This is a genomic window from Uniformispora flossi (assembly GCF_049534875.1).
In the GTDB taxonomy this organism is placed as follows: domain Bacteria; phylum Actinomycetota; class Actinomycetes; order Streptomycetales; family Streptomycetaceae; genus Yinghuangia; species Yinghuangia aomiensis.
Genome location: NZ_JBMULZ010000023.1, coordinates 57,173 through 114,843, shown reverse-complemented (window position 1 = coordinate 114,843; position 57,671 = coordinate 57,173). Strand labels below are relative to the sequence as shown.

47 protein-coding genes and 1 pseudogene (2 of these 48 running past the window's edge) are annotated in these 57,671 nt (G+C 72.1%); 10 read left to right on the top strand and 38 right to left on the bottom strand.

The window, feature by feature from the left end; genetic code table 11:
* Positions 1-574, top strand: partial view of a M48 family metallopeptidase gene (locus ACPA54_RS34255; protein ID WP_423535714.1) — the end only. It extends 632 nt beyond the left edge of the window; the window shows 574 of its 1,206 coding nt (coding positions 633-1,206); its start codon lies off the left edge, out of view; it ends in the stop codon at positions 572-574.
* Positions 575-576: 2 nt separating this feature from the next.
* Here ACPA54_RS34255 and ACPA54_RS34250 read toward each other — a convergent pair whose 3' ends face one another.
* The 4 genes from ACPA54_RS34250 to ACPA54_RS34235 all read right to left on the bottom strand — a co-directional run bounded on the left by ACPA54_RS34250 (position 577) and on the right by ACPA54_RS34235 (position 4,944).
* A complete protein-coding gene (locus ACPA54_RS34250) occupies positions 577-1,638 on the bottom strand; it encodes an SCO2583 family membrane protein (RefSeq protein WP_423535713.1) in 1,062 nt (353 codons plus the stop codon).
* Between the two features lie 98 nt (positions 1,639-1,736).
* Positions 1,737-2,972, bottom strand: coding sequence for an SCO2583/SCO2584 N-terminal domain-containing protein (locus tag ACPA54_RS34245; protein WP_423535711.1), 1,236 nt, complete (start codon positions 2,970-2,972; stop codon positions 1,737-1,739).
* Between the two features lie 70 nt (positions 2,973-3,042).
* Positions 3,043-3,603: an SCO2584 family spore wall biosynthesis protein gene (locus ACPA54_RS34240; RefSeq protein WP_423535709.1), complete on the bottom strand. Its 561-nt coding sequence runs from the start codon at positions 3,601-3,603 to the stop codon at positions 3,043-3,045.
* Between the two features lie 78 nt (positions 3,604-3,681).
* Entirely contained in the window at positions 3,682-4,944 is a 1,263-nt protein-coding gene (locus ACPA54_RS34235) for a glutamate-5-semialdehyde dehydrogenase (protein WP_423535707.1), read from the bottom strand.
* Between the two features lie 246 nt (positions 4,945-5,190).
* Here ACPA54_RS34235 and ACPA54_RS34230 point away from each other — a divergent pair, with 246 nt between their 5' ends.
* Positions 5,191-6,801, top strand: coding sequence for a fatty acyl-CoA synthetase (locus ACPA54_RS34230; protein ID WP_479729431.1), 1,611 nt, complete (start codon positions 5,191-5,193; stop codon positions 6,799-6,801).
* A 22-nt stretch (positions 6,802-6,823) separates the two neighbouring features.
* On the opposite strand, the gene ACPA54_RS34225 is transcribed toward ACPA54_RS34230, so the two are convergent.
* The 8 genes from ACPA54_RS34225 to ACPA54_RS34190 all read right to left on the bottom strand — a co-directional run bounded on the left by ACPA54_RS34225 (position 6,824) and on the right by ACPA54_RS34190 (position 18,328).
* Entirely contained in the window at positions 6,824-7,426 is a 603-nt protein-coding gene (locus tag ACPA54_RS34225) for a hypothetical protein (protein WP_423535705.1), read from the bottom strand.
* A gap of 137 nt (positions 7,427-7,563) precedes the next feature.
* Positions 7,564-8,694: a glutamate 5-kinase gene (gene proB / locus ACPA54_RS34220; protein ID WP_423535703.1), complete on the bottom strand. Its 1,131-nt coding sequence runs from the start codon at positions 8,692-8,694 to the stop codon at positions 7,564-7,566.
* 64 nt (positions 8,695-8,758) lie between these two features.
* On the bottom strand, positions 8,759-10,201 hold the full coding sequence (gene obgE / locus ACPA54_RS34215) for a GTPase ObgE (RefSeq protein WP_423535701.1): 1,443 nt from the start codon (positions 10,199-10,201) through the stop codon (positions 8,759-8,761).
* Positions 10,202-10,288: 87 nt separating this feature from the next.
* The gene (gene rpmA / locus ACPA54_RS34210) at positions 10,289-10,543 is read right to left on the bottom strand and encodes a 50S ribosomal protein L27 (RefSeq protein WP_345678439.1); all 255 of its coding nucleotides are present in this window, start codon (positions 10,541-10,543) and stop codon (positions 10,289-10,291) included.
* A 5-nt stretch (positions 10,544-10,548) separates the two neighbouring features.
* Positions 10,549-10,863, bottom strand: a complete 315-nt coding sequence (gene rplU / locus ACPA54_RS34205; RefSeq protein ID WP_345678451.1) for a 50S ribosomal protein L21 — start codon at positions 10,861-10,863, stop codon at positions 10,549-10,551.
* 728 nt (positions 10,864-11,591) lie between these two features.
* Entirely contained in the window at positions 11,592-15,155 is a 3,564-nt protein-coding gene (locus ACPA54_RS34200; protein WP_423535698.1) for an Rne/Rng family ribonuclease, read from the bottom strand.
* Positions 15,156-15,344: 189 nt separating this feature from the next.
* The gene (locus ACPA54_RS34195; RefSeq protein WP_423535697.1) at positions 15,345-16,157 is read right to left on the bottom strand and encodes a TIGR03936 family radical SAM-associated protein; all 813 of its coding nucleotides are present in this window, start codon (positions 16,155-16,157) and stop codon (positions 15,345-15,347) included.
* A gap of 230 nt (positions 16,158-16,387) precedes the next feature.
* On the bottom strand, positions 16,388-18,328 hold the full coding sequence (locus ACPA54_RS34190) for a hypothetical protein (protein WP_423535695.1): 1,941 nt from the start codon (positions 18,326-18,328) through the stop codon (positions 16,388-16,390).
* Positions 18,329-18,496: 168 nt separating this feature from the next.
* On the opposite strand from ACPA54_RS34190, the gene ACPA54_RS34185 reads away from it, so the two are divergent.
* Entirely contained in the window at positions 18,497-18,955 is a 459-nt protein-coding gene (locus tag ACPA54_RS34185; RefSeq protein ID WP_423535693.1) for a hypothetical protein, read from the top strand.
* A gap of 179 nt (positions 18,956-19,134) precedes the next feature.
* Positions 19,135-20,580 (top strand): recombinase family protein, encoded by a 1,446-nt coding sequence (locus tag ACPA54_RS34180; RefSeq protein ID WP_423535692.1) that lies wholly within the window; start codon positions 19,135-19,137, stop codon positions 20,578-20,580.
* A 45-nt stretch (positions 20,581-20,625) separates the two neighbouring features.
* Here ACPA54_RS34180 and ACPA54_RS34175 read toward each other — a convergent pair whose 3' ends face one another.
* Positions 20,626-22,554, bottom strand: a complete 1,929-nt coding sequence (locus ACPA54_RS34175) for a TIGR03960 family B12-binding radical SAM protein (protein ID WP_423535690.1) — start codon at positions 22,552-22,554, stop codon at positions 20,626-20,628.
* A gap of 241 nt (positions 22,555-22,795) precedes the next feature.
* On the opposite strand from ACPA54_RS34175, the gene ACPA54_RS34170 reads away from it, so the two are divergent.
* The gene (locus ACPA54_RS34170; protein WP_423535688.1) at positions 22,796-23,686 is read left to right on the top strand and encodes an SPFH domain-containing protein; all 891 of its coding nucleotides are present in this window, start codon (positions 22,796-22,798) and stop codon (positions 23,684-23,686) included.
* Between the two features lie 12 nt (positions 23,687-23,698).
* Positions 23,699-23,941: a type II toxin-antitoxin system antitoxin gene (locus tag ACPA54_RS34165; protein ID WP_423535686.1), complete on the top strand. Its 243-nt coding sequence runs from the start codon at positions 23,699-23,701 to the stop codon at positions 23,939-23,941.
* Positions 23,942-24,011: 70 nt separating this feature from the next.
* Here the strand turns inward: ACPA54_RS34165 and ACPA54_RS34160 are convergent, their stop codons facing one another.
* From ACPA54_RS34160 to ACPA54_RS34055, 22 genes and pseudogenes are all read right to left on the bottom strand, one after another.
* Positions 24,012-26,093 (bottom strand): hypothetical protein, encoded by a 2,082-nt coding sequence (locus ACPA54_RS34160; protein ID WP_423535684.1) that lies wholly within the window; start codon positions 26,091-26,093, stop codon positions 24,012-24,014.
* Positions 26,094-26,199: 106 nt separating this feature from the next.
* Positions 26,200-28,290, bottom strand: coding sequence for a hypothetical protein (locus tag ACPA54_RS34155; RefSeq protein ID WP_423535683.1), 2,091 nt, complete (start codon positions 28,288-28,290; stop codon positions 26,200-26,202).
* Positions 28,290-29,501 carry a lysylphosphatidylglycerol synthase domain-containing protein gene (locus ACPA54_RS34150; protein ID WP_423535681.1) on the bottom strand — a complete coding sequence of 404 codons (1,212 nt, stop codon included), beginning with the start codon at positions 29,499-29,501 and terminating at the stop codon, positions 28,290-28,292. The genes ACPA54_RS34155 and ACPA54_RS34150 overlap by 1 nt, the downstream gene beginning before the upstream one ends.
* Positions 29,498-30,748: an acyl-CoA reductase gene (locus tag ACPA54_RS34145; protein ID WP_423535680.1), complete on the bottom strand. Its 1,251-nt coding sequence runs from the start codon at positions 30,746-30,748 to the stop codon at positions 29,498-29,500. The genes ACPA54_RS34150 and ACPA54_RS34145 overlap by 4 nt, the downstream gene beginning before the upstream one ends.
* Complete coding sequence (locus ACPA54_RS34140) at positions 30,745-31,860, bottom strand: LuxE/PaaK family acyltransferase (protein WP_423535678.1); 1,116 nt, start codon at positions 31,858-31,860, stop codon at positions 30,745-30,747. The genes ACPA54_RS34145 and ACPA54_RS34140 overlap by 4 nt, the downstream gene beginning before the upstream one ends.
* Positions 31,857-33,305, bottom strand: a complete 1,449-nt coding sequence (locus ACPA54_RS34135; protein WP_423535677.1) for an AMP-binding protein — start codon at positions 33,303-33,305, stop codon at positions 31,857-31,859. The genes ACPA54_RS34140 and ACPA54_RS34135 overlap by 4 nt, the downstream gene beginning before the upstream one ends.
* Positions 33,302-34,084 carry an SDR family NAD(P)-dependent oxidoreductase gene (locus tag ACPA54_RS34130; protein ID WP_345676963.1) on the bottom strand — a complete coding sequence of 261 codons (783 nt, stop codon included), beginning with the start codon at positions 34,082-34,084 and terminating at the stop codon, positions 33,302-33,304. Before ACPA54_RS34130 ends, ACPA54_RS34135 begins: the two co-directional genes overlap by 4 nt.
* Positions 34,077-34,355: an acyl carrier protein gene (locus ACPA54_RS34125; protein WP_423535674.1), complete on the bottom strand. Its 279-nt coding sequence runs from the start codon at positions 34,353-34,355 to the stop codon at positions 34,077-34,079. The genes ACPA54_RS34130 and ACPA54_RS34125 overlap by 8 nt, the downstream gene beginning before the upstream one ends.
* A gap of 177 nt (positions 34,356-34,532) precedes the next feature.
* Entirely contained in the window at positions 34,533-35,231 is a 699-nt protein-coding gene (locus tag ACPA54_RS34120; RefSeq protein ID WP_345676961.1) for a UDP-N-acetylglucosamine acyltransferase, read from the bottom strand.
* Positions 35,147-35,803, bottom strand: a complete 657-nt coding sequence (locus tag ACPA54_RS34115; protein ID WP_423535673.1) for an acyltransferase — start codon at positions 35,801-35,803, stop codon at positions 35,147-35,149. The genes ACPA54_RS34120 and ACPA54_RS34115 overlap by 85 nt, the downstream gene beginning before the upstream one ends.
* Positions 35,790-37,076: a glycosyltransferase family 4 protein gene (locus ACPA54_RS34110; RefSeq protein ID WP_423535672.1), complete on the bottom strand. Its 1,287-nt coding sequence runs from the start codon at positions 37,074-37,076 to the stop codon at positions 35,790-35,792. The genes ACPA54_RS34115 and ACPA54_RS34110 overlap by 14 nt, the downstream gene beginning before the upstream one ends.
* 44 nt (positions 37,077-37,120) lie before the next feature.
* A complete protein-coding gene (locus ACPA54_RS34105) occupies positions 37,121-38,050 on the bottom strand; it encodes an NAD-dependent epimerase/dehydratase family protein (protein WP_423535670.1) in 930 nt (309 codons plus the stop codon).
* A 75-nt stretch (positions 38,051-38,125) separates the two neighbouring features.
* Entirely contained in the window at positions 38,126-39,265 is a 1,140-nt protein-coding gene (locus ACPA54_RS34100) for a DegT/DnrJ/EryC1/StrS family aminotransferase (protein WP_423535668.1), read from the bottom strand.
* A gap of 297 nt (positions 39,266-39,562) precedes the next feature.
* The gene (rodA, locus tag ACPA54_RS34095) at positions 39,563-40,831 is read right to left on the bottom strand and encodes a rod shape-determining protein RodA (RefSeq protein WP_423535666.1); all 1,269 of its coding nucleotides are present in this window, start codon (positions 40,829-40,831) and stop codon (positions 39,563-39,565) included.
* Complete coding sequence (mrdA, locus tag ACPA54_RS34090; RefSeq protein ID WP_423535664.1) at positions 40,828-43,077, bottom strand: penicillin-binding protein 2; 2,250 nt, start codon at positions 43,075-43,077, stop codon at positions 40,828-40,830. Before mrdA ends, rodA begins: the two co-directional genes overlap by 4 nt.
* Before the next feature lie 123 nt (positions 43,078-43,200).
* Positions 43,201-43,713, bottom strand: a pseudogene (mreD, locus tag ACPA54_RS34085) (rod shape-determining protein MreD); the annotation flags it as partial.
* 3 nt (positions 43,714-43,716) lie between these two features.
* Positions 43,717-44,733, bottom strand: coding sequence for a rod shape-determining protein MreC (mreC, locus tag ACPA54_RS34080; RefSeq protein WP_423535663.1), 1,017 nt, complete (start codon positions 44,731-44,733; stop codon positions 43,717-43,719).
* A gap of 112 nt (positions 44,734-44,845) precedes the next feature.
* Positions 44,846-45,865, bottom strand: coding sequence for a rod shape-determining protein (locus tag ACPA54_RS34075; protein WP_345677000.1), 1,020 nt, complete (start codon positions 45,863-45,865; stop codon positions 44,846-44,848).
* A gap of 318 nt (positions 45,866-46,183) precedes the next feature.
* Positions 46,184-46,594, bottom strand: a complete 411-nt coding sequence (ndk, locus tag ACPA54_RS34070) for a nucleoside-diphosphate kinase (RefSeq protein ID WP_345676954.1) — start codon at positions 46,592-46,594, stop codon at positions 46,184-46,186.
* Between the two features lie 142 nt (positions 46,595-46,736).
* Positions 46,737-47,060 (bottom strand): DUF4233 domain-containing protein, encoded by a 324-nt coding sequence (locus tag ACPA54_RS34065; protein WP_423535662.1) that lies wholly within the window; start codon positions 47,058-47,060, stop codon positions 46,737-46,739.
* Between the two features lie 84 nt (positions 47,061-47,144).
* On the bottom strand, positions 47,145-48,515 hold the full coding sequence (folC, locus tag ACPA54_RS34060; protein WP_423535660.1) for a bifunctional tetrahydrofolate synthase/dihydrofolate synthase: 1,371 nt from the start codon (positions 48,513-48,515) through the stop codon (positions 47,145-47,147).
* Positions 48,516-48,589: 74 nt separating this feature from the next.
* The gene (locus ACPA54_RS34055; protein ID WP_345676951.1) at positions 48,590-51,223 is read right to left on the bottom strand and encodes a valine--tRNA ligase; all 2,634 of its coding nucleotides are present in this window, start codon (positions 51,221-51,223) and stop codon (positions 48,590-48,592) included.
* 252 nt (positions 51,224-51,475) lie between these two features.
* Here ACPA54_RS34055 and ACPA54_RS34050 point away from each other — a divergent pair, with 252 nt between their 5' ends.
* From ACPA54_RS34050 to ACPA54_RS34035, 4 genes are all read left to right on the top strand, one after another.
* A complete protein-coding gene (locus tag ACPA54_RS34050) occupies positions 51,476-52,201 on the top strand; it encodes a hypothetical protein (RefSeq protein WP_423535658.1) in 726 nt (241 codons plus the stop codon).
* A 316-nt stretch (positions 52,202-52,517) separates the two neighbouring features.
* Complete coding sequence (locus ACPA54_RS34045; RefSeq protein ID WP_423535656.1) at positions 52,518-53,066, top strand: hypothetical protein; 549 nt, start codon at positions 52,518-52,520, stop codon at positions 53,064-53,066.
* A gap of 156 nt (positions 53,067-53,222) precedes the next feature.
* On the top strand, positions 53,223-54,050 hold the full coding sequence (locus ACPA54_RS34040) for a hypothetical protein (protein WP_423535654.1): 828 nt from the start codon (positions 53,223-53,225) through the stop codon (positions 54,048-54,050).
* 256 nt (positions 54,051-54,306) lie between these two features.
* Entirely contained in the window at positions 54,307-55,083 is a 777-nt protein-coding gene (locus ACPA54_RS34035; protein WP_423535652.1) for a hypothetical protein, read from the top strand.
* 128 nt (positions 55,084-55,211) lie between these two features.
* Here ACPA54_RS34035 and clpX read toward each other — a convergent pair whose 3' ends face one another.
* The 3 genes from clpX to ACPA54_RS34020 all read right to left on the bottom strand — a co-directional run.
* Positions 55,212-56,483, bottom strand: coding sequence for an ATP-dependent Clp protease ATP-binding subunit ClpX (clpX, locus tag ACPA54_RS34030; RefSeq protein ID WP_345676945.1), 1,272 nt, complete (start codon positions 56,481-56,483; stop codon positions 55,212-55,214).
* A gap of 221 nt (positions 56,484-56,704) precedes the next feature.
* Positions 56,705-57,376, bottom strand: a complete 672-nt coding sequence (locus ACPA54_RS34025) for an ATP-dependent Clp protease proteolytic subunit (RefSeq protein WP_345676944.1) — start codon at positions 57,374-57,376, stop codon at positions 56,705-56,707.
* Between the two features lie 58 nt (positions 57,377-57,434).
* Positions 57,435-57,671, bottom strand: the 3' portion of a protein-coding gene (locus ACPA54_RS34020) for an ATP-dependent Clp protease proteolytic subunit (protein ID WP_423535650.1). The gene runs 402 nt beyond the window's last position; the window shows 237 of its 639 coding nt (coding positions 403-639); its start codon lies beyond the right edge, outside the window; the stop codon is at positions 57,435-57,437.

Below are 57,671 nucleotides of genomic sequence, written 5' to 3'. Positions count from 1 at the left end.
CGGGCAAGACCCCGAGGTGTCGATGCGGGCGCTCATGAAGATCGCGGGCGGGTCGCAGCTCCACGAGATGAGCACCGACGAATTCCTCGCGCAGGCCGCCGAATACGACGCGGCGGCGGATGTCCGCGACAGCGTCCTCAAGCTGATGAACGTGATCGGACGCTCGCACCCGTTCCCCGTCGTCCGGGTCGCGCAGCTCAAGCGCTGGGCGGACGGCCCGGACTTCGCGGAGATCATGGCGGGCGACTACCCGCGCCGGGACGACGACCGCGACGCCTCGGTGCGGACCGAGGCGAAGGCGTCCGCCGATTCGTACCGGGAATCGGTGCGGCAGACCGCCGACCCGCTGTTCGGGCTGCTCCGCGACTTCGCGGGCGGCGCGGCGGACGCCGGAAGCAAGCTGCGGGACAAGTTCGCGGGCTTCGCGGCGGGTTCGTCGGACGGAGCGGGCTCGGCAGGGCCGGCTTCGGACGGCTCGGGGGCGGCTGCGCCGGGCTCCGCCGAAGGCGGGACGTCCGGGCCCGCCAAGCCGGATGCGGCCGACGACGGGGAGTCCCGTCCCGGCACCGCCTGATCTCACACCGCGGCGCCCAGAATCCCGCACGTGGCTTCGGTCGCCGCGCCCAGCCGCCACGGGTCGGCGCCGGGGTGGGGCGTGCCGGTGCCGGCCGGCGGTGCGGCGGTTGCGGCCATCGGCCGGAAGAACGCCGCGGTGTCGGGCGTGCAGGCTTGCGGGGCGGCGATCGTGGTGATGCGGACGACGTGCAGAGTGCTGTGCCGCAGGGCGGCCGCGTCGATGGCGAACTCCCAGACGCGGTGGACGACGAAGCGGGTCCACACCGGGGCGTCGGGGCCGCGTATCGCGTAGGCGACGATGCCGTCGACGGTGAACCGGAGTTCGCCGGTGTGCGGCTCGGATGCGGTGGCGACGGCCATGATCCGGGCTTTGGTGTCCACGGCCGAGACCAGCGCCGGGTCGAAGCGGGTGACCCAGCCGGTCGCGGCGTGCAGGTCGTCGTCGGCGGGGTGGTCGAGCGCTGCGGTCAGCTGGTCGCGCTGATCGGATTCCATGGCGCCGAGAGCGGCGGCGGGGCGGGCGCCTCGCCACACGTTCGGATCGAGCTGCGTGCTGCTGACGAAATCGCGGACGAGTTCGAAGGTTTCGCGGACCTGCGGGGCGCTGAAGTGCGCCGTGCCCGCGAGATCGGGCAGCGTGATCCCGGCGCGCCCGTCGTGCCAGGTCGCGGCGGTGGTTCCGACGAACGGATCGGTGCCGTACGGGCCGCTCGACACCGCGACGCCCTCCCCCGGCACCAGCGACACCCGGATCAGCACGGCGGGCCCGCCCGACGTCCGCACCGACGTCGGATGCCCGCGCCGCGCGCCGAAGTACAGCGCTCCTGTCATCACCAGCACGACGACGACGGCGACCGCCACGACCCGGAACGTGCCCGCGGGCACGCCGAAAACCCGGCGCAGGCGCCGGGGTCCTCTCCCGGTGCGTATCCGCTCCTGCGCCGTCGGCTCGTGGAGCACGGCGGCCCGGACGAACGACTCGTCGAACACGACGCGGAATTCGTCCTCGCCGTCGGACCCGCCCCCGAGGCGGCCATCAGGGGGTTCGCCCCGACCGGACATGACTCCATGGTAGGTCGCCCGAGTCTCGCCCGGAACTGCGGAAATGCGGTGATCGGGAGGGGTTCTGACGGAAGGTCAGCGATGCTCGTGACGGCCGGTCAGATGCGGCTGGAGCGTCCGCAGCCGGCGTCCTCGGGTTTGTCCGTCGCGTCGCCGGACGGTGTCGGCGCGGCGGTCTCCAGCGGTTTGGCCCGGTCGTACGGGTCCACCTCCGGGCCGGACGGCTGGATCCCCTGGAGGGTGTCGTCGAAGTACGGGCGCACGTAGCCGTCGAGGACGTCGCACGAGGAGTTGGACGCCTGGGCGCTCCCGCCCGCGAACACGAGTTTCCCCGGCGCGGTCGGCTGGTAGCGCTTGTTCTTGCCGATGACCTGGGTGTCGACCACGCGGCGCATCAGGGCACGGGTCACTTCGCCGTCCGGGTGGCCGGCTTTGGCGACGGCGTAGACGAAGCTGTAGTCGGTGTGGATCGCGAGGATTCCGTCGTCGTCGACCTTGTAGGACATGATCCCGTCGACCTTGACCACGGGGCCGACGAGTTCGACCTGGGTGGTGTCGAAGCGGGTGATCCAGCCGAGCGCGGTGCCGTTCTTGTCGTCGGGGTGCGCGATGGCCTTCGCCAGACCCTCGGCAGCCCCCGTCTCCGGGTCGAGCAGGTCGAGGAACGGCGCCGTGGCGCCACCCGTGAGAACCGACCGGTCGAGGTTCCCCGCGATGAGCAGCTTCCGGGTGTTCTCCAAGGCCTTCTGCACCGTAGCGGCGGAGTAGTCGCCGACAGCCTTGGCTTCGGGGAGGACGATGCCCGCTTCGTTGTCCGCGTAGTTGATCGCGGGTGAGCCGGCGAACGGCCTTTCCCGGGTGGGGACATCCGGGTCGATCGGCGCCGTGCCCGGCACCGGCGCGGCCGAGGCGACGCCGGTGACCTGCGGTTGCGCGGTCATCGGCAGCGACGTTTCAGGGCCGCCGTCGTCGTTCGACTCGCCGAGCAGGTCGCGGAAGTAGCCCTGGTTCGAGGCGACGAGCAGCAGCAGTGCGAGCAGCACGAACCAGACGGCGATCTTGAGGTTCGTCCGGTCCCGGCGCGGGCGCCGCCCCCACGCGTCACGCTGCCGCGTACGCCGGAACCGCGACGGCGGCGTGTCCGCGGCCTCCCGGAACCCGACCCGCTCCGGCGGATTCTCCCGCCACTTCGCCGCGAGCATGCGAGCCCGCGCGGATCCCTCGGACTTCTCCGCACCCTTGACGAAGTCCTCGTCGAGCACGAGCCCTTCGAACGGATCCGACGATTCCCCCGACGCGTCCGGCTCCCGGCCGGCCCCCTGACGCTCAGACACTGGCGCAACTTAGCGGATGGCGCCGACAAGGAGTGGGGACGCGTGAGGGGGATCACACGGGTCCGAGGTTTCAGTTGCACCCCACCGCGGGCGGACGCGCCGCCACGCACGGAACCGGGGCGACCGCCGCCGCGGGGGCGGTGGCCGGGGCAGTCGTACTTGTGAGCGGTTCGCCGCCCGGGACGGCCGGGCCGACGGTCGGCTTGGGGCCTTGGGGGTTGCCGGTGCGGCCGGGGGCCACCGCCGTCACCGCCATCGCCACCACCCCGACGCCCATCAGCAGCGCCAGCACCCACGCCACCGACTGCCGCCACCACCCCGTCCGGGCCGCGCCGGTCGGCTCGTGCAGTTCGAGCGGGTCGCTGTCGAACGTTCCGTCGTGCTCCCAGCCCACCTGGGGCGGGTGCAGCAGGAACGGCGCGTCGGACAGGTCGGGCGGGTCGGCGGCGGGCGGAGGAGTCGACGGGGCCGCGGCGAGCATGCGCTCCGCGGCCGACGGCTCGTGGACGAGGGCTGCCGCAACGAAGTGCTCGTCGAAGACCACGGAGGACATGTCGTCCCCCGCGTGGTCGGGGTTCTCCCCGAACTCCGGCGGGCCGTCCGGATTTTCCGACCCTGGCGAATCGGGCACTCCACCACACTATTACCGCGGCGGCCCCGGGGGGAACGAAATTGCCCTACTGCATCCGGGGCTCCGGGTAAAGCCGTGTCAGCCGCGCGTGTGCCCGTCGCCGGTGACCACGTACTTCGTCGAGGTCAGCTCGGGCAGGCCCATCGGCCCGCGGGCGTGCAGCTTCTGGGTGGAAATGCCGATCTCGGCGCCGAAGCCGAACTGGCCGCCGTCGGTGAACCGGGTGGACGCGTTGACCATGACCGCGGTCGAGTCCACGTGGCTCACGAAACGCCGCGCGGCCTGCTGCGAACGGGTCACGATGGCCTCGGTGTGCCCGGACGTGTGCCGCCGGATGTGCGCCACCGCGTCGTCGAGCGAGTCCACGACGGCCGCGGCGATGTCGTAGGACAGGTACTCGGTGTCCCAGTCCTCGTCCGTCGCCGGCACCACGTCGCCGGAGTACTTCTGCACGGCCGCGTCGCCGTGCACCGTCACGCCCACGTCCTTGAGCGCGGCCAGCGCCACCGGCACGAAGGCGTCGGCGATGTCCGCGTGCACGAGCAGCGTCTCGGCGCTGTTGCACACCGACACCCGCTGGGCCTTGGAGTTGACCAGGATGTCGACGGCCATCTGCAGGTCGGCATCGGCGTCGACGTACACGTGGCAGTTGCCGACCCCGGTCTCGATCACCGGGACGGTCGAGCCCTCGACCACGGTGCGAATGAGCGACGCCCCACCGCGCGGGATCAGCACGTCGACCAGGCCCCGTGCGGTCATCAGTTCGGTGACGCTGTCGCGGCTCTCGCCCGGCACGAGCTGGATGGCGTCGGCCGGAATCCCCGCCGACTCGACCGCGTCGCGCAGCACCGCGACCAGCGCCGTGTTCGACGCATATGCCGACGACGAGCCGCGCAGCAGCACCGCGTTTCCGGACTTCAGGCACAGCGCGGCGGCGTCCACCGTCACGTTCGGGCGCGCCTCGTAGATGATCCCGACGACGCCGAGCGGCACCCGCACCTGGCGCAGGTCGAGCCCGTTGGGCAGCGTGGAGCCGCGGACGACCTCGCCGACCGGGTCGGGCAGCCCGACCACGTCGCGGACGTCGGACGCGATCGCGGCGATCCGCTCGTCGGTCAGCGTGAGCCGGTCGACGATGGCTTCGCTGGTGCCGTTGGCGCGGGCCTTCGCGATGTCCTGCGCGTTCGCCGCGACGATCTCCGCGGAACGGGCGACCAGCGCGTCCGCGATGGCGAGCAGCGCGGTGTCCTTCCGCGTCCGCGCGAGTGGCGCGAGCACCGCGGCGGCTTCCCGGGCGCGGCGTGCGGTGGCGAGGACGGCGGAGGATTCACTGCTGGTCATGCAGCCAGCCTACCGAGGGGCCGGAGCTTTCCCGGAGGGTTTTCCGCCTGTCGAGACACCGCACGGCAGCGCGGCGGACGTAATTCCGGCGGGCGGAGCGGGTACGTCTTCCGCTGGCCCGTGACCCGGACCACAATGTGCACCCTGCCCGGCCGGTTGACCGTCGCTTTTGCGTCGCGTCCGGCCGGCGGAACCCGCCCGGCAGAGACCCGACGGACCCGACGAACCCGACGAACGGAGCGCCTCGTGACCTCGGAGATGCCCATCACCCCCGCCGTGCGTGCCCGGCGGCACGGGCTTGCCGACTTGCTGGCCCGGTCCGCGGTGCGTACGCCGGACAAGACCGCGATCGTGTACGGCGACCTGCGCCAGTCCTACGCCGACCTGGACGCGCTGGTCTCCCGTACCGCCGCCGGCCTCGCCGCCCGCGGCGTCGCCAAGGGCGACCGGGTCGTCCTGCTCGCCCGGAACTCACACGGGTTCACGGTCGCGTACTTCGCGCTCGCCCGCATCGGCGCGGTGTCGGTGCCGGTCAACTTCATGCTCACCGCCCCCGAGGTCGCCTACGTCCTCACCCACGCCGGCGCCTCGGGTGTCATCGCGGGCGCCGACCTGGCCGCCACCGCCGACGCCGCCCTCGCCGAAGCAGGCCTCGACCCCGCGGCGCTGAAGGTCCACGCCGTGATCGGCGACGACCGGGTCGACGGCTGGGAACCCTTCACCACCCTCGGCACCTCCGACGCGCCGTGTCCGGACGTCGACCTGGACGACGACGACCCCGTCCAGATCATGTACACCTCCGGCACCGAGTCCCGCCCCAAAGGCGCCGTCATGACCAGCCGGAACCTCCTCGCCCAATACACCACCGCGATCGTCGACGGCGGCATGACCGCCACCGACACCGAAATCCACGCCCTGCCGCTCTACCACTGCGCGCAGCTGCACTGCTTCCTCACGCCGGACGTCTACCTCGGCGCCACGTCGATCATCCTCCCGGCACCGGACGCCGCCACGATCCTCGCGACCATCGAAGCCGAAGGCGTCACCAAACTCTTCTGCCCGCCCACCGTCTGGATCTCCCTGCTGCGGCACCCCGACTTCGACACCCGCGACCTGTCCACCCTCCGCAAGGGCTACTACGGCGCCGCCGCCATGCCCGTCGAAGTCCTCGCCGAACTCCGCCGCCGCCTCCCCGACCTGGCCCTCTACAACTTCTACGGCCAGACCGAGATGTCGCCGGTCGCCACGATCCTCGGCCCGGAAGACCAGGAGCGCAAAGCCGGCTCCGCGGGCCGCGCCGGACTCAACGTCGAAACCCGCGTCGTCGACGACGACGACGAGCCCGTCCCGCCCGGCACCGTCGGCGAGATCGTCCACCGCGGACCCCACACCATGCTCGGCTACTGGAACGACCCCGACCGCACCAACGAAGCCTTCCGCAACCAGTGGTTCCACAGCGGCGACCTCGGCACCCTCGACACCGACGGCTACCTCACCGTCGTCGACCGCAAGAAGGACATGGTCAAAACCGGCGGCGAGAACGTCGCGGGCCGCGAAGTCGAAGAAGTCATCCACACCCACCCCGCCGTCGCCGAAGCCGCCGTCTTCGGCATCGCCCACCCCTACTGGATCGAAGCCGTCACCGCCGCCGTCGTCCTCAAACCCGGCGAACAAGCCCAGCCCGACGACATCACCGCACACTGCCGCGCCCACCTCGCCGGGTTCAAAGTCCCCAAATACGTCGTCGTCACCGACACACTCCCGAAGAACCCCAGCGGCAAAATCCTCAAACGCGAACTACGCAACACCTACGCACACTTGGCCGAGGAGAAGGCCGAGGAGAAGGCCGTGGAGTAACCCGAGGTCCGAGCCGGGCGGCTCAGAACGGCTGGACGCCGCCCGGCACTATCGGTCCGGTGCCGGGGGATTTCGCCCGCTGCTGCCACGTGCCGCGGTCGACGACTTCGAGTCCGACGATCTCCCAGGGCGGGAGTCCGGCGGAGCGGCGGTGTTCGCCCCAGAGGCGGAGTGCGAGCGCGGCGGCGTCCTGGAGGTCGCGGGCCTCTTCCCAGTACCGGATTTCGGCGTGGTCGGGGGCGTATCGCCCGGCGAGCAGGAACGGGTGGTCGTAGGCCAGTTGTTCGAGGGCGCGCCTGATCTCGTCCTGCGGCACGGCGGGGCCCGCGACCGTCAGGGTGATGTGCCACATGCGGGTTTCTTCTATCCGGATGGGCTCGCTGCGTCGGTCGGGTTCGCGGCCGCCGCCGGTGCGGCCCATGCCGCCGCGTATCCCGCGGTCGCGGGGGCCCAGGGCGCGGGGTTCGAGTTCGCGCGGTGTGCCGTCACGGGGGGCGATGTCGCGGGGCGCGGCTTCGCGCGCCCCGGTGTCGCCGCCGTCGCGGGTGCCGCGCTCGCGGTTGCCGCGTTCTTTCCCGCCCCGTTCCTTGCTTCCGTGTTCCTTGCCGTCACCGTCCGACCGCACGGATCGTGCGGCCTCCCAGGGCAGCTCCCTGCCACGTCCCTGCACCGGTCCGCCTCCCGTCGGTGACACGGAGCGCCCTTCCGGCGGCCTGGGGCGGCCCGCCGGGCCTGCACGGGGCGGCTCCCGTGTCGCTCACGTCAGCGGCGCAGCAGCACCAGGTCGTCGCGGTGGACGATCTCGCGCTCGTACGCCGGTCCCATTTCCCGGGCCAGCTCGTGGGTGGAGCGGCCGAGGAGTCCGGGGAGTTCCTTTGCATCAAAGTTGACCAGTCCGCGGGCGATGATGTTGCCGTTTTCGTCGACAAGGTCGACCGGGTCGCCTGCGGTGAAGCCGCCTTCGACGGCGGTGACGCCCGCCGGGAGGAGGGATTTGTGCCTGTCGACGACGGCGTCGACGGCGCCGGCGTCGAGGATGAGGCGGCCGCGTGCGGTGGTGGCGTGGGCGAGCCAGAGGAGTCGGTCGGCGCCGCGGACGCCGGTGCGGTGGAAGAACGTGCCGGTCGGCTTGCCGGTGAGCGCGTCGGAGGCGTGCCGGGCTGCGGTGAGGACGACGGGGATGCCGGCCGTGGTGGCGATGCGGGCGGCTTCGACTTTGGTGACCATGCCGCCGGTGCCGACGCCCGCCCGGCCGGCCTTGCCGATTTCCACGCCGGCGAGGTCCTCGGGGCCGCGGACGTCGGCGATGCGGGACGAGGTGTGCTTGACCGGGTCGCCGTCGTAGAGGCCGTCGACGTCGGAGAGCAGCACGAGCAGGTCGGCGTGCGCCAGGTGGGCAACAAGGGCGGCGAGGCGGTCGTTGTCGCCGAACCGGATCTCCTCGGTGGCGACGGTGTCGTTCTCGTTGACGACCGGCAGCACGCCGAGGGTGAGGAGCTTGTCGAGCGTCTGGTAGGCGTTGCGGTAGTGCGTGCGGCGCGTCATGTCGTCGACGGTGAGCAGCACTTGGCCGACGCGCAGCCCGTAGCGGGCGAAGGAGGCGGTGTAGCGGGCCACCAGGAGGCCTTGGCCGACGCTGGCGGCGGCTTGGGCGGTGGCGAGGTCGCGCGGTCGGCGGTCGAGTCCCAGGGGCGCGAGGCCGGCCGCGATGGCGCCGGAGGACACGAGGACTATCTCGGTGCCTTCGGCGCGCTTCGCGGCGATGACGTCGACGAGGGCGTCGACGCGGTCCGCGTCGAGGCCTCCGGCGGCGGTGGTCAGGGACGACGATCCGACCTTGACCACGATGCGGCGTGCGGACAGGACGTCCGCACGCCGGTCCGGGACTGACATCCGGCGTACTCCCACTCCCCTGACGTGTTGTCAGGCCTCCCGATCGACCTGGGGTTTCCGGCGGTCAGTCGCCGGCGAACGGGTCGAAGTCCTCGTATTCGCCGCGGATCGACTCGCGGTCGCGGCGCCGCTGGACGGCGGGGCGCGGCGCGTCGAAGCGCTGGTCTTCGCCGCGGCGGCCGAGCATTTCGGCGCCGGTGGCGATGGTGGGCTCCCAGTCGAACACCACGCCGGTTTCGTCGTCGCCGATGACGACCTCGGCGCCGGGGCGCGCGCCGGCTTCGAACAGGGCTTCTTCGACGCCGAGGCGGGCGAGCCGGTCGGCGAGGTAGCCGACGGCCTCGTCGTTGGAGAAGTCGGTCTGGCGGACCCAGCGTTCGGGCTTGGCGCCGCGCACGATGAAGCTGTCGCCGCGCCGCTTGACGGTGAAGCCGCTGTCGTCGACGGCGGTGGGGCGGAGCACGACGCGCGTGGCCTCGGCGGGCGGTGCGGCGTCGCGGGCTTCCTTGACCAACCCGGCCATGGCGAACGAGAGTTCGCGGAGGCCGGCGTGGCTGACGGCGGAGACTTCGTAGACCTTGAGGCCGCGGCCTTCGAGTTCGGCGCGGACCAGGTCGGCGAGGTCGCGGCCGTCGGGGATGTCGGTCTTGTTGAGGGCGACCATGCGCGGGCGGTCGTCGAGCCCGCCGTAGGCGGCGAGTTCGGCTTCGATGGTGTCGAGGTCGCTGATCGGGTCGCGGCCGGGTTCCAGGGTCGCGCAGTCGAGGACGTGGACGAGCGCCTTGCAGCGTTCCACGTGGCGCAGGAACTCCAGGCCCAGGCCCTTGCCTTCGCTGGCGCCGGGGATGAGGCCGGGGACGTCGGCGACGGTGTAGACGATGTCGCCGGCGGTGACCACGCCGAGGTTCGGCACGAGCGTGGTGAAGGGGTAGTCGGCGATCTTCGGGCGCGCGGCGCTGAGCGCGGCGATCAGCGAGGACTTGCCCGCGCTGGGGTAGCCGACGAGGGCGATGTCCGCGACGGTCTTGAGTTCGAGGACGTAGTCGCCGCCGGTGCCGGGCTCGCCGAGCAGCGCGAAGCCGGGGGCCTTGCGGCGCGGGGAGGCGAGGGCGGCGTTGCCGAGCCCGCCGCGGCCGCCCTGGGCGAGGACGAAGCGGGTGCCGTTGCCGATGAGGTCTTCGACGACCTCTTCGGTGCCGTCGGCGTGGACGCGCTTGACGACGGTGCCGTCCGGGACGGGCAGTACGAGGTCGCTGCCGTCGGCGCCGCTGCGGTTGCCGCCGGCGCCGGGCTTGCCGCTGGTGGCCTTGCGGTGCGGCGAGTGGTGGTACTCGAGGAGGGTCGTGACGTTCGGGTCGACGACGAGCGACACGTCGCCGCCGCGGCCGCCGTTGCCGCCGTCCGGGCCGCCGAGCGGCTTGAACTTCTCCCGGTGGATGGAGGCGCACCCGTGGCCCCCGTTGCCCGCCGCGACATGCAGTACCACGCGGTCGACGAAGGTGGTCACGTTTGCCTCCAGGTGTTGCCGACAAAGCCCGAAGGCGGACCGTTGGTGCGGTCCGCCTTCGGGTTGTGCAAGGTGGTCCCTCGGGCGTCAGGCCGCCGGGACGATGTTCACGACGCGGCGACCGCGGCGCGTGCCGAACTCGACCGCACCGGCGGCGAGCGCGAACAGGGTGTCGTCGCCGCCACGGCCGACGTTGGCACCCGGGTGGAAGTGCGTGCCGCGCTGGCGGACGATGATCTCGCCCGCGTTGACGAGCTGGCCGCCGAAGCGCTTCACGCCGAGCCGCTGGGCGTTGGAGTCACGGCCGTTACGGGTGGACGATGCGCCCTTTTTGTGTGCCATGTCCTCTACTTCCCGGTCTCGATGCCGGTGACCTTCAGCTGGGTGTGCTGCTGGCGGTGACCCATGCGCTTGCGGTAGCCGGTCTTGTTCTTGTACTTCAGGATGTCGATCTTCTTGCCCTTGGTGTGGTCGACGACCTCGGCCGTCACCTTCACACCCGCGAGGACCCACGGGTCGCTCGTCACGGACTCGCCGTCGACCAGGAGCAGCACGGGCAGCTCGACGGTCTCGCCGGGGCCGGTCTGGACCCGGTCGGCCTGGAAAACGTCACCGATGGCAACCTTGTGCTGCCTGCCACCGGCGCGGATGATCGCGTACACCGCGAAGCCCACTCTCTGTTCGAACGGAGTCTCTGACGCCAGCTGACCCCGGCCGATGCCGGGCAGCCTCCCCCGGCGGCGACCGCCGGGAGGTGGGTGCTCAGAGGCGTGGCATAAGCATGCCGACGGTCAAGAGTACGGATGCCCCGCCGGGTGGGTCAAACCGGGGTGGGGTAGGCGGGGGCGGACGCTCGGGGCAGGGGCGGACGGGGGTGGTGGGGCGGGTGTGACGGCGGCATCCGGGGCGTCGGCCGGCCTTGGCGGTCGGGCGACACGGCGCCGCGGGCGGCCGGGCCGGTGGACCCCGGCTCCCGGGTCAGGACGGACACCGAGCCGGGGCGGCCGGGGCCCTGCCGGGCACAACGCGGCGGCACGGCCGCAGCCGGCCCTACGGAGTCGCGGGCGGGCACACGCGCACGCGGTTCGGGCCGAGGTCGATCCTGGTGGGCGGGTCGGGGCAGGTGCGGGTCGGGCCGAGCCTGGCCACGCACGTCTCCCCCACACCCGGCGGCAGCGCGACGTCCCGTGACCAAGCCCCGGGGACAACCCCCGCGACCACTCCCCCGCCTGTGGACAGCCCCAGCCCTCCACACCCCCACCCTGGTAGACCGGACCCGTCGGGGGGCCGTCGTCCGTCGAAAATCAGACCGGCAAATGCGGGGCGGGCGCTCCCCTGAGGGGAGCGCCCGCGCCCTGGCAAACCCGCGTTGCCGGTTTCCCGGCCTTGCTCAGCTTCCCGACGAAGCGCTGACCGGTTCCTGGGCCGGTTCGGTGCCCGAGCCGTCGCCGCCTTCCGCGGCCGCGTCCGGCGAGCCCGCGGGGCGGGTCGCGCGGCGCGGGGCGCGGCGGGTGCGCGGCTTGGGTGCCTCGGCGGCTTCCGTGCCGTCGGCCGGGGCCTCCGCCGCTGCGGCGGCCGTCTTCTTGGTCGCCTTCGGCGCAGGCGCCTCGGTGGCTTCCGCGGACTCCGCCGCTTCCGCCGCTTCCGCCGCTTCCGCCGCCTCGGCGGCCTTGGCCGCCGCCGACTTCCGCGTCGTGGTCTTCTTCGCCGCGGCCTTCTTCGGCGCCGCCGTCTTCTTGGCGGCGGTCTTCTTCGCGGCCGTCTTGCGCGGCGCCCGCTTGGCGGCCTTCTTCGGCTCCTCGGGCTCCTCGGCCGGCGCAGCCTCGGCCTCCGCCTCGGCGGCAGGCTCCGACTCCGCGACGGGCTCCGTCACGGGCTCGGCAACAGCCTCCGCAGCCGCTTCCGGCTCCTCGGCAGCCTCGGCGACCGGCTCGGCGGCAGCCGCCTCCTCGACGGCTTCCGCCACCGCCTCCGCGACCTCGACGGTGTCCTCGACCGCCTCGACCTCCGCCTCGATCGCGGCCGCGATCTCCTCGGCGGCGATCTCCGTGGTCTCGGCCGCGTCGACGACCTCGGCAGCCTCCGCGGCTTCCTCGTGCACGTGGCCGTCCTGGCCCTGCGCACCGCCGCCGTTGCCGCCCTTGCCGCGCCGGCGCCGGCCCGAGCCGCCGCCCGACTTGGTCTCCGGCGTGTCCATCCGCACGATCACGCCGCGGCCGTTGCACTTGTCGCAGGTCTCGGAGAACGCCTCCAGCAGCCCCTGCCCGACCCGCTTGCGGGTCATCTGCACGAGGCCGAGCGACGTCACCTCGGCGACCTGGTGCTTCGTCCGGTCCCGGCCGAGGCACTCGAGCAGGCGCCGCAGCACCAGCTCGCGGTTGCTCTCCAGGACCATGTCGATGAAGTCGATGACGATGATCCCGCCGAGGTCGCGCAGCCGCAGCTGGCGGACGATCTCCTCGGCCGCTTCCAGGTTGTTCCGCGTGACGGTCTCTTCGAGGTTGCCGCCCTGACCGGTGAACTTCCCTGTGTTGACGTCGACCACGACCATCGCCTCGGTGCGGTCGATGACCAGCGAACCGCCGCTCGGCAGCCATACCTTGCGGTCCAGCGCCTTCATCAGCTGCTCGTCGATGCGGTACGTGGCGAACACGTCCACGTCGCTCGACCACTTCGACAGCCGCGGCGCCAGGTCCGGGGCGACGTGCGAGACGTAGCTGTGCACCGTCTCCCACGCCTCGTCGCCGGAGACGACGAGCTTGGTGAAGTCCTCGTTGAAGATGTCGCGGATGACCCGGACGGTCATGTCCGGCTCGCCGTACAGCAGCGCCGGGGCGTTCGCCGTGGCGGCCTTCTTCTTGATGTCCTCCCACTGCGCCTGCAGCCGGGTGACGTCGCGGGCGAGTTCATCCTCGCTCGCGCCTTCCGCCGCGGTACGCACGATCACGCCCGCGTCTTCCGGCACGATCTTCTTGAGGATCGTCTTGAGGCGCGCCCGCTCGGTGTCCGGCAGCTTGCGGCTGATCCCGGTCATGGTGCCTTCCGGCACGTACACGAGGTAGCGGCCGGGCAGCGACACCTGGCTGGTCAGCCGGGCGCCCTTGTGCCCGATCGGGTCCTTGGTGACCTGCACCAGCACCGACTGGCCGCCCTTGAGGACCGCCTCGATACGGCGCGGCGAACCGGCCTCGAAGTTGACCTCGCCCGCGTACAGGACGGCGTTGCGGCCCTTGCCGATGTCGACGAACGCGGCCTCCATCGACGGCAGGACGTTCTGCACCTTGCCCAGGTACACGTTGCCGACGTACGAGGTGGCCTGCTCCTTGTTGACGTAGTGCTCGACGAGCACGCCGTCTTCGAGGACGCCGATCTGGGTGCGTTCGCCCGTCTGGCGCACGACCATCACACGCTCGACGGCCTCGCGGCGGGCGAGGAACTCCGCCTCGGTGATGATCGGCACACGGCGGCGGCCCTGCTCGCGGCCTTCGCGGCGGCGCTGCTTCTTCGCCTCCAGGCGCGTGGAGCCCTTGACGCTCTGCACGCCGTCGCCGGCGTCCTCGCCTTCGGTGCGGTCGCGGCGGCGCGGCTCGCGGACCTTGACGACGGTGCGCTCGGGCTCGTCGGCACTGGGGGTCTCGGCGTCCGAGCCGTCGCGGCGGCGGCGCCGACGGCGACGGCGGGACGTGGCGCTCGCGCCGTCCTCGTCGTCGTCCGCGTGCTCGCCCTCGGCGTGCCCGTCCTCGTCGCCTTCGGACTCGTCGCCCTCGGCTTCGTCCTCGCCGTCGCGCTCGCCCTCGCCCTCGCCGCGACCGCGGCGGCGACGGCCGCCCCGGCGGCGACGGCGGGTGGGACGGTCGCCGCGCTCGTCGGCTTCGCCGTCGTGCTCGGCGGCGTCCGCCTCGGTCTCGTCGTGCTCCGCCTCCGGCTCGGCCTCGTCTTCGTCGCGCGCGTTTCCGGCGCCCGGTGCGGCGACCTGCACGCCGGCCATGCTCGCGGCGGCTTCGGCGGCGGCGTTGCGGCGGGTCCGGCGGCGTCGGCCGCGCGGCTGCTCCTCCGCCTCGTCGGTTTCTTCGTGCGCCTCGGCCTCGGGTGCGGCGGCCGGTGCGGCGAACACCGGCGCGTGCGCCTGCGGGGCCTGGAACAGCGGCTGGAACACCGCGGGCGCGGTCCGGCGCGGCCGCTCGGCCGGGGCCTCGGCCTCCGGCTCGGCGCGGGTGTCGACGGCCTCGGCCGGTGCTTCCTCGACGGCCGCGGGGGCGGCCTCGGTCTCCGGCTCCGGCTCCGGCTCGACGGTGGTCTGCTCGCTGACGGCACGCTTGCGGGTCCGGCGGGCGCGGCGCGGCGCGGGCTCGGCCTCCGCTTCGGGGACGGCCGGGGCGGCCGTCTCGGCGGGCGCTTCTTCGGCCGCGGGCGCCTCGGCGGCGGGCTCGGCAGCCGGGGCGGCTTCCGGCTCGGGTGCGGACTCGGGCGAGGTCACCGGCGAGGTGGCCCGGCGGCGGACGCGCTTGCGCGGCGCGGGGGCCTCGGCCTCGGCGGCGGCCGGGGTCTCGGCGGGGGTCTCGGCCGGTGTCTCGGCCGTGGGCGCCTCGGTGGGCGCGGCTTCGGCGGTCGGCTCGGCGGCGGCGCGCTTGCGGGTGCGGCGCGCACGGCGCGGCTCCGGCTCCGGCTCCGGGGCGGTTTCCCCGGCGGCGGTGGTCTCGTCGGCCTGCTCGGCGTCTTCTTCCGCGGCCGCGTCGGCGGCAGCGGGGGTCTCGCCCTCGGCTACGGCGGCGTCGGCCTGCGCCGCGGCCGCCTCTTCGGCGGTCGGCTTCGGCGGTCCGGCCGGCCGGGACGCGGCCCGGCGCCGGCGGCGCGGGGCTGTGGTCTCGGTGGTCTCGGTGGTCGTATCCTGCGTGGTCTCATTACGGTCGCGTGCGTCCTCGGACGCCGCACCGTTCGGCTCGTGCTCGAGCATGCGGGTCTGTCTCCCGTCACGCTTCCGGGCGCTCCACGGAGGGCGCCGCGCGGAAGCTCGTCTGTTGCTCGCCGACCCCGCACCAAGCGGGGCCGACGAAAGTCTGTCGGAATGCGCCCGGGGCACCCGGTCGATCCGGGTGGGGGCGTCGACGGCGGTCCGTAACGTCGGATCCGGCCCACAGCCCGCCTACAGTTCCTCGTTCCCCGTCGAGGTCACCGCATGCTCGGGCGCGAGCGGATCGGTCACCGCTCCGGTCGCGGTGTCGAGCGGCCCCTGCGCCAGGCGGGTTACCGCGGCGGGTACGGGCGGCGCGAGGTCGGCGACCAGGCGAAGACCGGACAGAACGTCGTCGGGTCGGACGGCTGGTGTGGTGTGCCGTACAACCAGTCGCAGTATCGCACAGGGTCGATCGGCGAGCCCATCGACACCCGGGTGACCTGCGTCAATCTCGTGGTGGGCGGTTTCTGCGTCGGCCGGCTCCGCGACGGTGAAGGCCACCACCGCGGCGCGTGCGTCGAACGTGCGGAGCCCGTTCTTCGTCATGCGGTCGACCTCGACGCTCGGCGCGGCGAGGAACGTGTCGACGGCCTTCGCGGCGTCGGCGGGCTCGATCTCGGGGAGGCGGATCTCCCACACGGAAGCTTGGAGACGCTCGGCGAGGTTGCCGGGGGCGGCCTCTACGACGTCGAGGACGTCGAGGCCGGGCGGCAGGGACTCGTCGAGGAGGGTGCGGAGCTGCGCGGGGTCGCAGCGGCGCGCGACGGACATCTCCAGGTACTCGGCTTCGCTCGCGACACCGGTCGGGGCGGCGCCGGCGTACGAGACCTTGGGGTGCGGGGTGAAACCCGCGGAGTACGCCATGGGTACGTCGGCCCGGCGCAGCGCGCGCTCGAACGCGCGCTGGAAGTCCCGGTGGCTGGTGAACCGCAGGCGGCCGCGCTTCGTGTAGCGCAACCGCAGTTTCTGGACGGCCGGAGCGGGCGGCGGTCCTTCGGGCATTCGGCGTGCCAGGGCTGCTCAGTCCTCTGTGGATGCCGACTGGGGAAGTCGACGGGTCGGTATTCGGTATTCCGGCTCCCAGAGTAAAGGGAGAGGACGGGCGGCCGTCATCGCATGCCGGGTGGGAGGGGATGACGGCGGTTGCGGCGGGCGTGGCGGAAGCGTCCGAGCGGCGCGTCTTCCGGCCGCGCGAACGCTTCCGCCCCGGTGCGCGCCCGCGGCGTCCGCCGTCAGCGGCCCCCGCGGCGGAACGGCCGCCGGACGTCGTCCAGCGTGCGCCGCACGCTCGCGCGGGCCTCGGTGAGGCTCCGGCGGACGCTCGCCCGCGCTTCGGCGAGGCTTTCGCGGACCTTGCGGCGCGTCTCGGCCAGCGAGGCGCGCACCCGTCGGATCGGGGCGCCGATCTGCGTGAACGCGCGGCGGAGGCCGGCCACGGCCTCTTGTGCGGAGGCTTTCAGGGTGGCGCCCGCGCGGCGGAACGGGCCGACGAGGGCCCGGCCGAAGGCCGGGATGGCCCGCCCGACGGTCTTCGCGGCGCGGCCGAGCGGGGCCAGGACCGCGCGGTAGACGGCGACAACCGGCCACGCGAACGCCCGCCCGAGCAGCCGCACGGCCCGCAGGAATCGGTCGCCCGCCCACCGCACGCCGTCGCGCGCGGCGCGTCCGACCGCCCAGAGCCCCCGGCCGAGCAGCACCATCGGCCGTACGAACAGTTCGCCCGCGGACCGCAGCCCCTTGCGGGCGGTCCGCCCGCCCCAGCGCAGACCGCGGCCGACGCGCGCGAACGGCCAGACGACGATCCGCACCAGGAACCGCAGGAACCGGCCGCCCAGCCCGGCCGCCCAGCGGAGCGCGCCGCCGCCTTGGCGGCCGACGGTCCGGAGGGCGCCGACGAGCAGGGTGAACGGCTTGGCGAGCAGCCCGCCGAGACCGCGCAGCGCGGTACGCGCTTGGCGCAGCGGCCACGCCAGCACCCGCCCCAGGAACCGCAGCGCGGCACCCGTCTGCCGGAACGGCCACGCGAACGCCCTGCCGAGGAACCGCAGCGCGGCGCCCGACTGCCGGAGCGGCCAGGCGAGCGCCCGCCCCAGGAACCGCAGCGCCGCGCCGGCCTGACGCAGCGGCCACGCGAGCGCGCGGCCGATCAGGCCGAGGACGCCGCCGAGGCCCCGGAGGAACGCGTCGAGTCCGGAGCCGAGGACCTTGGCCACGCCGCGGAGCGCCCGGAGCGGCCACCCGACGACCCGGCCGAGAGCGCGGAGCGCGCGTCCGGCGTACCCGAGCAGGGCGGCGACGGCGCCGCGGAGCAGGGCGAAGGGTTTGACCAGCAGCTTGCCGAGTCCGCGCAGCCCCGCGGCGATCGCCCGGACCAGCCCGCGCAGTCCGCGCCCCGCCTGCCGGAACGGCCAGGCCAGGACGGCGGCAGCGGCCCGGAGGGCACGGACGAGTCCGCGCCCGGCCCCGCGCAGCCCGCGCTTGAGCAGGCGGAAGGGCCACACCAGCAGCCGTCCCAGACCTTCGACGGCGGCGGCCAGCAGCCGACCGGCCGCGCCGATGAGCCACCCGATCTGCCGGAGCGGCCAGAGCGCCAGGCGTCCGAGCTTGCGGAGGCCACGCCCGAGCGCCCGCAAGGCGGCGCCTGCCTGGTGTGCGACCCACCGCAGGGCGCGGCCCGCGTAGCGGAACGGCCACGCGAGCAGCCGCCCCAGTGCCGTGACGGCTGCCCCGGCCTGCCGCAGCACCCACCGCACGGCCCGCCCGGCGTGCCGGAACGGCCACGCCAGCGCCCGGCCGAGCGCCCGCAGTCCGCGCCCGAGCATGCGGAACGGCCAGGCGAGCGCGCGCCCGGCGGCCCCCAGGGCGCCGCGGATCGCCGAGACGACGGCTTTGACCAGGCCCTTGACCACCTGCACGGGGATGACGACGACGAACGCCACGATCCGCAGCGGCCAGACAAGCCAGCCCGGCGCGTTGGGCGCTTCGGGGGCGGGCGGCGCAGGTTCGGGCTCGTCCCGGGCGTCGTCGTGCTTGGCGAGGTCGACCGGCTCGCCGCCGTCCGACTTCGCGAACTCGACGTGGTCCCGGCCTGCTTCGGTCCGCCGCGCGGGCCCCGCGGGCGGCTGCGGGATCTCGTCGTCGGGCACGCCGCGCCCCGATCGGTCTTTCGCCATCCAGCCCTCCCCCGAACGAACCGGCTTACCGGCCAGGGACGCAGCCCGCCGCCGACCTGGTTCTCCGCACCCCGGTTTGCTGCGGAAAATCCGATGAATCCTCGCAGATGGCCGGTGCTGTGTGCAGGCGACGTAGCCTCGGAAGGGTCCATATCGAGGTGAAGAACCATGTTCCCGACGAATCGCACGCGACTGGCGGCCTTGGGCGCAGCAGCCGGCGCGGTTGTCGCTCTCGGCCTCGGGCCGATTGCGGGGATCGCGCAGGCGGCACCACACGCGCTGAAGGTTCCGCTCACCACCGCGAATGTCAACTGCGACGGTTCCCCCGCCGCGGGGCAGGGCACCGGACCCGGCGGCGGCTTCGTCATCTACAACGAGCCCGCCAACGGCAAGCTGATCGCCAACGTGGTCCTCCAGAACGCCCGGCCCGGTACCACGTACAACGTCCGGGTGATCCAGAGCGCGAGCACCTGCAGTCAGGTCGACGGCTCGATCACGACCGACAGCTCCGGAGGCGGCAGTGTGAACATCCAGGAGCCGGTCTCCGGCACCACGGCGTTCGTCGCGATCAACAACACCGGAAACCCGGCCAACGATTACCTCACCACCCAGGTGATACCCACGTGAGCCGTGCCCGGTGATCATCCCCGCGAACATCAAACGCGAACATCAAACGGCCCCAACGGAGTTCCGGTGGGGCCGTTTGATGTTCGCGCAGGGGAGCTACGATCTGGATCTCGGTCTGCATCTGCGGACAGAAAGCTACAGGCCCACATCCATGGCGCGATTGCCTCGTTGGGTAAGCCGTGAGCACTGAACCGACACGCACGACACCGCAGGTGCACTGGCGGGAGAGCGACCTCACGCTACTCGACGAGCTGCTGGCGGCCGATCAGTCTCTTCCACCGAATGCACCAGGCGCACTACTTTCGGTGAGGCTCTCCAGCCTCACCGCCGACACCACATCGCCTGTGCGCCAGGAGCTCGAACTACGGCAACTCGCGCGGGAACGGGGGTTCCGAGTCGTCGGAGTGGCAGCCGACCTGAATGTCTCCGCAACACGCGTCCCTCCGTGGAGGCGCAGGCAGCTCGGGCACTGGCTCAACGAGCGGGCGCCCGATTTCGACGTGCTGCTCTTCTGGAAGTTGGACCGCTTCGTCCGTCGACTCACCGATCTCAGCGTCATGATCGAATGGTGTACGGATCGCGGGAAGAATCTGGTCTCGAAGCACGAGGCCATCGATCTGTCCACACCGACCGGACGCAAGCTGGCGACCGTCATCGGCCGGGTCGCCGAGCTGGAAGCGGGCGGCGCCAGCACACGCGTCACGAGTCTTTGGGCGTACACGAAGACCCAATCGGACTGGCTTGTGGGCAAGCCTCCCTACGGCTACACAACCGATGCTTGCGGCATGCTGGTTGTGGAGCCCGGCGCCCGGCGCGTTCTGCGCTGGTGTCAGGGCGCGGCACTCCGCGGAGTGTCGGCCCGCCGGATGACTGCCGTACTCATCCGAGCACGCATCCCTACGGGCGGTGGCGGTCAGTGGACCGCTGGCACACTGCTACAGCGGCTGCGGAACCCGGCGCTGCTCGGGTGGAGAGTCGAGATGGACCGGGATGCGGCCACCCGCCGGTCGAAGATCGTGTGTGATCGAAACGGCAGCCCCATCCGAGTGGCTGACCCCATCTTTACGGAACAAGAGTGGCAGGCACTGCAGTCGGCACTCGACCGCAGGTCCGCCGCCAAGCCGCGTCGAAGCCCTCAAGGTGCCACCGATTTCCTGGGCGTCCTGGTGTGCAGCGACTGCGGCACGAACATGACGGCCCACCGAACGACAACGAATCAACGCATCTACACCTACCTCCGATGTCGGACGTGTCCAAGCGGAGGTCTGGGAGCACCTCACCCAGACGTGGTGTACCGCAGGCTCTCAACCGAAGTCATGGCCGCCCTCGGAGCGCTTCCGGTCCGCGTCCGGGAGTACCACGCCGGAACGGACGGAGATGACGGGCCGACAGCACCGTGCTGGACAGTGGTCTCGAACGGCGAGACTTTCGGCGTCCGCTGGCAGCGCGAAGGAGCCAAGACGATGGCCGAGGACCTGCGAAGGGCCGGGGTGATCTGCCGTGTCCGCCGGACAAAGATCCCACGGCAACGAGCGCCAGAGGTGAGCTTGCAGTTGGCTGTCCCGCACGATGTCGAGGAGCACCTGATCATCAAGCCGGATGTGTTCGGCGGCCGGACTCACTGACACCGTCGGCCCCGTACAGGTACGGGGCCGACGGGACGGGCATCGCTACTTGTTGACGACCGAAAGCGGCAAGAGCTGCTTGCCGGTCGGGCCGATTTGGATCTCGGTGCCGAGCTGCGGGCAGACGCCGCAGTCGAAGCACGGGGTCCAGCGGCAGTCTTCGACCTCGACCTCGTCGAGGGCGTCCTGCCAGTCTTCCCAGAGCCAGTCCTTGTCGAGGCCGGAGTCGAGGTGGTCCCAGGGGAGCACCTCGTTCCAGTCGCGTTCGCGGGTGGTGTACCAGTCGACGTCGACGGGTTCGTCGGCGAGGGCCTTCTCCGCGCTCTTCATCCAGCGGTCGAAGCTGAAGTGCTCGCTCCAGCCGTCGAAGCGGCCGCCGTCCTCCCAGACCGCGCGGATGATCTTGCCGACGCGGCGGTCGCCGCGGGACAGCAGGCCTTCCACGATGCCGGGCTTGCCGTCGTGGTAGCGGAAGCCGATGGACTTGCCGTACTGCCGGTCGGCGCGGATCACGTCGCGCAGCTTCTGCAGGCGCTCGTCGGTGGTCTTCGCGTCGAGCTGCGGCGCCCACTGGAACGGCGTGTGGGGCTTGGGCACGAAGCCGCCGATGGAGACCGTGCAGCGGATGTCGCGGCTGCCGGAGACCTCGCGGCCCTTGGCGATGACCTTCTTCGCCATCTCCGCGATCTGCAGGACGTCTTCGTCGGTCTCGGTCGGCAGGCCGCACATGAAGTACAGCTTCACCTGGCGCCAGCCGTTGCCGTACGCCGTCGCGACCGTCCGGATCAGGTCCTCTTCGCTGACCATCTTGTTGATGACCTTGCGCATGCGCTCGCTGCCGCCCTCGGGCGCGAACGTCAGGCCGGACCGGCGGCCGTTGCGGGTCAGTTCGTTGGCCAGGTCGATGTTGAACGCGTCGACGCGGGTCGACGGCAGCGACAGGCCGATCTTGTCCTCGGTGTAGCGGTCCGCGAGGCCCTTGGCGACCTCGCCGATCTCGGTGTGGTCCGCGGACGACAGCGAGAGCAGGCCGACCTCTTCGAAGCCGGTCGCCTTGAGGCCCTTCTCCACCATTTCGCCGATGCCGGTGATGCTTCGCTCCCGCACGGGGCGCGTGATCATGCCGGCCTGGCAGAAGCGGCAGCCGCGGGTGCAGCCGCGGAAGATCTCCACCGACATCCGCTCGTGCACCGTCTCGGCGAGCGGCACCAGCGGCTGCTTCGGGTACGGCCACTCGTCCAGGTCCATGACGGTGTGCTTGGACACCCGCCACGGCACGCCGGACCGGTTCGGGGCGACCCGCTGGATCCGGCCGTCCTCGAGGTAGTCGACGTCGTAGAACCGCGGCACGTACACGCCGCCGGTCACCGCGAGGCGGAACAGCAGTTCGTCGCGGCCGCCCGGGCGGCCTTCGGCCTTCCAGGCGCGGATCACGTCGGTGATCTGCAGCACCGCCTGCTCGCCGTCGCCCACCACGGCCGCGTCGATGAAGTCGGCGATCGGCTCGGGGTTGAACGACGCGTGGCCGCCGATGAGCACGATCGGGTCGTCCTCGGTGCGGTCCGCGGCCTCCAGCGGGATGCCCGCGAGGTCGAGCGCGTTGAGCAGGTTCGTGTAGCCCAGCTCGGTCGAGAAGCTGACGCCGAACACGTCGAACGCCTTCACCGGGCGGTGTGCGTCCACGGTGAACTGCGGGACGGAGTGCTCGCGCATGAGCTTCTCCATGTCCGGCCACACCGCGTACGTGCGCTCGGCGAGGACGTCGGCGACCTCGTTGAGCACCTCGTACAGGATCATGACGCCCTGGTTGGGCAGGCCGACCTCGTACGCGTCCGGGTACATGAGCGCCCAGCGCACCGCGGCGGCGTCCCAGTCCTTGACGGTCGAGTTCAGCTCGCCGCCCACGTACTGGATGGGCTTCTGCACGCGCGGCAGGAGCGGTTCCAGGCGCGGGAAGACCGAGTCGGCGGGCATGGTGCATCCTCCGGCAGGGGATGGGGGAACAGCCTCCCAGCTTAACGCCTGCCCGGAGTCCCCCCGACCGCCCCGAACCCTGGAAAAAGTGATATCACTTTGCTAGTTTTCTGTTGTCACCCTTCACGGGGTGGCAGCGTCACATCACTGCGGGGAGGCGGCCATGAGCGGCGCACCAGGCACATCGGGCACATCAGGCACACCGGCAACTCCGGGCGGTCCGGGCGATGTAGCGGTCGACATGCCCGCGCCCCCGGTCCGCGAGCACGTGGTCCGCGGCGTCGGCGGCGGTCCGGCACTCGGCATCGGGCTGCTGATGCTGATCGGCGCCGTCGTCATGTTCGTCGCCAGCAGCGGCGTCGAGGGCGGGCAGCGCGGCGCCCTGATCGGCGGCGGCATCGTGATCGCCCTGCTGGCGCTGTTCGGCCTCGGCGGCCTCAACTCGGTCGCGCCCGGGCAGGCGCGCGTGGTGCAGCTCTTCGGCCACTACAAGGGCACCGTGCGGCAGAGCGGCCTGCGCTGGGTGAACCCGCTGACCCACCGCACCGCGGTGTCGACCCGGATCCGCAACCTGGAGACGGACGTCGTCAAGGTCAACGACAACGACGGCAACCCGATCGAGATCGCCGCCGTGGTGGTCTGGCAGGTCGAGGACACCGCGCAGGCGATCTTCTCGGTCGACGACTTCGTGGAGTTCGTGGCAATCCAGTCGGAGACCGCGGTCCGGCACATCGCCAGCCGCTACCCCTACGACAACCACACCGACGACGGCCTGTCGCTCCGCGACAACGCCGACGAGATCACCGGCGAACTCTCCGCCGAGATCGGCGCCCGCGTCTCCGCGGCAGGTGTACGGGTGATCGAGTCCCGGATCACGCATCTCGCCTACGCACCGGAGATCGCGCAGGCTATGCTGCGCCGCCAGCAGGCCGGCGCCGTCGTGTCGGCACGCACGAGGATCGTGGAAGGGGCGGTCGGCATGGTCGAGTTGGCGCTGAACCGCCTCGACGAACAGGACCTGGTCGCCCTGGACGACGACCGCCGCGCCGCGATGGTCAGCAACCTCCTTGTGGTGCTGTGCAGCGACCAGTCGACCCAGCCGGTGGTGAACACCGGTTCGCTCTACCAATAGCTCCGAGGCCCGGTGACCGAGCGGAAGAAGATCCTGCTGCGTCTCGACCCGGCGGTCCACGACGCGATCGCCCGCTGGGCGGCGGACGAACTGCGCAGCACCAACGCGCAGATCGAGTTCCTCCTCCGGCGGGCGCTCGGCGACGCCGGGCGGACGCCGCGCGACGCGGGCGCCCCGGCCCGCCGCGGGCGCCCGCCGAAACGCGCCGCGGACCCGGCCGAGGAACCCGGCGCTCCAGAGAACGAGCCCGGCTGAGGCCGCGCCCTCCGGCTCCGAGCCCTCCGACTGCGAGACCTCCGGCTCCGCGCCCTCCGCATCCGGGCCGTCAGCTCTTCCCGCCGCCGATCTGCACGATCTTCACGCAGTGGCAGGGGTTCTGCGCGGCGGCCCGGACCAGGCGCACGCCGACGACGGGGTCGAACGAGACGATCTGCAGCGGTACCGGGCTGGTGCGGCTGTAGACCTCGAGGTTCTCGTCCCAGTTCTGCGCGACGTAGTACATCGGGTCGAGGGCTTTGCGGGCGTCCTGCTTCTCGGAGGCGACGAGCGGCATGTCGGCGACGTACTTCTCCAGCGTGCCGAGCTGGTGGTTGAGCACCGCGGCCTGCATGGTGACCAGCGCGTTCTGCCACGCGGTGCGGCTGGCCCGCAGCACGACCATGGTGAACTTGCCGTTGCCGAGCAGCTTGCGGCGCTGCATGGCCATGAGTTCGCTCTGCGCGGGGCTGACGATCAGGCCGTCGGCCCAGACCTTGCCCCACGTGTTGTCCGGCGCCGGCCGGTTGTCGCGGAACTCGGGCTTGCCGAAGCTGATGCCGCCCGCGAGCAGGACGCCCGCGAGGGCCGCCGCCACGGCCACGGTCCCCCGGGCCGCCCACCGGCCCCGGCTACCGAGCTTGTCGGCCCTCTCGTGAGCAACACGCGGCAGCGGCAACCGGCTTCGGGAGATCAGCGCGCCGGCGCCGCCGAGGCCGATCAGCCCGGTGACGAGCCAGGCGTAGAGCAACTTCTCCAGGTAGTACGACGACTCGCCGATCTCCGACCGCTGGTACACCCACAGGCCGAGCGCCACCACGGCCGCTGCGGCGACCTGGATCCCCATGAGCCGCTGGGTGGGCGACCGCCGGGCCCGGGACACCGCCAGGTACAGCACGAACACCGCCGTCGCCGCCGCGAGTACGCGCCGGGGCGCGCGGATGATCGGCCCCCATAGCAGCAGATGCGACGACGCGTTGAAGTCCCCCGCCAGGCGCGGCACCACGATCGGCACCAGCACCAGCGGCACGACGGCCGCGCAGGTCACCGCCACGGGCAGCAGGCGGCGCCGCAGGCGGGCGCGGACCGCCCACATGGTGGCGGCGGCGCCCAGGGCGAGCGCGGGTGCGTAGAGCGGGTAGGTGAACGCGACACCGATCAGCGCCAGGCCGACCAGCACGGTCTGTTCGACCGGCCGGTCGGGGTAGCGCACCAGCAGCGCGATGGCGAGGACGGTGAAGAACAGGCCGAGCACCTGCGAGTCGAAGCCGTACCAGACCGACGTGGTCATGACCCCGGTGGCGAGGAACGCGCCGATGGCGGACAGCGCCAGCGCGCCGCGCCAGCCGCGCGCACGGTGCCCGGCGACCCAGCGGGCCGCCCAGACGGTGGCCAGCACGAACGCGCCGTACCCGAGCAGCAGGAGTGAGTAGTAGCGGTGGGCTTCCGCAACACCGTTGCCGGGCGCGGCGCCGTTCATCCGGAACGAGTCGGCGAGGGCGTACAGGAAGTGCGCGCCGTTGGGGTAGTTGGTGGCCATGCCCGAGACGAGGATCTGCTTGGTGTGGCCGGGGTCGAGGAAGGCGTAGCCGTCGAGCTGCCGGATGGCGTCGAACAGGCTGAATTGGCGCAGCCGGTCGCCGGTGTCGTTGCCCGCGAAGTAGCCGAGGCGTTCGACGAGCGGCCGGGTCGCGGTCGGCCACGCGGTCATCAGCCAGGCGGCGAGTCCGGCGCCGGCGACCGCGAGGTCGGTGCCGTACACCCGGGTCGGCAAGGTGGGCTTGCGGCGCAGCGCCCACGCGGCCGCGACCAGCAGCGTGAACGCGAACCCCGCGACGGGCACGGGGTGCAGCCCCCACGGCCACACGGAGAACAGCAGTCCGCCGACGAGCGCCGCGCCCGCGACGGCGCCGGCCGCGATCACAAGGCGGTCGAGGAGTCCCCCGCCGGGGCGCAGCAGGCTCGCGGTGGCCGCGACGACGAGGGCGGGCAGCACCAGGTCGGCGTGGGCGAGGTGGGCGAGCGCGGTCACCGCCCAGGCCGCGGCGAGGGCGGTGAGCGCGGCGGGGGTGCGGCGGCGCAGGAAGGCGGCGCGCGACGCGTACGGCCGCGGGCCGGGCTGCTGTTCGGGGGCCGCTACACGGTCGAGCACCTGGACCTCCTGGAGGCCGTTCGGTCGTGCCGGCGCGCAGGCGGGCGCGCCGGCGAGGTCCCGCGGGGTTTCGGCGGGCGGGGTCCGCGGGCGTCCGGGCGCGTGGTCACACAGGTCTGCCGAGCCGGTCCACGCGGACGATACGCAGGCCCAGGTCGGGCCGTTGGGCCGCGAACTTCCGCAGCTCGCGCTCCACCCACGGGTCCCAGACCACGACGCGCAGCGGGATCGGACTGGCCGCGAGGATACGGCGCAGCCGGGCCACGCCGCGTTCGGTCACCTCGGACCGGTCGCCGTACGGGAGGGCTTTGCCGGTCGGCGCGGGCCGCAGGGGCTCGCCGGGGGCGATGCCGTCGACGTCCTTGAGGGCGTACAGCGTCTTCTGGAGGCGGCCGTAGTCGTGGTTGAGCACGGCCAGGGTGTTGGACGCGTCGACGTTGACCCAGTGCTGGTCGGACAGCAGTGCCATGGTGGGCACGCCGTCGCCGAGGAACTTCGCGTTGTAGAGGACTTTGAGGCTGTCCGCATAGGGGTTCTGGATGCGGCCGGACGCCCACACCGCGCCCCAGTTCATGTCGGGTCCGGGGCGTCCGTCGTATTGCACGCGGCCCCAGTGCAGTCCCCCGGCGAGAATTGCCGCCGCCACGACGGCCGCGACCGCGCCGAACGCGTTCCGGGTCCGGAGCAGGGCCGGGGAAGATCGCGGAGAAGCCGCCATGGAGGGCCGGGGGGCCGCCCTCCGCAGCCAGAGCACGGCGGGCCCGAGCGCCACCAGGCACAGGACGGTCCACGCGTGCAGCATCTTCTCGAAGTAGTACACGGTGCCGCCGACGGACAGCACCTGGTACGCCCAGAAGACCGCCAACGCGGCTCCTCCGGCGAGCAGTTGACCGAACATGACCCGGTACGCAGGCGAACGCCGAGTGCCCGCGCGCACCAGACCGAGGAAGGCGACGATCGCCAGCCCGGCCAGGAAACGGCGCTGCATGCGCACGATGGGCCCAGCGAGCAGCAGGTGGCTTCCGACGTTGAGCGTGCCGACCAGCTTCGGCAGCACGGCGGGCAGCAGCGCGACCGGGACGGCCACCACCGCCACGGCCGCGTAGGCCCGCCAGGACCGCCGAACGCGTTTGCGGTACACGGCGAGCCCGGCCACACCGGCGAGCGCGATCGGGACGAGGAACAGCGAGTAGCACCAGCTGACGGCGACCACGAGCGCGCCGAGCAGCACCGCGCTGTCGCCGTCCTTCACCGGCGGCCGGGCGATCAGCGCGACGGCCAGAGCGAAGAAGCCGAGGCCGAGCATTTCCGCGTCCGACTCGTTCCAGAACCCGGTCATCAGGACGCCGGTGGCCAGGTACGCGCCGACGCCCGCGCAGACGACCGCACGGCGGCGGTCGGACACCGCCGGTCCGGCGACCCACCGGCAGGCCCAGGTGACGCACACGACGAAGAACGCGTAGCCGATGACCGCCCACCAGTAGTAGCGGTGGAAGGCGGCGGTCGACGTGCTCGGGTCGGCGCTGGAGCGGGCGAACACGTCGCCGAGGGCGTACAGCATGTGCGTGCCGCTCGGGTAGTTCGCTTCCATGCCGGGCAGCACGATTTCGCGGGCCTGGTCGGAGTGGAAGAAGCCGTAGCCGCCGACCTGCTGGATCGCGTCGAACAGCGAGAAGTGCCGCAGCCGGTCGCCTTGTCCGACCGCGGTCAGGTAGGGCAGCGACTGCTTGAAGCCGACGCGGGCGACCGGCCAGGCCAGGGTGATCGCGGACGCGGCGCCGGACGCCAGGATCACCGCGTCCGACCACAGCACCTTGCGGGGCAGTTTCGGCCGCCGTCCGGTGGCGAAGGCGACCGCGAGCAGCGCGGTCATCGCGCTCCCGGCGACGGGCGCGGGTTCGAGATGCCACGGCCACACCGAGAACAGCAGTGCGGCGGTGATCGTCGCGCCGCCGAGCAGCCCTGCGGCGAGCACGAACCGGTCGAGCAGCGCGGACCCGGCCCGCAGCAGGGACGCAGTACCGACGAACACCACCAGCGCGGACAGCGGATCGGCGTGCAGCGCGTGTGCGGCGAACGCGAACAGCCAGACGAGAACCAGCAGGCCGCCCCACACGGCGGCCCGGCCTCCGGGCCCGGACAGCCGGGTCCGGCAGCGCGCGGTCAGGCCGCGCAGCCCGGAGAGCCGGTAGAGCATCAGCGCGTCCCCCGCTCGTCCGGTGCCGGGTCGGGCGCCGCGTCGGGCCGCGGGCCGCGCTCCGGGTCGGGTTCCGGGTGGGGCTCCGGGTCGGCGTGCGGCTCGGGCTCGGGGTCGACGCGGGTGGCCTTGTGCGCGATGGCGTCGGCGCGGTCGGTGGCCGTGGGGTCCGCCGGGTCCTTGAGGACGTGCCGAGCAAGCAGGGCCGCGATGCCCGCCGACACCAGGTCGGCGACGGTGAAGAGGATCCGCGACACCAGCGCGAGCGCGACGGCCTGGCCGCGCGGCATCGTCGTGGCCAGCGCCGCGACGAGGACGATCTCGCGGACGCCGGCGCCGGACGGCAGCACGAACGCGAACACGCCCGCGGTCAGGCCGACCGCGATGGCGCCGATGCACAGCAGCAGTTGCTGCAGGTCCGCGGGGGCGACACCGCGCGCGAGGATCCACAGGTGGACGCCGAAGAGCACATAGGCGAACGATGCAAGGCCCGCACTGCGGCCCACCAGCCCCCACGTGAGGCGGAGCTTCACCGGCGGGCGCTTGAGCAGCCGCAGGGTGAACTCGCCGGTGCGCGCCAGGACTTTCGGGTGCAGTCCGGCGAACCCGATCGGCAGGAGGAGGAACGCCCAGGCGGCGCCCGGCGCGTCCTTGAGCACGACGGGCAGGGCGAGGACGCCGAGCAGCAGCGCGGTGACCACGGAGATGATCACGTAGAGCAGCGACGCGGTGAAGATGCGGGCGCGGGAGACCTGGGCTTTGCGGCCGAGTTCGAGCTGGAGGACGTACGTCCACACCGAGCCGGGCACGTACTTGCCGAGTTGGCTGACGAGCTGGATCTGCGCGCCTTTGAGGACGCCGATGGGCTTGCCCATGCCGTCCACGAGCTGCTGCCACGACAGCGTTCCGACGAACATGCCGACGAGGAGCACGAAGCCGCTGCAGGCGACCGAGTACCACGGGAGTTCGTCGAGGGTCTTGGCGACCTCGTCCCAGTTCCCCAGGACGATGTAGACGATTCCGCCGACCGCGAGCACCAGCAGCACGGGCCGGGCCACCACCATGAGCCGGGCCAGGACCCGCTGCCAGGGCGGCCGCGGCGGGCGCGGCGCGGCGGCGTCCGCGGCCGGGGCGGACGCGTCCGGGGCGGGCGGTTCGGAGGCGGGGCCGGTCGCCGGGGTGGCGGCGGGGTCCGCCGCGGGACCGGTCACCGGCCGGCCGCGACGGTGGTGAGGCGGGTGAACTCGCGTGGCAGGTCGTAGCCGTCCCAGACCGGGGCGAACGACAGCGCGGAGCCGAACGGCACGATGCGGTCGATGCCGCGGCCGGCCGCCGCGGAGGCGAACGCGGCCAGGTCCTCGGGGGCGAAGCCGAAGTGGCTGAGCGTCTGGTCGCGGCGCTGCACCATGGCCGCGACGTCGGTGAGCGCGGCGACGGACGCGGTCGGGAACGCGCCCGCGCCGAGCCACGTGCGGGGCACGTCGAGGGGGTCGGCGAGGTCGAGGACGGCGACGGCCTCGGCGGCACGGAAGCTCAGCGTGCGGGCCCGGCCTTCGGCGGCGACCCCGTACGCGGCGACGCGCTTGTGCACGGCCATCGCCGGGTCGGGGCGTTCCCCGCGGCGGGCGAGCAGCGCGGCGAGCCGGTCGAAGAGGTCGTCCCGGGCCGCGTCGGCGGCGTCCGGGGGGCCGACGAAGTACACGGCGCGCGGCGACGCGCAGGCGGCCTGGTCGAACCAGTAGCTGTCGTTGTACAGGTCCAGGACGGCCTGGTCGCGGGCGGCGTCGGAGGCGGCCGCCCATCCCCCGGCGTGCACCGCGGCGAACGACGCGCGGTCCGGGAAGGCCAAGTCGCGGGCCGCGGGGCCGAGCGGGGTCCGCCGGACGGCCGCCACCGAATGGTCGCCGCCCCACACGACGCGCAGGTCGCAGGCCTCGGACAGGGCCGCGGTGGCGGCGTCGTCGCGGTCGTAGGTGATCATGCGCTGGGTGGCCGCGACCGCGGGGTGGGCGGCGGCCAGGGCGGACTCCAGTCGCTCCAGGACCCGGTCCGCGGCGGCGCCGGAGCGCGGCGAGACGCGGACCACGTTGCGGTTGCCGGTGAGCGCGGCGAGCGCCCACGCGTAGACGAAGATCGTGTCGACGTTCGCGGGCGGGATGTGGAAGAGCAGGCCGCGCGGGAATCGCAGGGTGCGGATGCCCGCGCGGTCGGGCTCGGCGAGCCGGGCGAGCTGCGCGTCGAGTTCGGCACGGCGCAGGAAGAAGCCGAGCGGAGCCAGTTCGGGATGGCTGCGGATCAGGGCGGGTTCGAGAAGGGTGCGCCCGAACGCCGTCAGGAAGTCGACGATGCGCGGGTCGCCGACGGTGAGCGGACCGCCCGGCACCTCCCCGGCCAGGTCGTCCAGGACCTCGGCCAACGGCCGGTCCGGCCCCGCCGGGAAGCGCTGACGGATCATCATGCGGCCTGTTCCCCCTGGGAGTCGGCGGCTTGGTCGGATGCTTGGGCGGGTGCTTGGTCGGGTGCCTCGGTGAACGTGTCGCTGCAGCCGCGGGCTTCGGCGCGGGGCAGCCGGCCCAGGACCGAGAAGCGCTTGCCCGGCCAGTACCCGTCGTCGGTGCCGTGCACGACGCCGAGGTCCTCGGTGAGCAGCACGTGGCCCGGGTACGAGCGGGGCAGCGTGCTGACCACCTCGATGAGGCCGGGCGTGCCCGCGGGTTGTTCGGCCCAGGTCTCCGGGTCGCGGATCACCACGTCGGCGAAGTCCGGGCAGTACAGCGCGTCGCCGTCCGGGCCTTCGACGAAGACGGTGCCGATCTGCTCGACCATGCCGTAGTAGTTGTGGATGCGGGTGAGGCCGGTGTCGGCGGCGAACCGGGCGCGGAACGTGGCGTTGTCGACGGCCCGGTCGGCGAGCTTCTTCCAGCCGCCGGAGTGCACGAGGATGCCGTGCGACAGGTCGAACGCGTGCGCGGCGGCGACCTCGTAGAGGTACTGCCAGACCATGAAGGTGAAGCCGAAGACCAGGAACGGCGCGTTGCCGTGGGTGCCGAGGAACCGGGCGACGGCGTCCGGGTCCGGGCGGCCTTCGGCGTCCAGGACGTAGGTGTGGTCGCGGCCGAACCCGGCCATGCCGAGGACGCCCGCGCCGCGCGCCGAGAACGAGCGGCGGTCCTTGACCACGGACGGCGTGTCGACCATGAGCATCGGCAGCCGCTGCCCGCCGAGGACGGTCTGCAGCGTGCGGCTGAGCGCCCGGGTCTGGTCCGCGGCGGCCTGCCGGTCGAGGTGGATGCGGGACACCTCGGCGCCGGTGGTGCCCGACGACGTGAGGGTCTTGAAGATCTCCTCGCGCGGCACGCTCGCCAGGTCGTGGTGCTTGAAAAGGCGCACCGGCAGCCACGGCAGCTCGGCGATGCTCCCGGCGGTCCCCGTGACCCCGAGGGCCGCGAGGATCCGGTCGTATTCGGCGCAGTTGGCCCGGTGGTGCGCGGTGAGCGCGACGAGTTCGGGCAGCAGTTCGGCTTCGCGCTGCTCCTGGGTGCGGGAGAACACGTGGGCGGGCGCGGTCACCTGTCCGCCTCCAGGGCCCGGTAGTCGACCTTGCCGCTGGCCAGCAGCGGCAGCGTGTCGACGGAGCGCACGTCGAACCCGGACGCGTGCACACGCAGTCGCTCGGCGAGGGCGCGCGCGGCGGCCCGGCAGCGCTCGCCGTCGGCGCCTTCCAGCCAGATGACGACGCGGTCGTCGCCCGGCACCGCGGCCGCGACGCCGTGCCCGCGCAGCAGGTCTTCGAGGTCGTCGAGGCTGACGCGGGTGCCGAAGACCTTGCCGATGCGCTTGAGGCGCCCGGTGATGGTCAGGAAGCCCTCGGTGTCGAGGCGGCCGAGGTCGCCGGTGGGCAGCACGCCGCCCAGGTCGTCGCCGCGGGCCAAGTCGGCCTCGGTCTCGGCGTAGCCCATCATCACGTTGGGCCCGGCGTAGACGACCTCGCCGGCGCCGTCCGGGTCCGCCGGGCCGTCGAGCGGCCGGATGGTGAACGCGCCGCCGGGGATGGCCTGTCCGGCGCTGCCGATCTTGTCGGCCAGCCGCTCGGGCGGCAGGACGGCCATGCGCGCGGTGGCCTCGGTCTGCCCGTACATCACGGCCAGGCGCCCGCCGGCCGCGGCCATGCGGTCGGCGAAGTCCTGGACGAGCGCCGGGCTCAGCCGGCCGCCCGCCTGGGTGAGGGTGCGGATGGACGGGTGCGCGGCGGGAGCGAAGCCGATCCGGCGCAGCATCTCGTAGTGGTACGGGACGCCGGCGAAGCTGGTCGCGCGGTACGTGTCGACCGCGTCCCAGAAGCTGCGGGACAGCACCCCGTTCGGCTCGACGAGGACGGTGGCGCCGGCCACGAGGTGGCTGTTGAGCACCGACAGGCCGTAGCTGTAGTGCAGCGGCAGGCTGGTGGGCGCCACTTCGCCGGGGCCGATGCCGAGCGCGACCGCGATCGAGCGGGCGTTCGCGAGGACCGCGCCCGCGGACAGCCGGACCAGCTTGGGGTTGCCGGTGGAGCCGCTTGTGGTGAGCAGGACGCCCAGGTCGGGGTGCGGCGTCTCGCCGTCCGGGTCGAGGCGCACCCAGCCGGTGCCGTCGAACGCGCGGTACCCGGCGGGCACCGGCCCGTCGGCGCCGGTGACGCCCGCGGGCCGGAAGCGGCCGATCAGCGTCTCCAGCGCGGTGCGGTCCAGCGCCGGGTCGAGCAGCAGCACCGGACGGCCCGCGGCCAGCGCGCCGAGGTACCGCAGCACGCCGGGGAGGTCGAGCGGGGTCAGCGCGAACAGGACGCCGGTCGGCAGCGCGGACAGCCGGTCGGCGGCCTCCGCGACGGCGCCGCGCAGCTCGGGGCCGCGCAGCGCGGTGCCGGTGGCGCCGTCCACGAGGGCGGCACCGGGGTGCACCAGTTCGCCGGCGGCGTTGCCTGGCCGGTCGTCGGGTTCGGGCTGCGGGTACCGGTGCCGCGGGGTCTCGATGCTCACAGCACCAGGCCTCCGTCGACGCCGACGATCTGGCCGGTGACGAACGCCGCGTCGGGCCCGCACAGGAAGCGGATCACGCGGGCCACCTCCTCGGGGGTGCCGACGCGCCCGAGCGCGGTGTCGGCGACGCGGCCCGCGACCAGGTCCTCGGGCAGGTGGGCGATCATGTCGGTGGCGATCACGCCGGGCGCGACCGCGTTGACCCGGATGTTGTAGCGGCCGAGTTCCTTGGCCGCGGTCTTGGTGAGCGCGCTCACCGCCCCCTTCGAGGCCGCGTAGGCGCTCTGCCCGGCGTTGCCGCGTTCGCCGACGATCGAGGCGAGCAGCACGATGGCGCCGGAGCGCTTGCGCATCATGGCGCGGGCGGCGGCCTGGAGGCAGCTGAGCGTGCCCGCGACGTTGGTGGACAGCATGCGGTCGACCAGGTCGTCGCGGATCATCCCGATCAGCGCGTCCTCCAGCACACCGGCGTTCGCGACCAGGCAGTCGATGCCGCCGTGTTCGCGGGCGATCTCGGTGAACAGCGCGCGGACGGCGGCCGAGTCGGTGACGTCGAGCGCGTGCCCGACGACGGTCGCCCCGGTCGCGGCCGCCGCGCGGCTCGCGCGTTCCTTGGCCTTGGCCTCGTCGCGGCCCGTCAGCACCACGGTGGCGCCCGCCTCGGCGAGCGCGTCCACGGTGGCCGCGCCGATGCCGCGGGTGCCGCCGGTGACCACGCAGATCCGCCCGGCCAGGCCGGTCGAGGCGGCCTGGCCGGTTTCGGGGGCCGCGCTAGTCACCGAGCCCCATTCCGCGGAGCATGTCGTAGGCGACCTTGAACCCGCTCATCTCGATGACCTGGTCGGTGTCGAACTGCACGCCGAACTCGTCCTCGATCGCGGCGACGAGCGCCATGTGGCCGAGCGAGTCCCACTTGTCGATCTCGCGGTAGCGCAGTTCCTCGATCTGCACCGACGGGTCGAGGTCGAGTGCGTAGGCGAAGACGCCCTTGAGGCGGTCCCTCGTGGTGGCGCCGTCCTTGGTGGTGGAGTCGTCCGTGGTGGTGGACATGTGTCCCCCTTTCGTACGCGGTTGCCGGTCGGCCCGGTCGGCCGTGGCGGTCGGTTGGCCGCGGCCGGTCCTTCGCTGTCCGGCCCGGCCGTCGGATGGCCGGGCACCGGAAACGCGGGTGAGGCGGGATACCCGCTCCCTACCGGGTGCCACGGCAGCGCGCTGGCACGCGCGAAGTCACTCGGCCGGAGTACGCCCGCGTTCCCACGCGGCGAGCAGCGCGGCGATCTCGCCGGGCAGGCCGTCCGGGACCGGCGCGTGCCCCTTCACGTATTCGGCCATCGCCTCGGCGGCGGGTCCGGCGACGCCGCAGCGCCCGAGGCCGACCTCGTTCACGCCGACCTCGCGTGCCGGGTTGCCCACCGCGATGCTGAACGGCGCCACCTCGCGGCGGACCGACGCCCCCATGCCCACCATGGCGCCCGGCCCGATGCGGCTGTGCTGGTGGACCACCGCCCCCATGCCGATGTTGGCGTGCGCGCCGACCTCGGTGTGCCCGCCGAGCTGGGCGGAGCAGGACAGCGTCACGCCGTTGTCGAGGAGCACGTCGTGGCCGACGTGGCTGCGCACCAGCAGGTAGCACTCGTCGTCGATGCGGGTGGCCCGCTTGGTGCCCTGGTGCACGGTCACGAACTCGCGCAGCCGGTTCCCGTCGCCGATCTCCACGCCCTCGCCGGCCAGCTCCCCGTCCCAGGCGGCCGGGTGCGGGCCGCCGCGCCATTCCGCCGGGGCGCCGATGGAGACGTGCGGTCCGATCCAGTTCCCGTCGCCGATCCGGCACGGGCCGAGGATCACGCTGTAGGGCCCGACGAGGTTTCCGTCGCCGAGGACGACGCCGTCGCCGACGACAGCGGTGGGGTGGATGCGGTTGGCCACGGTGATTCCTGACTCTGGGTGGGGTGCGCGCCCGCACGGACCCGGCGCACCTCGGCCTGGATGTGCTCGTCGTCGATGCGCTGGATCACCCGTGCGGGGTTGCCGCCGACGATGCAGCGGTCCGGGACGTCCTTGGCCACCACGGACAGCGGCGACACGGTGGCGAAGTCGCCGATGACGACGCCCGGCATGATGACGCTGTTGCCGCCGATGAAGCAGCCCTTGCCGATCCGGATCGGCTTGCGTTCGATGAGGTCGGACCCGGAGTGGTTCTGCAGGGTCATGTTGGCCAGCCAGCTGGAGTGCGTGAACACGAGCACGTTGAGGCCGATGCTGGTGTGCGCGCCGATGCTGAGCCCGCCGCTCGCGTCCAGCACGGCGCCCTCGCCGATCCAGCAGTGCTCGCCGATTTCCAGGCGCTCCGGATTCACGATCTTGGCGCGCTCGCGGATGCGGGTGGTCGGCGGCAGGCCGAGCAGGGCGGCGCGCTCGCTGTCGTTCATGTACTGGCCGACGAGGTCGGTCAGGATCGCCGGGCGCAGCCGGTTGCTGCGGTCGTCATCGTGAAACATCGGCGGGCTCCTCGCGGGCCGGGTCCTCGCGGGCGGGGTCGTTGCTCGGCGCGGCGAGCGAGGGGGCGCCGGAACGGCCGCCCGCGGAGGGCTGCCCGCCGGTCATCCGCGCGAACACCTCCAGGTGCTGCTCGGTGACCCGGTCGAGGGTGAAGTGCTCGTGGACCAGGGCCTGCTGGCGGGCGGCGATGGCGGCGCGCTCCGCGGGGTCGTCGAGGAGCCGGATCAGCGCGGCGGCGAGTTCGTCGGAGTCGCGGTGCGACACCAGGACGGCGTTCTCCCAGTTGACCAGGTCGATGCCCGGGAAGTTCGTCGCGCTGACGGCGACGACGGTGGCCCGGCCGGCGGCCATGGCCTCCAGGCTGGCGGTGCCGCAGCCGCCGCCGGACAGGTCGTGTACTTCGATGTCGGCGGCGGCGAAGTAGGCGGGCACGTCGTCCTTGGGGACCGCGCCGACGCAGATCACCGCGTCCTCGATGCCGAGTTCGCGGGCGCGTTCGAGGAACGCGTCGTAGTAGACGGTACCGACCACGACGAGCTTGGTGTCCGGGTACTTGGCGAGGACCGCGGGCAGCGCGTCCATCAGGAGCTTGCGGTCGCGGAGCGGGATGACGTGTCCGACGGAGACGATCAGCGGCCGGTCGCCCAAGCCGAGTTCGGCGCGGATGTCGCGGCTCGGCGGCGCTTCGAAGCGGGCCGGGTCGACGGCGACCGGGATGTACTCGTAGTGGTGGTCGCCGGAGTCGTAGCGGGCGGTGCAGTACGTCGCGGCGTGCTCGTCCATGATCACGTAGCGCGGGTCGTAGCGGCGCAGCATGCGGCGCAGGAACACCCGGTCGATGGCGCGGAACGCGTTGGCGTAGAAGGCGCGGGGGCTTTCCAGCCGGGTGTGGATGGACAGCAGCACCGGGACGTTCCGCTTGCGCGCGTACTGGCCGGTGAGCCAGCTCAGGTCGAGGAACTGGCCGTGCTGGTGGATGACGTCCGGCTTGAACCGGTCGAGCAGCCGGAAGACCCGGCGCAGGTTGCGGGGCCCGCTGGTGAAGGTGATGTCGAAGTCGATCGACAGGCCCATCTTGGGCATCACGAACGCCGGGAGGCGGTGGATGTCCACGCCGTCGACGACTTCGTGGGCGGGGGCTCCGCGGTAGGCGGCGGTCAGCACCGTGACCTGGTGTCCGCGCTTGGCGTACTCCTGGGCGAGGGCCGCGGAGAGGTGCGAACTGCCGCCCACCCGGGGCGGAAAGAAGTTGTTGACGACGGCGATACGCATGGTCTGGCGGATGCTCTCGGGGGTCGGTGCGGTCGGACGGCGGGTCAGGCGGACGCGCGCACCAGGTCGGCCATGCCCTTCTCGACCGGCACGGTCGGCTCCCAGCCGAGGACCTCGCGCGCCCGGGTGATGTCCGCGGCGCGCCGCGAGACGAGCACGTCGCGCGGGTTGAACTGCGGTTCCATCGAGGCGCCGACGGCGGCGATGAGGATCTTCGCGAGCTGCGCGATGGAGGTGTCGACGCCGGTGCCGACGTTGACCGGCAGGTTGTCGCGCTCCGATTCGAGGGCCGCGACGACCGCCCGCGCGATGTCGGTGACGTGCACGAAGTCCATCGACTGGTCGCCGCGGCCGTCGATGACGGGGGGCTCGCCGGAGCGGATGCGGCGCAGGAAGGTGTTGATCACCGACGTGTAGTAGGCCTCGGTCTTCTGGCCGGGGCCGTACACGTTGAAGAACCGCAGGGCCATCCAGGACAGGCCCTTGGTGCGCTGGTAGAAGCCGAGGAGGTCCTCGCCCATGCGCTTGCTGATGCAGTAGGGCGTCAGCGGCTGCAGGACGTCGTCCTCGTGCATCGGGAGCTTCTGCGGGTCGCCGTAGACCGACGCGGAGGACGCGAAGACGAGTCGCTTGACGCCGTGGTCGGCGGCCGCGGCGAACACGTTGTGGTTGCCGATGACGTTGATGTCGACCGACTCGTACGGGTCGGCGATGCTCTTGTTGATCGACACGGTGGCGAAGTGGATCGCGTGCGTGCAGCCGCGCATCGCGTTCTGCACGGCGCCGCCGTAGCGGACGTCCCCCTCGATGAGGTCGACCTGGCCGGTGGCACAGAACTCGTCGACGCGGTCCCGGTCGCCGCGCAGCATGCTGTCGAAGATCCGTACCCGATAGCCGCGTTCCAGCAGGATCGGGATGGTGTGGCTCGCGATGAAGCCGGCGCCGCCGGAGAAGAAGACGGTGGGGACGGACACGCTGGGCTCCTCGGTGCCTGCGGGGCGGGTTGCGGGGGACGGAGCCGGGCCGCCGGCCCGGCACGAAGGGGGGTGCTAGCGGGCGTTCTCCACGGCCTTGCGCAGCGCGATCGCGACCCGCTCCGCCTCGGCGTCGGTCAGCTCGCTGTGCATCGGGATCGCGAGGTGCCGGGCGAACAGGTCGGCGGAGACCGGGCACGGCGCGGTGGTGCCGTAGACGGGCTGCACGTGCGAGGCGTAGGTGCCGAAGTTGCAGCCGATCTCCTGCTCGCGCAGGTGCGCGGCGACCTTGCCGCGGTCGACGTCCGGGGCGAGCGTGACGATGTACGACTGCCAGCTGGTGGTGCGGTCGTCCGGCTCGACGGGTGCGGCGAGGCCGTCGGCGTCGGCCAGCAGGGCCGCGTACGCGTCCGCGACCACGCGGCGCCGCCCGACGAGTTCCGGCAGGCGGGAGAGCTGCACGCGCATGATCGCGGCGGCCAGGTCGGACAGCTTGTAGTTGTAGCCCGCCTGGTCGAACACCGGGATGGGCAGCTCGGTGCGGCCCTGCCGAGACCAGGCGCTCTCCAGGCCGAACGCGGCCAGTTTGCGGACCTTGGCGGCCAGGTCGGCGTCGTCGGTGACGACCGCGCCGCCTTCGCCGCAGGTGATGCCCTTGCGGCCGTGGAAGCTGAACGCGGCGACCGGCGCGAGCGATCCCGCGGGACGGCCGCGGTACGTCGCGCCCGCGGCGCAGGCGGCGTCCTCGACGAGGAACAGGCCGTGCCGCTCGGCCAGCGCGCCGAGGGCCTCGTAGTCGGCGGGCATGCCCGCGGCGTCCACCGCGATGATCCCGACGGTGCGCGGCCCGATCAGCGCGGCGACGGCCTCCGGGTCGACCGTGGCGGTGTCCGGCAGCACGTCGGCGAACACCGGCGTGGCGCCGGTGTAGAGCACCGCGTGTCCGGTCGCCGGGAAGGTGTAGTCGGCGACGATCACCTCGTCGCCTTGGCCGACGCCGTAGCCGAGCAGGGCCAGGTGCAGGCCCGCGGTGCAGTTGGCGACCGCGACGGCGTGCCCGACTCCGCAGGCCTCGGCGAACTCCTCTTCGAAGGCACGGCACGCGGGCCCCGCCCCGGCGACCCAGCCCGAGCGGAACACTTCCTCCACCGCGGCGAGTTCGGCGGCGCCGAGACTCGGTCGGCCGAGCGGGACCGCTCCGGACATCCCCGACATGGCCTCTCCTGCTTCTGCTGCTCGTGTGCGGGGAAGGCGGACATCCCCGACTCCGTGTCCTTAACCTCCGGCCGGACCCGGTGGTTACTCACTCGAAGGGGCGAAAACCGCCCAACTCACGGGGCACACGGCCGCACGCCCGCGCACAGCGGGAGCAAACGGAAGCAGAGAGAAGCAGATCGGAGCAGATCGGAGCAGATGGGCGCAGATGGGCGCAGATGGGAGCAGAAATGCCGGAGCCGAACCGCGTGACCACGCGGTTCGGCTCCGGGAAGCGGGAAGGGTCTTGGAAGGGTCTTATTTGAACTTGCCGAGCGACGCCGCGCCGCGCATGTGCACCGATTGCAGCAGTCCGACCGCGATCCAGATCGCGAACATCGACGAACCGCCGTAGGAGATGAACGGGAGCGGAAGGCCGGCGACCGGCATGATGCCGACGTTCATGCCGATGTTCTCGAACATCTGGAAGCCCAGCCACGCCACGACGCCCGACGCGATGATGGTGCCGAACAGGTCGTCGGCGTTCACCGCGATCCGGACGCCGCGCCACAGCAGCAGCCCGAACAGGCAGAGGATCACCGCGCAGCCGACCAGTCCGAGTTCCTCGCCGGCCACCGAGAAGATGAAGTCGGTCTGCTGCTCGGGCACGAACTGGCCTTGCGTCTGCGGCCCCTGGAACAGCCCCTTGCCGAACAGTCCGCCGGAGCCGAGCGCGAGCTTGGCCTGCGCGACGTTGTAGCCGACGCCGGCCGGGTCGAGGGTCGGATCGGTGAACGCCTTGAACCGGTCGATCTGGTACGGGCTCAGTATCCCGAGCTTCCACACCGCCGCGGCGCCCACGCCGCCGATGACCGTGAGCCCCGCAATCCAGCGAGCCGGTGCCCCGGACGCGAGCAGCACGCCGAGGATGATCACGCCGATCACCATGCCCGAGCCCATGTCGGGCATGAGCATGATGACGCCGATCGGCAGCAGGCCGACCACGAGCGACAAGAGCACCGCGCGGTTGCCGGGGCGTTCCACGTCGCCGGTGTCGACCCGCTCGGCCAGGATCATCCCCATGCCGAGGATCACCCCTATCTTGGCCAGCTCGGCGGGTTGCAGCGAGAACCCGGCGGGCAGCAGGATCCACGCGCGCTGGCCGTTGATGGTGGCGCCGAGCGGGCTGAGCGCGGCGAACAGGCCGAGCATGGCGAGGATGCCGATGAACGGCACCGCGGCGCGCATCCGGCGGTGCCCCACCACCGAGACGACCACGAACAGCACCAGGCCGATGGCCAGGTTGAGCAGGTCCTTCTTGAGGAACGCCTGCGGGTCGCCGCCGGTCAGGTTGTGCCGCGGCCGGGTGGCCGACCACACCAGCAGGCAGCCGATGACGGACAGCGCGAGCGAGGTGGCGAACACCACCCAGTCGAGGCGGCGCACCGGGGCGTCGCGTTCGAACGCGCGGGCCGTGAACGACCGGCGGCTCTCCGCGAAGGCGGGCGAGAGCTTCTGCAGGGACGGCGGCCCGCCGAGGCCGAACGCCTTGGGCTTGGACTGCCGCATCTTCACCCCCAGGTTCACACGAACCGCCCTCCCCGGTACGGCACCCGGTCCGGCGGCAGTGCGCCGGGTACGCCGAGTGCCACGGCAGGCCGGTCGCCGCTGCCTCCGCCGGGATGGGCGGGTGCGTCGTAGGTGAACGACGCCACCGGCACGACCGTGCCGTCCGCCTGGATCTTCGGCAGATCGCCGGGCGGCGCGGACATGAGCGCCTTGCTCGGGTCGATCTGGCCCTTGTCGTCGACGCCGTACAGCGCGTCGTAGATCTTGCGCACACTGGGGCCCGACGTGCCGGAGCCGGTGCCGCCCTGGCTGACCATCATCACGATCGCGTACTGCGCCGCGCCCTTGGGGCCGCCGAAGGTGGCGAACCACGACGTGGACTGCTTGTTCTGCACCGAGCCGGTACCGGTCTTGGCTCCTATCGGCAGCTGGTCCATCGGCCAGCCGGCGAACACCCGGGCCGCGGTGCCGTTGGTGGCCACGCCCTGGAGCGCGTTCTGCAGGTAGGACATCGTCGCCGGGGAGACCGGGATCTTGCCCGCGACCTCCGGCTCGATCTCCCGGACGACCTTGCCGTCGGGGCTGACCACGGCCTTGCCGACGGTCGGCTTGTAGAGCGTGCCGCCGTTGGCGATCGCCGCGTAGATGCGGGCCATCTGGATCGGGGTCACCAGGGTCTCGCCCTGGCCGATCGAGAAGTTGACCGCGTCACCGGCGCGGAACTGCCAGCCGTCCAGGCAGTTCTCGTGGTTGACGAGGCGCTGCTGGGCGCTCAGCTTGGGGTCCTCGGACTCCTTGCACCAGGTGTCCTTGTTCTTCTCCCACTCGGCGCGGCGCACGCTCTGGTCGACGATGCGGCCGGGCACCTCGCCGGGGATGTCGATCCCGGTCGCGGTGCCGAGACCGTAGGCGCGGGCCATGTCGACCATCGGGTGGTGGGTGCCCTTGAGGCCGCCCGCCTTGAGCCACATGTCGTAGGACAGGCCGTAGAACACACTGTTGCAGGACACTTCGAGGGCACGCTGGAGCGAGATGTCGCCGTAGCCCGCGCCCTCGAGGTTGTTGAAGGTGATGCCGCCGACCGTGATACCGCCCGGGCACGGGTAGTTCGCCTTGGTCGAGTAGCCGTTCTCGGCGGCCGCCGAGGTGGAGACGACCTTGAAGATCGAGCCCGGCGCGAACTGACCCTGTATGGCGCGCGGCAGCAGCGGCTGGCCGGAGTTCGGGCCGGTGAGGGCCTGGTAGTCGGCCTGCGCGATGCCGCCGACCCACACGTTCGGGTCGTAGGTGGGCGCGCTCGCCATCGCCACGATCCGGCCGGTCTTGACGTCCATGACGACGACCGCGCCGGAGTCGCCCGCGAAGTTGCGGTGCGTGTTGCCCGCGTCGAAGGTGCTGCGGGCCCGCAGCAGGGCCTCGTTGAGCTGCTGTTCGGCGACTGCTTGGACGCGTGCGTCGATCGACGTCACCAGGTGGTTGCCGGGCGTCGCCGGAGTCTCCGAGACGGTGCCGATGACATTGCCCAGGTTGTCGACGGCGAGCTTGGTGACGCCGGTCTTGCCGCGCAGGTCGGTGTCGTAGGTCCGTTCGAGGCCGGTGCGGCCGACCTGGTCGGAACGCTGGAGGTCCTCCTTGCCGGCCTGCTTCTGCTTGGTCAGCTCGTCGTCGGTGACCGGCGACAGGTAGCCGAGCGTGGCGGCGGCGTTGGCGCTCTCCGGGCTCGGGTAGGCGCGGATCGCGGTGGGTTCGGCGATGACGCCGGGGAACTCCTCGCGGTGCTCCGCGATGGCCAGCGCCTGCTCGGTGGTGGCGTTCTTGGTCACCGGGATCGGCTGGTACGGCGAGCCGTTCCAGCACGGCTGCGGCACGTTCTTCTCGCACAGCCGGACCTTCAGCTTGAGGTCCTCGGCCTTCATGTTGAGCACGCCGGCCAGCTTGGTGAGCACGGCGCTGCCCTTGTCGGGCATCGACGACAGGTCCGTCCGGTTGACCGTCACCACCAGCGCCGCCTTGTTGGCGACCAGCGGGCGGCCCTTGTCGTCGAGGATCTGGCCGCGCACCGCGGGGGTGACGACGTTGCGGACGTTGTTGCTGGTGGCCGCCTTGGTGAACTCGTCGCCTTGGCGGATCTGGAGGTACCACAGCCGGCCGAACAGCGTGACGATCAGGGACAGGACGAGGACCTGCAGGATGATCAGACGCGCCCGGACGCCGTGCGCGCCGTCACCGCGCGAACGCCCCGCGTTCGACAGGCTGGGCATCATCGGCGTATCACTCCCGGGGATCTCAAAGCGGTGTCGGAGCGGGGTCCGAGCAGGGTGCGAGCGGGTCGTCGGAGCGGGTCGCAGACGGCTCGGCGGCTGCGGCCCGGCCGGTCAGATCGGCATCAGCGGCTGGGGGTCGATGCGGCGCGCCCCGGTCATCACCAGGGGCACCACGAACGGGGCGAGGAGCGCGTCGTAGACCACCGCGGTGGTCATCAGGCGGCCGAGGCCGACGTTGCGCGCGGCGGTGTCGCCGACCAGCGCGCCGACACCCGCGTACAGCACGGTGGTCAGCGCGGCGAGGACGACGACGACGAGGATCGTGGTGACCACGGACTGCCGGGGCTGGCGGCCGCGCTGCGCGAACAGGCCGGCGACATACCCGGCGATGCACAGCACGAACGCGTAGCGCCCGGCGGCGTGGTCGGCGGGCGGCGCGAGGTCGGCGCACAGCCCGGCGGCGAACCCGACCACGCAGCCCGCGGTCGGGCCCCACGTCATCGCCATTCCGATGACGACGAGCATCAGCAGGTCCGGCACCGCGCCGGGCAGGCCGAGGCGGGCGAGGACGGAGACCTGGACGACCAGGCCCACCACGATGAGGACGGCGGCGTACAGCGCGCGGGCGGCTCCCACCGGTCAGTCCCTTCCGCTCGGGGTCGGATTCTTCGCCGGGGGGCGGCCGTTCGCCGACGTCTTGGAGGTCCCGTTGCCGGTCGGCGTCGCGCCCGGCTGTGCGGCCGGGCTCGCGGGAGCGGACGCCGGCGCCGCCGGGTTGGCGGGCGGCTGCTGGGCGGGCGCGGCGGGCAGCACCGCGTCGCGCGGGTCGGCGCGCGGCGGTTCGACGACCACCCCGACCGTGTCCAGGCTGGTGAAGTGCACGTACGGCTTGACCTCGACGGTCTTGGTCAGCGCCCCGGGCGTGGCTCGGATCTCGGTGACCTCGCCGACCGGCACGCCGGGCGCGAAGGACTTGGGACCCTGCGACCCGAACGTCACCAGCCGGTCCCCCGCCTTGATCTGGGCCTGGCCGTTGAGGAGTTGGAGCTTCATCGGCCGGTCGCCCTGGCCGGTGGTGATCCCTATTTCCATCGACCCTGCCATGCGCGACCCGACCGAGAAGCCCGGGTCGGTGGCGAGCAGCACGGTGGCGGTCATCGGGCCGACCGAGGTGACCCGGCCGACCAGGCCGTCGCCGTTGATGACGGTCATGTCCTGCTTGATGCCGTCGCCGGTGCCGGCGTCGATGGTGACCGTCCAGGAGAAGCCCTGCGCGGGTCCTACCGCGACCACGCGGGCGGGCTTGACCTTGTACTGGCCGGCGGACGCGACGTGCAGCAGTTTGTCGAGTTCGGCGACCCGGGCCTTGTCGAGCTGGACGTTCTCCAACTCCTGCCGGAGCTTGGCGTTTTCGTCTTTGAGCTTCTTCTTCTCGTCCTCGTGGCTGCCCGCGTCGCGCACCGCGTCGATGGCCCGGCCTACCGGGTCGACCGCGGCGGAAGTGCCGCGCTCGGCAGGCCCGAACACCGCGGACGCCCAGTCGCGCGCGGTCGACAGCGGCGAATTCCGGCCGCCGCGGATGTCCACGGTGATCAAGGCGAAGGAGATCGCGAGCAACAGCACGAGGACCATGCGGCTGCGGCGGGAATCCCTCACGATGCGGCCCGCCCCTTTCCTGGCAGTTCCTGGCAGAGCTTGGCAGAGCTTGGCGGCGTCGGCGGTCAGGACACGCCCGGGACGTTTCGGCCGTCCCGGTGGAATGCGTCCGCTACCGGCGCGGCTGTGCGTCCAGTACCTGCTGGAGCGCTTCGTATTCCTCGACGCACTTGCCCGCGCCCATGGCCACCGAGTCCAGCGGGTTGTCCGCGATGTGGATCGGCATGCCGGTTTCGGCGCGCAGGCGTTCGTCGAGTCCGCGCAGCAGCGCGCCGCCGCCGGTGAGGACGATGCCGCGGTCCATGACGTCGCCGGACAGCTCCGGCGGGCACTTGTCGAGTGTCGTCTTGACCGCGTCGATGATGGTGTTGACCGGTTCCTCGATGGCCTTGCGGACCTCGGCCGTCGAGATGACGATCGTCTTCGGCAGGCCGGAGACCAGGTCGCGCCCGCGGATCTCGCTGTGCGCGTCGTCGCCCAGGTCGTACGCCGACCCGATCGACATCTTGATCTCCTCGGCGCTGCGCTCGCCGAGCAGCAGCGAGTACTCCTTCTTCACGAAGTTGATGATCGCCATGTCGAGTTCGTCGCCCGCGACGCGGATCGACTGCGCCGTCACGATACCGCCGAGCGAGATGACCGCCACCTCGGTGGTGCCGCCGCCGATGTCCACGACCATGTTGCCGGTCGCTTCGTGCACCGGCAGTCCGGAGCCGATCGCGGCGGCCATCGGCTCTTCGACGATGTGCACGCTGCGTGCGCCGGCCTGGCTGGACGCCTCGACCACCGCGCGGCGTTCGACGCCGGTGATGCCGCTCGGCACGCAGATGACGACGCGCGGGCGGGCGAGGTAGCGGCGCCGGTGCACCTTGAGGATGAAGTACCGCAGCATCCGCTCGGTGATCTCGAAGTCGGCGATGACGCCGTCCTTGAGCGGCCGGATCGCGACGATGTTGCCGGGGGTCCGGCCGATCATCTTCTTGGCCTCGGCGCCGACCGCGAGGATGCCGCCGGTCGACGTGTTCTTGGCGACGACCGACGGCTCGTTCAGGACGATGCCGCGCCCTCTGACGTACACCAGCGTGTTGGCCGTGCCGAGGTCGACTGCCATGTCACGACCGATGAACGACAAATTGTTCGCCATGTAGGAACCAGGGCCTTCCGGTGCCTTGAAGCCATTGCTGGCCAGTTTTCAGCCATGGGGGAGTGAGTCGGCCCACAGTGGGGGGCTGGACCGGACTCAATCGTAGGCGTGCCGCGCCGAGCGGAACACCTGGCAACCACGATGACCCGATCATCAGACGGAAGGTCGTCTGCCACGCACGGCAATGGGATCTTTTTTACTTTTCGCCGCTATTGTCCCCCGGAAGGCCGTGCGAAAGCCGCACACGGCGCGCGGGGAAACCCGACGAAAAACCCGCAAAGCCCCGCAGGGGACGGTGACGGACCGTCAGGCGAGGTGCGGGAAGAAGTTCTTGATCTCGCGCTCGGCGGACTCGGGCGAGTCGGACCCGTGCACGATGTTCTGCTGGGTCACCGTGGCCAGATCGCCGCGGATGGTGCCCGGCGCCGCCTTGACCGGGTCGGTCGCGCCGGCCAGCGTGCGGAACGCCTCGATGACGCGGTCGCCTTCGACGATCATCGCGACCGACGGCGCGGACGTCATGAACTCCACGAGGCTCGGGTAGAACGGCTTGCCCTCGTGCTCCGCATAGTGCCGCTCGATCGTCTCGCGGTCCATCACCCGCAGATCGAGCGCGGCCAGCGTGTAGCCCTTGCGTTCGATTCGGCCGATGACCTCGCCGATGAGGCCGCGGCGGACACCGTCCGGCTTGACGAGGACAAGCGTGCGCTCGGACAAAGGGGTACTCCTCAGGAAAGCTCGGGACGGTGCTCGGGGACGGAACGGCGTGCGGGGACCGGACTGCATGCGGAAACAGGGCGCGCACCGGGCAGGCCACTGCGTGCGTGACACCGGCTCAACGTGCCGAGCCTATCGGGGGTCACGCCCGGGCGGCCTTCGCGGCGTCGATGGTCCGTCCCACGCGCACACATGCGTACCAGATCCCGGCGAAGATGACACCGACGACGAACATCATCGGGACCACCAACCCGGCCGCGATCAACGCGATCTGCAGCGCCCAGCCCGCGGGCACCGCCCACGGCGCGGACAGCCGCGCGCACAGCAGGACGCACAGCACCGCCGCCGGTCCGGCGACCGCCCACAGCGTGCCGGTCGAGATGTCGGTCAGCTGCATCGCCACCAGGGCGCCGAGGCAGATCACCACCGCCTCGCCGATGAGATGGGTGGAACACAGGGCGCGCATCAGGTCATCCCCTCCTTCGCCGGTCCCCGACGGTCGTTGCTCGGTCCCATTCTCGCGCGGTCCGGGCGGGTGCCCCGGACCGGGTCACCGTTCACCGGTCAGCAGCACACGCGCCTCGCCGACGGTGACGACCGAACCGGTCACCAGCACCGCGGCGCCGCCCAGGTCGCCGCCGTCCTCGGCCAGCGCGACCGCCGCGTCGATCGCGTCGTCCAGCCGCGGCACCACCTCGACCCGGTCCTCGCCGAAGATCTCCACGGCGAGCGCCGCGAGTTCGTCGACCGGCATGGCCCGCGGGAACGTGTTCTGGGTGACCACGATCTCCGCCATCACCGGTTCGAACGCCTCCAGGATGCCGCGCACGTCCTTGTCGGCCATGACCGACACCACGCCGACCAGGTGGGTGAAGTCGAAGGACTCGTTGACCGCGTCGGCCGCGGTGCGCGCGCCCGCGGGGTTGTGCGCGGCGTCCAGCACCACGGTCGGGCTGCGCCGGACGATCTCCAGGCGGCCGGGCGAGGTGACGCTGGCGAACGCCTCGCGCACCACGTCGATGTCGAGCTTGCCGGTGTGGTCGAGGCCGACGCGCTGCCCGGTACCGACGCCGAAGAACGCCTCGACCGCGGCCAGCGCGACGGACGCGTTGTGCGCCTGGTGGGCGCCGTGCAGGGGCAGGAAGATGTCCGCGTACTCCCCCGCCAGTCCGCGCAGCGTGACGAGCTGCCCGCCGACCGCGAGGTCGCGGCGCGCCACGCCGAACTCCATGCCTTCGCGGGCGACCGTCGCGCCGGTCTCGACGCTGCGGCGCAGCAGCACCTCGGCGGCGTCCAGCGGCTGCTGGGCGAGTACGGCGAGCGCGCCGGGCTTGACGATGCCGGCCTTCTCGACGGCGATTTCGCCGGGTGTCTCGCCGAGTTTGTCGGCGTGGTCGACGGAGATCGGGGTGACCACCGCGACGGTGCCGTCGGCGACGTTGGTGGCGTCCCAGGTGCCGCCCATGCCGACCTCGACGACGGCGACGTCCACCGGGGCGTCCGCGAAGGCGGCGAACGCCATGCCGGTGAGGACTTCGAAGAACGACATCGCTATCGGCTGGGAACCGTCGACGATCTCGACGAACGGCTTGATGTCCCGGTACGTCTCGACGAACCCTTCGGCGCTGATCGGTTCCCCGTCCAGGCTGATCCGCTCGGTGATCGACGCGACGTGCGGGCTGGTGTAGCGGCCGGTGCGCAGCGAGAACGCGCGCAGCAGGGCCTCGACCATGCGGGCGGTCGAGGTCTTGCCGTTGGTGCCGGTGATGTGGATGACCGGGTAGGACCGCTGCGGTTCGCCGAGCACGTCCATGAGTGCGGCGACGCGCACGATCGACGGCTCGATCTTGGTCTCCGGCCAGCGGGCGACCAGTTCGGCTTCGACGGAGCGGAGCGCGGCCTCGGCGGCGGGGTCAGTCACAGGCGTTTCACCGGTTCGTGTGGGGCTTGCGTCGGAGTGGTCCGGGGGCCCGCCGCGGCGGGCCCCGGGTGCCGTCAGGCCTGCGGGAGGCGGGCGAGCTGGCCGTCGATGCGGGCGATGTCCGCCTCGGCGGTCTCCAGCTGGGTGCGGACCTTGGCGACCACCTCGGCGGACGCCTTGGCCAGGAAGCCCTCGTTGGCGAGCTTCTTGGTGCTCTGGTCCTTGACCTTCTCGGCGGCCGCGCGGTCCTTCTCCAGGCGGCGGCGTTCCGCGGCGACGTCGATCGCGCCGGACAGGTCGAGTTCGACCAGGGCGCCGGCGATCGGGAAGGACGTGGTCGCGGTGAAGCCGTCGGTGTCCGGTTCGAGGCGGGCCAGCGTGCGGATCGCCGCCTCGTGCGCGGCGAGCGCGGTGCCGTCCAGGGTGACCCGGGCGGGGACCTTCTGGCCGGGCTTGAGGCCCTGGTCGCCGCGGAACCGCCGGACCTCGGTGACCACCTGCTGGAGGGTCGTCACCTCGGCTTCGGCGGCCGGGTCGCGGTGCCCGCCGGGGGCCGGCCAGGCGGCCACGACGAGCGACTCGCCGCCGGTGAGCGTGGTCCACAGCTCCTCGGTGACGAACGGGACGATCGGGTGCAGCAGGCGGAGCGTGACGTCCAGGACGTGGCCGAGGACGCGCCGGGTCGCCGCGGCCTGGGCGCCGCCGGCCTGGAGGGCGATCTTGGAGAGTTCGACGTACCAGTCGAAGACCTCGTCCCACGCGAAGTGGAACAGCGCGTCGCTGAGCTTCGCGAACTGGTAGTCCTCGTAGTAGGCGTCGACCTCGGCGACGGTCGCGTCCAGCCGGGACAGGATCCACCGGTCGACGGTGGAGAGTTCCTCGGCGGCCGGCAGCGGGCCTTCCACGGTGGCGCCGTTCATCAGCGCGAACCGGGTCGCGTTCCAGATCTTGTTGGCGAAGTTCCGCGAGCCCTGGACCCAGTCCTCGCCGATCGGCACGTCGGTGCCGGGGTTCGCGCCGCGCGCCAGCGTGAAGCGCAGGGCGTCGGTGCCGAACTTGTCCATCCAGTCGATGGGGTCGACGACGTTGCCGAACGACTTCGACATCTTCTTGCCGAACTGGTCGCGGACCAGGCCGGTGAGCGTGATGGTGTGGAACGGCGGGGTGCCGTCCATCGCGTACAGGCCGAACATCATCATCCGGGCGACCCAGAAGAAGATGATGTCGTGGCCGGTCAGCAGGACGTCGGTCGGATAGAACTTGCGCAGGTCGGGGGTGTCGTCCGGCCAGCCGAGCGTGGAGAACGGCCACAGGCCGGAGGAGAACCAGGTGTCCAGGACGTCGCCGTCCTGGGCCCAGCCCTCGCCGCTCGGCGGCTCCTCGTCGGGGCCGACGCAGACGGTTTCGCCGTTCGGGCCGTACCAGACCGGGATGCGGTGGCCCCACCACAGCTGGCGCGAGATGCACCAGTCGTGCATGTTGTCGACCCAGGAGAAGTACCGGCCGGACATCTCCTCGGGGTGGATCTTGACCCGGCCGTCGCGGACCGCGTCGCCGGCCGCCTGGGCGAGCGGCGCGACCTTGACCCACCACTGCAGCGAGAGGCGCGGCTCGACGGTGGTCTTGCACCGCGAGCAGTGCCCGACCGCGTGCGAGTAAGGCCGCTTCTCGGCGACGATGCGGCCCTCGGCGCGCAGCGCGGCGACGATCGCCGAGCGCGCCTCGAACCGGTCGAGGCCGAGGAACGGGCCGTGCACGGTGATGTTGCCGCGCTCGTCCATGACGGTGAGGTTCGGCAGGTCGTGCCGGCGGCCGATCTCGAAGTCGTTGGGGTCGTGCGCGGGCGTCACCTTGACCGCGCCGGTGCCGAACTCGGGGTCGACGTGCGGGTCGGCGACGATCGGGATGCGTCGGCCGGTGAGCGGGAGTTCGATGGCGGTGCCGACCAGGTGGCGGTAGCGCTCGTCCTCCGGGTGGACGGCGACCGCGGTGTCGCCGAGCATCGTCTCGGCGCGCGTCGTGGCGACGACGATGGACTCGTCGCCGCTGCCGTAGCGGATGGAGACCAGCTCGCCGTCGTCGTCCTGGTGCTCGACCTCGATGTCGGACAGCGCGGTCAGACAGCGCGGGCACCAGTTGATGATGCGCTCGGCGCGGTAGATCAGGCCGTCGTCGAACAGGCGCTTGAAGATGGTCTGGACGGCGCGGGACAGGCCCTCGTCCATGGTGAACCGCTCGCGCGTCCAGTCGACGCCGTCGCCGAGGCGGCGCATCTGGCCGAGGATCTTGCCGCCGTATTCTTCCTTCCACTGCCAGACGCGCTCGACGAACGCCTCCCGGCCGAGGTCGTGGCGGGACAGGCCTTCCTTGGCCAGTTCGCGCTCGACGACGTTCTGCGTCGCGATGCCCGCGTGGTCCATGCCCGGCAGCCACAGCGCCTCGTAGCCCTGCATGCGGCGGCGCCGGGTGAGGGCGTCCATCAGCGTGTGCTGGAACGCGTGGCCCAGGTGCAGCTGGCCGGTGACGTTCGGCGGCGGGATCACGATGGTGTAGGCCGGCTTCTCGCTCTTCGCCTGGGCCTCGAAGTAGCCCGCGGCTACCCACCGCTCGTACAGCTTCGCCTCTACCTCGGCAGGGGCGTACTGCGACGAGAGGGTCTGGGCTTCGGCTGCGGGCCCCGAAGTCGGGGCGGAGGAAGTCTCGGTCACAAGGCAAGTTTACGGACCCGCACGACCCGATTTCGCACCGCGTTCGCCGCGCGGGCGGCGATCGGCCTCGGCGGGCCGGTCACACGCGTGTCACCGTGCTGTCACCGAAGCCTCCGGGCCCTGGTTTTCGCCGCCCGGATCGCTAGTGTTCGGGACCGAAGCCGGAAGCGTCGGGCCTGGGGGGCCGGGGGGAGCCAGGGGTCGGACGCCGCCACTGCCGGCCGCCGTTCCGTATCCGTGGGGGGATCGACCGTGCGTACACCCGTACTCAGAACTGCTCTGCTCGCCGCCGCCGTCGCCGGGGCGCTGTCGCTGACCGCGTGCGAATTTCCCGGAAAGAGCGACGACAAGAAGAGCGACAAGGCATCGCCGACCGCGACCGTCGAGGCCTCGCCGTCGGCCGCCGCATCCGACGCCGCTTCCGCCGCGCCGAGCCCGGCCGTCCCGTCCGGCGCCGCGACGGACAAGGCCACGGCCAAGGCGCCGACCTCGACCGCCAAGTCCGGGCAAGCAGGCGCCAAGGTGCTCGTCTCGGCCGCCCGCACCGGCGGCTACGAGCGGCTCACCGGGCAGGGCGCGCCCAGCGACGTGCCGATCGACCCGGGCGACATGGGCCCGGGCATGAACATGCTGGTCGTCGCCTACGGCAAGTCGCCGACCGGGCAGCGCGAAGTGCTGATCGAAGGCGTCGACGGCCTCACCGCCATGGACGGAAAGCGGATGGAGCACATGATCCGCGGCATGATCGACCACGTGAACGCCGACGGCGGCAGCGTGCCGGAGGGCGTGTCGATGCTCGACTACCCGGCGGGCCCGCTCGGCGGCACTCTCCAGTGCATGCCCGCGCAGGACGCCTACCCCGCCGCGATCTGCGCGTGGGCGGACAAGAACACGACCGTCGTCGCCTACTTCGACAAGCTGTCCGCGGACGACGCGGCCAAGAAACTCGTGACGATGCGCGCCGACCTGGAGAAGTGACGCGCAACGCGTCGGCTTGGACAGCGGCGCGGCAAAGACGGATGCGAGCCGATGCGGCGATCGGGTCGGCACGCACCTGACCAGGACGCCGCCAGGCCGCAGCGCGGTCGCGGCCGCCCCGCAGCCTCCGTCCGGCAGCCGTCCCTTGCCCGTCCCTTGCCCGGCTGTTGCCCGGCTGTTGCCCGCTCGCTGTTCACCCCTTCGAAGCCCCCCGTGGTGTGTCCGCGGGGGGCTTCGCTGTGTGTGCACCGGTCTTCGCCGCGCGTGGGGGACTTTCCTGTGGAGGAATGCGCCGTTTGGCCGATAGCGTGCCCGCGTGCGCACCGTTGTCGCGATTGCCGCGGGCTTCGGGATCGTTTTCGCCGTCATCGCCGCAATCGGCGCGCTGACCGGTGACGACGGCCCGGAACCGGGCCTGCCCGCCGCCGCCGCGGGCCTGGTGCGCCTCGACCCCGACGACGCCGTGCGCCAAGCCGACGCCCGCATGGACGGACGCGGCAGCGCGGCGCGCTACGGCCGCCCGGGCACCGACCGCGCCGACGTCCTCGTGGTGCTCGCCGCCGACAAGCACGCCGGCGCGGCCGCCGACAAGCTCGACCGCTTCTACGCCGGACTCGGCGAAGCCGGCGTCTCCGCCGACCGCGCGCAGGCGGCCGTCCAGGACCCCGGACCGGGCGGCGGCGCGCTGCAGTGCCTGCCAGTGACATATCCCGAGCAGCACACCGCCCTCGACCTGTGCGTGTGGGCGGACGCGCGCACCGCCGGCTCGGTCCTCGCCCTGCCCGACGGGGACGGCGTCGGCACCGTCGCCGAACTGGCGGCATTGACCCGGCAGATGCGCGCGGCCCTGGACCGCGGCCGCTAACCCGCCGTACACGTCACGGGGCGCAGGCGGCACCATGAGCACGCAGGCATGGGGGGACGACGGGGGCAGCACGGCCACGAACCGGGCTCCGCGTGAGCGGAGCCCGACGCACGCGAGAGGAGGGGCGGCGCGGTCGCAGTCCGCGCCGCAGCGACGATGAGCACTGGCGACGGCGGATACCCGGGTTGGTCCGGTCCCCCCGGCGGCGGGCCGCCGCACTCCGGGTACCCGGGCGGCCCGGTCGGCGGCTACCCCGCGGGCCCGCCTCCGGGCGGCGGTTACGGCAGCCCTCCCCCGCCCGGCGGCGGCTACGGGAATCCCGGCCCCGGGTCTCCCGGCGGCTTCGGCTCCCCGCCGCCCGGCTACCCCGCGGGTCCGGGCGGCCCCGGCTACCCGCCGGCCCCGAACCGCGGCAAGCGCACCCCGGTCATCGTCGCGATCGTCGGCGTCCTGGTGGTCGCGATCGTGGCCGTCGTGCTCGTGTTCGCGCTCAAGGACGACGACAAGGGCGGCTCGGCCACGCCGACGAAGTCGCCCAGCGCGCCGCCGACCTCCGCCTCCCCCACGGCCCGGCCGCCGGAGCAGCTCGCCCTGCCCGGCACCCTCAACGGCAAGTCGCCGCTGGCCGACGCCGACGTCCCGCCGCAGGTCGCGCAGGTCACCACGATCTTCGGCCAGGACTTCGACGACGTGGCGACCAAGGTCTACGGCCAGGTGAGCGACCCGCAGGCCATGATGGTGACGATCGGGACCAAGCGCACCACCGTGCCGTCCGACTTCGTCACGACGTTCGTGCCCAAGGCCGCCGCCACCGAGCAGACCGCGACCTGGACGCGTCCGGGCACGCTCCGCTGCTGGACGAGCGGCGGAGCCTCCGTGTGCCTGTGGGGCGACAGCCTGCACATGCTCTACGTCAGCAGCCCCAAGAGCATCTCCGGCACCGTCGCCGTGCTGGAGAAGATCTACCTCGGCCAGGCCTCCTGACACCCGCCCGTTCCCGGCCCGCCCACCCCGTCGGGACGGGCCGTGGAACGGACTTCGCGCGCTCGGCGTCCGAGCAAACGAGGGGAGGGGCGGCGCGTACCCATCACGCGCCGCGACGACGATGAGCGACAACGGATATCCAGGGTGGCCCGGCACACCCGGCGGCGGTCCGCCGCCGGCCGGGTACCCGGGCGGGCCGGCCGCGGGGGGCGGCTACCCGGCGGGTCCGCCGCAGGGCGGTGCCTACGACGCGACGATGCCCGCGCACCCGGCGGCCGGCTTCGGCGCACCGCCGCCCGGCTACCCGGTGGGCCCGACGAACGCCGGGTTCCCGCCGCAGCCGCCGCGGCCGAAGAAGACCGGGATCATCGTGGGGGCCGTGGGGGCGGTCGTCGTGGTGATCGTGGCCGTGGTGCTGGTGTTCGCCCTCAAGGACGACGGCAAGGGCAGCAGCGCGTCGTCGACCGGCTCGCCGACGCCGAGCGCAACGAGCGACAAGCCGACGGGCACGCCTACCAAGGACGACCCCACGGAGCCGCCCACCTCGGCCCCGGCGACCTCGGCCCCGGCAACTTCGGCACCGGCGACGACGGCGGCCCCGACTTCGGCGGCACCCACCGCGGCACTGGCGCTGCCCGCCTCGATCAAGGGCAAGCCGCGGCTGACCGAGACCGGCGACATCGCCGACGCCGTCACCAAGGTGAACGGCGTCTTCACCCCCAATTTCTCCGGCGTGTCCACCCGGATCTACGGCACCAGCGCGAACGACTCGCAGCCCTACGCGGCAACCACGGCGACCAAGCGCTCCACCGTCCCGTCCGACTACGTCCGGACGTTCGTCCCGTCGTCGTCCGACGCCACCGAGATGCCGGTGACCTGGAGCCACCCCGGCCTGCTGCGCTGCTGGCTCACCGACGGCTCGACGTCCTGCCTGTGGGGTGACGACAACCGGCTCGTCTACCTCCTGAGCCCGGTATCGGCCGCGGAATCCGCGACCGTCGTGGACAAGATCTACCTCGGCCAGACCCCCTGAGCCTCCGCGAACGACGAAGCGGCCCCGCTCCCCCGTCCGGGGGGGGTGGGGCCGCTTTCTCGTTGCCGTGGTGCCGTTGCTGCGGTGCGGCAGGGCCGTTGCCGCGGGGCCGGCGGGGCCGCTGCCGCTCAGGCGCTCTTGTCGCGCCGCTCGCGCTTGACGATGTCCCGCGGGACCAGCGTCGGGTTCACGTGCTTGAGGACCACGTCGTGGGTGATGACCACGCGGGCGATGTCCTTGCGGGACGGCACCTCGTACATCACCGACTGGAGGACTTCCTCCATGATCGCCCGCAGGCCGCGCGCGCCGGTGCCGCGCAGGATCGCCTGGTCGGCGATGGCCTCCAGCGCCTCCATCTCGAAGTCCAGCTCGACGCCGTCGAGTTCGAGCAGGCGCCGGTACTGCTTCACGAGCGCGTTCTTCGGCTCGGTGAGGATCTGGATGAGCGCTTCGCGGTCCAGGTTGTGCACCGAGGTCAGCACCGGCAGACGGCCGATGAACTCGGGGATCATGCCGTACTTGAGCAGGTCTTCCGGCATGACGTCGCCGAACGGGTCGCTCGTGTCGATGTCGCGCTTGGAGCGGATCTGCGCGCCGAACCCGATGCCCTTCTTGCCGACCCGGCCCTCGATGAGGCGCTCCAGGCCCGCGAAGGCACCGCCCACAATGAACAGCACGTTCGTCGTGTCGATCTGGATGAACTCCTGGTGCGGGTGCTTGCGGCCGCCCTGCGGCGGGACGCTCGCCGTCGTGCCTTCCAGGATCTTCAGCAGCGCCTGCTGGACGCCTTCGCCGGAGACGTCCCGGGTGATCGACGGGTTCTCGCTCTTGCGGGCGATCTTGTCGACCTCGTCGATGTAGATGATCCCGGTCTCGGCCTTCTTGACGTCGTAGTCGGCGGCCTGGATCAGCTTGAGCAGGATGTTCTCGACGTCCTCGCCGACGTACCCGGCCTCGGTGAGGGCGGTGGCGTCGGCGATCGCGAACGGCACGTTCAACATGCGGGCGAGCGTCTGCGCGAGCAGCGTCTTGCCGCAGCCGGTCGGGCCGAGCAGCAGGATGTTGGACTTGGCCAGCTCGACGCCGTCGCCCTTCGCGCCGTCGCCGGCCTGGACGCGCTTGTAGTGGTTGTAGACCGCGACGGACAGGGCCTTCTTGGCCACGTCCTGGCCCACCACGTAGCCGTCGAGGAACTCGCAGATCTCACGCGGCTTGGGAAGCTCTTCGAACTTCAGCTCGGAGGACTCGGACAGCTCCTCCTCGATGATTTCGTTGCACAGGTCGATGCACTCGTCGCAGATGTACACACCCGGACCGGCAATGAGCTTCTTCACCTGCTTCTGGCTCTTCCCGCAGAACGAGCACTTGAGCAGATCGCCACCGTCACCGATGCGTGCCACGAGGTGCATCTCCTTCGCCTGGGCCCCGGATAGAACCGGACCTGGTGCCTGGTCTTTCGACGGTACCCCGCCGCAATAGCGCGTCCCCGGCTTTTCGCCCCTCAAGGGTGCTTTCGAGGGGGCAATTCAGGGCCGAAGGCCTCCTCGCGCCGGGGCAGCCGCCGGAAGAGGGCCCATCGGCCGGTCGCGGAACAGGACTCCCGACCGGCCGATGCGGTGTGTCATCCGGCCGACCGGGGAGACTTCCGCGGCGCGGTGATCTCGTCGATGAGGCCGTAGGACAGCGCCTCTTCGGCGGTGAGGATCTTGTCGCGCTCGATGTCGTCCCGGACCTGCTCGATCGGACGGTTGCTGTGCTTGCTGAGCATCTCTTCCAGCAGCGAGCGCATCCGCATGATCTCGTTGGCCTGGATCTCCAGGTCGCTCACCTGCGCGCGCCCAGTTTCACTGTACGGCTGGTGGATGAGAATGCGGGAGTTCGGCAGCGCCATTCGCTTGCCCGGCGTGCCGGCCGCGAGCAGCACGGCCGCCGCGGAGGCCGCCTGGCCCATGCACACCGTCTGGATGTCGGGGCGCACGAACTGCATCGTGTCGTAGATCGCGGTCAGCGAGGTGAACGAGCCGCCGGGCGAGTTGATGTAGATCGAGATGTCCCGGTCCGGGTCCATCGACTCGAGCGTCAGCAGCTGCGCCATCACGTCGTTGGCCGACGTGTCGTCGATCTGCGTGCCAAGGAAGATGATGCGCTCTTCGAAGAGCTTGCTGTACGGGTCGTACCGCTTGTAGCCCTGCGAGGTGCGCTCTTCGAACTGCGGGATGAGGTAGCGGCTCTCCGGGCGCCCGAACAGCGCCTGGCCGTCGGGCCGCGGGTTGGGGAACGACAGGTCGGTCATGGAAGGATCCTCCGGGACTGCTGCTGCGGATGCTCTGCGGCGGGTCGGGCCCGTCGGATCAGCTCGCGCTGCCGTTGGTCGGAATCTGGCGGGCGCTGGTCACGACGTGGTCCACCAGGCCGTATTCCTTGGCCTCTTCCGCGGTGAACCAGCGGTCGCGGTCGGAGTCGCGCTCGATCTCGTCGAACGTCCGGCCCGAGTGCTCGGCGATCAGCTCCGCCATGCGCTTCTTGAGGCGCAGGAGCTGCGCGGCCTGGATGCGGATGTCCGACGCCGCACCGCCGAGGCCGGCGGA

Bases quoted from the DNA above. Each gene is read 5' to 3' on its own strand.
- ACPA54_RS34250 (WP_423535713.1), bottom strand. From the start codon at position 1,638: ATGTCCGGTCGGGGCGAACCCCCTGATGGCCGCCTCGGGGGCGGGTCC.
- ACPA54_RS34185 (WP_423535693.1), top strand. From the start codon at position 18,497: ATGTTCCCGACGAATCGCACGCGACTGGCGGCCTTGGGCGCAGCAGCC.
- ACPA54_RS34200 (WP_423535698.1), bottom strand. From the start codon at position 15,155: ATGCTCGAGCACGAGCCGAACGGTGCGGCGTCCGAGGACGCACGCGAC.
- ACPA54_RS34035 (WP_423535652.1), top strand. From the start codon at position 54,307: ATGCCCGCGCACCCGGCGGCCGGCTTCGGCGCACCGCCGCCCGGCTAC.
- mrdA (WP_423535664.1), bottom strand. From the start codon at position 43,077: ATGATGCCCAGCCTGTCGAACGCGGGGCGTTCGCGCGGTGACGGCGCG.
- proB (WP_423535703.1), bottom strand. From the start codon at position 8,694: ATGTCAGTCCCGGACCGGCGTGCGGACGTCCTGTCCGCACGCCGCATC.
- rpmA (WP_345678439.1), bottom strand. From the start codon at position 10,543: ATGGCACACAAAAAGGGCGCATCGTCCACCCGTAACGGCCGTGACTCC.
- ACPA54_RS34125 (WP_423535674.1), bottom strand. From the start codon at position 34,355: ATGTCCACCACCACGGACGACTCCACCACCAAGGACGGCGCCACCACG.
- ACPA54_RS34065 (WP_423535662.1), bottom strand. From the start codon at position 47,060: ATGCGCGCCCTGTGTTCCACCCATCTCATCGGCGAGGCGGTGGTGATC.
- ACPA54_RS34100 (WP_423535668.1), bottom strand. From the start codon at position 39,265: ATGTCGGGGATGTCCGGAGCGGTCCCGCTCGGCCGACCGAGTCTCGGC.
- ACPA54_RS34155 (WP_423535683.1), bottom strand. From the start codon at position 28,290: ATGCTCTACCGGCTCTCCGGGCTGCGCGGCCTGACCGCGCGCTGCCGG.
- ACPA54_RS34145 (WP_423535680.1), bottom strand. From the start codon at position 30,748: ATGATGATCCGTCAGCGCTTCCCGGCGGGGCCGGACCGGCCGTTGGCC.
- ACPA54_RS34195 (WP_423535697.1), bottom strand. From the start codon at position 16,157: ATGCCCGAAGGACCGCCGCCCGCTCCGGCCGTCCAGAAACTGCGGTTG.
- ACPA54_RS34040 (WP_423535654.1), top strand. From the start codon at position 53,223: ATGAGCACTGGCGACGGCGGATACCCGGGTTGGTCCGGTCCCCCCGGC.
- ACPA54_RS34025 (WP_345676944.1), bottom strand. From the start codon at position 57,376: ATGACCGACCTGTCGTTCCCCAACCCGCGGCCCGACGGCCAGGCGCTG.
- ACPA54_RS34235 (WP_423535707.1), bottom strand. From the start codon at position 4,944: ATGACCAGCAGTGAATCCTCCGCCGTCCTCGCCACCGCACGCCGCGCC.
- ACPA54_RS34190 (WP_423535695.1), bottom strand. From the start codon at position 18,328: ATGGCGAAAGACCGATCGGGGCGCGGCGTGCCCGACGACGAGATCCCG.
- ACPA54_RS34110 (WP_423535672.1), bottom strand. From the start codon at position 37,076: ATGCGTATCGCCGTCGTCAACAACTTCTTTCCGCCCCGGGTGGGCGGC.
- ACPA54_RS34175 (WP_423535690.1), bottom strand. From the start codon at position 22,554: ATGCCCGCCGACTCGGTCTTCCCGCGCCTGGAACCGCTCCTGCCGCGC.
- ACPA54_RS34115 (WP_423535673.1), bottom strand. From the start codon at position 35,803: ATGTTTCACGATGACGACCGCAGCAACCGGCTGCGCCCGGCGATCCTG.
- ACPA54_RS34170 (WP_423535688.1), top strand. From the start codon at position 22,796: ATGCCCGCGCCCCCGGTCCGCGAGCACGTGGTCCGCGGCGTCGGCGGC.